General features: G+C 68.3%; 54 protein-coding genes and 1 pseudogene (2 of these 55 cut by a window edge). 27 read left to right on the top strand and 28 right to left on the bottom strand.

All coding sequences use genetic code 11. The annotated features are described in order from the left end of the window. Positions 1 to 800 carry the 5' portion of an MFS transporter gene (locus HQ306_RS01310; RefSeq protein WP_222627212.1) on the bottom strand. The gene continues 442 nt to the left of window position 1, outside the view, so 800 of the gene's 1242 nt are visible here — the first part of the coding sequence; the start codon lies at positions 798 to 800; its stop codon lies off the left edge, out of view. A gap of 182 nt (positions 801 to 982) precedes the next feature. Between HQ306_RS01310 and HQ306_RS01305 the strand changes: the two genes are divergently transcribed. After that, entirely contained in the window at positions 983 to 2200 is a 1218-nt protein-coding gene (locus tag HQ306_RS01305) for an acyl-CoA dehydrogenase family protein (protein WP_222627210.1), read from the top strand. A gap of 64 nt (positions 2201 to 2264) precedes the next feature. Here the strand turns inward: HQ306_RS01305 and HQ306_RS01300 are convergent, their stop codons facing one another. Genes HQ306_RS01300 through sdhC form a run of 4 tightly spaced genes read right to left on the bottom strand, consistent with a single transcriptional unit; the run spans position 2265 to position 5683 of the window. Then, positions 2265 to 3047: a succinate dehydrogenase iron-sulfur subunit gene (locus HQ306_RS01300; RefSeq protein ID WP_027503726.1), complete on the bottom strand. Its 783-nt coding sequence runs from the start codon at positions 3045 to 3047 to the stop codon at positions 2265 to 2267. Beyond that, positions 3047 to 4798 carry a succinate dehydrogenase flavoprotein subunit gene (gene sdhA / locus HQ306_RS01295; protein ID WP_027503725.1) on the bottom strand — a complete coding sequence of 584 codons (1752 nt, stop codon included), beginning with the start codon at positions 4796 to 4798 and terminating at the stop codon, positions 3047 to 3049. Before sdhA ends, HQ306_RS01300 begins: the two co-directional genes overlap by 1 nt. Before the next feature lie 12 nt (positions 4799 to 4810). Then, on the bottom strand, positions 4811 to 5272 hold the full coding sequence (locus tag HQ306_RS01290; protein ID WP_027503724.1) for a succinate dehydrogenase hydrophobic membrane anchor subunit: 462 nt from the start codon (positions 5270 to 5272) through the stop codon (positions 4811 to 4813). 3 nt (positions 5273 to 5275) lie between these two features. Continuing rightward, on the bottom strand, positions 5276 to 5683 hold the full coding sequence (gene sdhC, locus HQ306_RS01285; RefSeq protein ID WP_081821085.1) for a succinate dehydrogenase, cytochrome b556 subunit: 408 nt from the start codon (positions 5681 to 5683) through the stop codon (positions 5276 to 5278). Positions 5684 to 5935: 252 nt separating this feature from the next. Here sdhC and HQ306_RS01280 point away from each other — a divergent pair, with 252 nt between their 5' ends. The 5 genes from HQ306_RS01280 (at position 5936) to HQ306_RS01260 (ending at position 11099) form a co-directional block, all read left to right on the top strand. Then, positions 5936 to 6370 carry a cytidine deaminase gene (locus HQ306_RS01280; RefSeq protein WP_222627208.1) on the top strand — a complete coding sequence of 145 codons (435 nt, stop codon included), beginning with the start codon at positions 5936 to 5938 and terminating at the stop codon, positions 6368 to 6370. Further along, on the top strand, positions 6363 to 7646 hold the full coding sequence (locus tag HQ306_RS01275; protein WP_222627205.1) for a thymidine phosphorylase: 1284 nt from the start codon (positions 6363 to 6365) through the stop codon (positions 7644 to 7646). Before HQ306_RS01280 ends, HQ306_RS01275 begins: the two co-directional genes overlap by 8 nt. Positions 7647 to 7689: 43 nt before the next feature. Further along, positions 7690 to 9147 carry an ABC transporter permease subunit gene (locus HQ306_RS01270; protein WP_222628573.1) on the top strand — a complete coding sequence of 486 codons (1458 nt, stop codon included), beginning with the start codon at positions 7690 to 7692 and terminating at the stop codon, positions 9145 to 9147. Continuing rightward, positions 9144 to 9920, top strand: a complete 777-nt coding sequence (locus tag HQ306_RS01265; protein WP_222627203.1) for an amino acid ABC transporter ATP-binding protein — start codon at positions 9144 to 9146, stop codon at positions 9918 to 9920. The genes HQ306_RS01270 and HQ306_RS01265 overlap by 4 nt, the downstream gene beginning before the upstream one ends. Before the next feature lie 108 nt (positions 9921 to 10028). After that, on the top strand, positions 10029 to 11099 hold the full coding sequence (locus tag HQ306_RS01260) for an adenosine deaminase (RefSeq protein ID WP_037184105.1): 1071 nt from the start codon (positions 10029 to 10031) through the stop codon (positions 11097 to 11099). A 386-nt stretch (positions 11100 to 11485) separates the two neighbouring features. On the opposite strand, the gene HQ306_RS01255 is transcribed toward HQ306_RS01260, so the two are convergent. Beyond that, positions 11486 to 12838 carry a 2-hydroxycarboxylate transporter family protein gene (locus tag HQ306_RS01255; RefSeq protein WP_308115398.1) on the bottom strand — a complete coding sequence of 451 codons (1353 nt, stop codon included), beginning with the start codon at positions 12836 to 12838 and terminating at the stop codon, positions 11486 to 11488. A 181-nt stretch (positions 12839 to 13019) separates the two neighbouring features. On the opposite strand from HQ306_RS01255, the gene HQ306_RS01250 reads away from it, so the two are divergent. The 4 genes from HQ306_RS01250 (at position 13020) to HQ306_RS01235 (ending at position 16306) form a co-directional block, all read left to right on the top strand. Continuing rightward, entirely contained in the window at positions 13020 to 14243 is a 1224-nt protein-coding gene (locus tag HQ306_RS01250) for a CaiB/BaiF CoA-transferase family protein (RefSeq protein ID WP_308115399.1), read from the top strand. Then, positions 14243 to 15187 (top strand): hydroxymethylglutaryl-CoA lyase, encoded by a 945-nt coding sequence (locus HQ306_RS01245; RefSeq protein WP_222627201.1) that lies wholly within the window; start codon positions 14243 to 14245, stop codon positions 15185 to 15187. Before HQ306_RS01250 ends, HQ306_RS01245 begins: the two co-directional genes overlap by 1 nt. A 10-nt stretch (positions 15188 to 15197) precedes the next feature. Further along, positions 15198 to 15851 carry a GntR family transcriptional regulator gene (locus HQ306_RS01240; RefSeq protein ID WP_222627199.1) on the top strand — a complete coding sequence of 218 codons (654 nt, stop codon included), beginning with the start codon at positions 15198 to 15200 and terminating at the stop codon, positions 15849 to 15851. A 113-nt stretch (positions 15852 to 15964) separates the two neighbouring features. Then, positions 15965 to 16306 (top strand): DUF2200 domain-containing protein, encoded by a 342-nt coding sequence (locus tag HQ306_RS01235; RefSeq protein ID WP_027503713.1) that lies wholly within the window; start codon positions 15965 to 15967, stop codon positions 16304 to 16306. Between the two features lie 15 nt (positions 16307 to 16321). Here HQ306_RS01235 and HQ306_RS01230 read toward each other — a convergent pair whose 3' ends face one another. Genes HQ306_RS01230 through HQ306_RS01215 form a run of 4 tightly spaced genes read right to left on the bottom strand, consistent with a single transcriptional unit; the run spans position 16322 to position 19431 of the window. Continuing rightward, entirely contained in the window at positions 16322 to 17593 is a 1272-nt protein-coding gene (locus HQ306_RS01230) for a primosomal protein (RefSeq protein WP_222627197.1), read from the bottom strand. A 10-nt stretch (positions 17594 to 17603) separates the two neighbouring features. Continuing rightward, positions 17604 to 18119, bottom strand: a complete 516-nt coding sequence (locus tag HQ306_RS01225; protein ID WP_222627195.1) for a hypothetical protein — start codon at positions 18117 to 18119, stop codon at positions 17604 to 17606. Further along, positions 18116 to 19111, bottom strand: a complete 996-nt coding sequence (locus HQ306_RS01220) for a C40 family peptidase (protein ID WP_222627194.1) — start codon at positions 19109 to 19111, stop codon at positions 18116 to 18118. Before HQ306_RS01220 ends, HQ306_RS01225 begins: the two co-directional genes overlap by 4 nt. After that, positions 19108 to 19431, bottom strand: a complete 324-nt coding sequence (locus HQ306_RS01215; protein WP_222627192.1) for a type VII secretion target — start codon at positions 19429 to 19431, stop codon at positions 19108 to 19110. Before HQ306_RS01215 ends, HQ306_RS01220 begins: the two co-directional genes overlap by 4 nt. 148 nt (positions 19432 to 19579) lie before the next feature. Between HQ306_RS01215 and upp the strand changes: the two genes are divergently transcribed. Then, positions 19580 to 20203, top strand: coding sequence for a uracil phosphoribosyltransferase (upp, locus tag HQ306_RS01210; RefSeq protein WP_027503708.1), 624 nt, complete (start codon positions 19580 to 19582; stop codon positions 20201 to 20203). On the opposite strand, the gene HQ306_RS01205 is transcribed toward upp, so the two are convergent. Genes HQ306_RS01205 through HQ306_RS01195 form a run of 3 tightly spaced genes read right to left on the bottom strand, consistent with a single transcriptional unit; the run spans position 20200 to position 22857 of the window. Further along, positions 20200 to 21804 (bottom strand): phospho-sugar mutase, encoded by a 1605-nt coding sequence (locus tag HQ306_RS01205; RefSeq protein ID WP_222627190.1) that lies wholly within the window; start codon positions 21802 to 21804, stop codon positions 20200 to 20202. The two genes, upp and HQ306_RS01205, sit on opposite strands and share 4 nt — an antisense overlap. Then, positions 21801 to 22688 carry a purine-nucleoside phosphorylase gene (locus HQ306_RS01200; protein WP_373425290.1) on the bottom strand — a complete coding sequence of 296 codons (888 nt, stop codon included), beginning with the start codon at positions 22686 to 22688 and terminating at the stop codon, positions 21801 to 21803. Before HQ306_RS01200 ends, HQ306_RS01205 begins: the two co-directional genes overlap by 4 nt. A 16-nt stretch (positions 22689 to 22704) precedes the next feature. Continuing rightward, complete coding sequence (locus tag HQ306_RS01195) at positions 22705 to 22857, bottom strand: hypothetical protein (protein WP_197027699.1); 153 nt, start codon at positions 22855 to 22857, stop codon at positions 22705 to 22707. Between the two features lie 89 nt (positions 22858 to 22946). On the opposite strand from HQ306_RS01195, the gene HQ306_RS01190 reads away from it, so the two are divergent. The 3 genes from HQ306_RS01190 to HQ306_RS01180 are packed head-to-tail and all read left to right on the top strand — an operon-like array spanning position 22947 to position 25997. Next, complete coding sequence (locus tag HQ306_RS01190) at positions 22947 to 23648, top strand: enoyl-CoA hydratase/isomerase family protein (protein ID WP_222627188.1); 702 nt, start codon at positions 22947 to 22949, stop codon at positions 23646 to 23648. A 13-nt stretch (positions 23649 to 23661) separates the two neighbouring features. After that, positions 23662 to 24834 (top strand): M20 family metallopeptidase, encoded by a 1173-nt coding sequence (locus HQ306_RS01185; protein ID WP_222627186.1) that lies wholly within the window; start codon positions 23662 to 23664, stop codon positions 24832 to 24834. Further along, positions 24831 to 25997 (top strand): M20 family metallopeptidase, encoded by a 1167-nt coding sequence (locus HQ306_RS01180; protein ID WP_027503703.1) that lies wholly within the window; start codon positions 24831 to 24833, stop codon positions 25995 to 25997. Before HQ306_RS01185 ends, HQ306_RS01180 begins: the two co-directional genes overlap by 4 nt. Positions 25998 to 26017: 20 nt before the next feature. On the opposite strand, the gene HQ306_RS01175 is transcribed toward HQ306_RS01180, so the two are convergent. Further along, on the bottom strand, positions 26018 to 26485 hold the full coding sequence (locus HQ306_RS01175; RefSeq protein ID WP_027503702.1) for a gamma-glutamylcyclotransferase: 468 nt from the start codon (positions 26483 to 26485) through the stop codon (positions 26018 to 26020). Between the two features lie 161 nt (positions 26486 to 26646). Between HQ306_RS01175 and HQ306_RS01170 the strand changes: the two genes are divergently transcribed. Next, positions 26647 to 28050: an NAD(P)H-quinone dehydrogenase gene (locus tag HQ306_RS01170; RefSeq protein ID WP_027503701.1), complete on the top strand. Its 1404-nt coding sequence runs from the start codon at positions 26647 to 26649 to the stop codon at positions 28048 to 28050. Between the two features lie 66 nt (positions 28051 to 28116). On the opposite strand, the gene HQ306_RS01165 is transcribed toward HQ306_RS01170, so the two are convergent. Then, positions 28117 to 28302 (bottom strand): hypothetical protein, encoded by a 186-nt coding sequence (locus tag HQ306_RS01165; protein WP_222629414.1) that lies wholly within the window; start codon positions 28300 to 28302, stop codon positions 28117 to 28119. On the opposite strand from HQ306_RS01165, the pseudogene HQ306_RS01160 reads away from it, so the two are divergent. Both HQ306_RS01160 and HQ306_RS01155 read left to right on the top strand, forming a co-directional pair. Next, positions 28226 to 29412: pseudogene (locus HQ306_RS01160) on the top strand (PLP-dependent aminotransferase family protein). The gene HQ306_RS01165 and the pseudogene HQ306_RS01160 overlap by 77 nt on opposite strands. Before the next feature lie 46 nt (positions 29413 to 29458). Beyond that, positions 29459 to 30427, top strand: a complete 969-nt coding sequence (locus HQ306_RS01155) for a diguanylate cyclase (protein WP_222627184.1) — start codon at positions 29459 to 29461, stop codon at positions 30425 to 30427. A gap of 5 nt (positions 30428 to 30432) precedes the next feature. Here the strand turns inward: HQ306_RS01155 and HQ306_RS01150 are convergent, their stop codons facing one another. After that, complete coding sequence (locus HQ306_RS01150; RefSeq protein WP_222627182.1) at positions 30433 to 30648, bottom strand: DUF2945 domain-containing protein; 216 nt, start codon at positions 30646 to 30648, stop codon at positions 30433 to 30435. Between the two features lie 184 nt (positions 30649 to 30832). On the opposite strand from HQ306_RS01150, the gene HQ306_RS01145 reads away from it, so the two are divergent. Genes HQ306_RS01145 through HQ306_RS01135 form a run of 3 tightly spaced genes read left to right on the top strand, consistent with a single transcriptional unit; the run spans position 30833 to position 34410 of the window. After that, positions 30833 to 32416, top strand: a complete 1584-nt coding sequence (locus tag HQ306_RS01145) for a serine hydrolase (protein WP_222627181.1) — start codon at positions 30833 to 30835, stop codon at positions 32414 to 32416. Then, entirely contained in the window at positions 32413 to 33720 is a 1308-nt protein-coding gene (locus tag HQ306_RS01140; protein ID WP_222627179.1) for a serine hydrolase, read from the top strand. Before HQ306_RS01145 ends, HQ306_RS01140 begins: the two co-directional genes overlap by 4 nt. A 36-nt stretch (positions 33721 to 33756) precedes the next feature. Then, entirely contained in the window at positions 33757 to 34410 is a 654-nt protein-coding gene (locus HQ306_RS01135; protein ID WP_222627177.1) for a PadR family transcriptional regulator, read from the top strand. A 13-nt stretch (positions 34411 to 34423) separates the two neighbouring features. On the opposite strand, the gene HQ306_RS01130 is transcribed toward HQ306_RS01135, so the two are convergent. From HQ306_RS01130 to HQ306_RS01120, 3 genes are all read right to left on the bottom strand, one after another. Continuing rightward, a complete protein-coding gene (locus tag HQ306_RS01130; RefSeq protein WP_222627176.1) occupies positions 34424 to 35203 on the bottom strand; it encodes a DNA-formamidopyrimidine glycosylase family protein in 780 nt (259 codons plus the stop codon). A 3-nt stretch (positions 35204 to 35206) separates the two neighbouring features. Next, on the bottom strand, positions 35207 to 39766 hold the full coding sequence (locus tag HQ306_RS01125) for an ATP-dependent helicase (RefSeq protein WP_222627174.1): 4560 nt from the start codon (positions 39764 to 39766) through the stop codon (positions 35207 to 35209). A 136-nt stretch (positions 39767 to 39902) separates the two neighbouring features. Then, a complete protein-coding gene (locus tag HQ306_RS01120) occupies positions 39903 to 40505 on the bottom strand; it encodes a hypothetical protein (RefSeq protein WP_082544656.1) in 603 nt (200 codons plus the stop codon). Positions 40506 to 40576: 71 nt separating this feature from the next. Between HQ306_RS01120 and HQ306_RS01115 the strand changes: the two genes are divergently transcribed. The 3 genes from HQ306_RS01115 (at position 40577) to HQ306_RS01105 (ending at position 43010) form a co-directional block, all read left to right on the top strand. Further along, a complete protein-coding gene (locus tag HQ306_RS01115; protein WP_056447708.1) occupies positions 40577 to 41731 on the top strand; it encodes an NAD(P)H-binding protein in 1155 nt (384 codons plus the stop codon). A 69-nt stretch (positions 41732 to 41800) separates the two neighbouring features. Beyond that, positions 41801 to 42511: a CPBP family intramembrane glutamic endopeptidase gene (locus HQ306_RS01110; RefSeq protein ID WP_056447710.1), complete on the top strand. Its 711-nt coding sequence runs from the start codon at positions 41801 to 41803 to the stop codon at positions 42509 to 42511. Positions 42512 to 42545: 34 nt separating this feature from the next. After that, the gene (locus HQ306_RS01105) at positions 42546 to 43010 is read left to right on the top strand and encodes an Lrp/AsnC family transcriptional regulator (RefSeq protein WP_027503691.1); all 465 of its coding nucleotides are present in this window, start codon (positions 42546 to 42548) and stop codon (positions 43008 to 43010) included. On the opposite strand, the gene HQ306_RS01100 is transcribed toward HQ306_RS01105, so the two are convergent. From HQ306_RS01100 to HQ306_RS01090, 3 genes are read right to left on the bottom strand one after another with little or no spacing between them, the layout of a single operon-like run. Beyond that, the gene (locus HQ306_RS01100) at positions 42998 to 45700 is read right to left on the bottom strand and encodes a molybdopterin-dependent oxidoreductase (RefSeq protein ID WP_222627172.1); all 2703 of its coding nucleotides are present in this window, start codon (positions 45698 to 45700) and stop codon (positions 42998 to 43000) included. The genes HQ306_RS01105 and HQ306_RS01100 overlap by 13 nt on opposite strands. After that, positions 45697 to 46509 carry a xanthine dehydrogenase family protein subunit M gene (locus HQ306_RS01095; protein ID WP_222627170.1) on the bottom strand — a complete coding sequence of 271 codons (813 nt, stop codon included), beginning with the start codon at positions 46507 to 46509 and terminating at the stop codon, positions 45697 to 45699. Before HQ306_RS01095 ends, HQ306_RS01100 begins: the two co-directional genes overlap by 4 nt. A gap of 4 nt (positions 46510 to 46513) precedes the next feature. Beyond that, on the bottom strand, positions 46514 to 47911 hold the full coding sequence (locus HQ306_RS01090) for an 8-oxoguanine deaminase (RefSeq protein WP_308115400.1): 1398 nt from the start codon (positions 47909 to 47911) through the stop codon (positions 46514 to 46516). A gap of 113 nt (positions 47912 to 48024) precedes the next feature. On the opposite strand from HQ306_RS01090, the gene HQ306_RS01085 reads away from it, so the two are divergent. Further along, entirely contained in the window at positions 48025 to 49578 is a 1554-nt protein-coding gene (locus tag HQ306_RS01085) for a PucR family transcriptional regulator (protein ID WP_222627168.1), read from the top strand. Here HQ306_RS01085 and pucL read toward each other — a convergent pair. Genes pucL through HQ306_RS01065 form a run of 4 tightly spaced genes read right to left on the bottom strand, consistent with a single transcriptional unit; the run spans position 49560 to position 53249 of the window. Continuing rightward, entirely contained in the window at positions 49560 to 50480 is a 921-nt protein-coding gene (pucL, locus tag HQ306_RS01080; RefSeq protein WP_222627166.1) for a factor-independent urate hydroxylase, read from the bottom strand. The two genes, HQ306_RS01085 and pucL, sit on opposite strands and share 19 nt — an antisense overlap. A gap of 4 nt (positions 50481 to 50484) precedes the next feature. Next, positions 50485 to 50808, bottom strand: a complete 324-nt coding sequence (gene uraH / locus HQ306_RS01075; RefSeq protein WP_027503685.1) for a hydroxyisourate hydrolase — start codon at positions 50806 to 50808, stop codon at positions 50485 to 50487. Next, entirely contained in the window at positions 50805 to 51314 is a 510-nt protein-coding gene (uraD, locus tag HQ306_RS01070; RefSeq protein ID WP_222628525.1) for a 2-oxo-4-hydroxy-4-carboxy-5-ureidoimidazoline decarboxylase, read from the bottom strand. The genes uraH and uraD overlap by 4 nt, the downstream gene beginning before the upstream one ends. Before the next feature lie 30 nt (positions 51315 to 51344). Next, positions 51345 to 53249, bottom strand: coding sequence for a solute carrier family 23 protein (locus tag HQ306_RS01065; RefSeq protein ID WP_222627164.1), 1905 nt, complete (start codon positions 53247 to 53249; stop codon positions 51345 to 51347). 202 nt (positions 53250 to 53451) lie between these two features. Here HQ306_RS01065 and HQ306_RS01060 point away from each other — a divergent pair, with 202 nt between their 5' ends. The 3 genes from HQ306_RS01060 (at position 53452) to HQ306_RS01050 (ending at position 55331) form a co-directional block, all read left to right on the top strand. Next, positions 53452 to 54093: a pyridoxamine 5'-phosphate oxidase family protein gene (locus HQ306_RS01060; protein ID WP_222627162.1), complete on the top strand. Its 642-nt coding sequence runs from the start codon at positions 53452 to 53454 to the stop codon at positions 54091 to 54093. 143 nt (positions 54094 to 54236) lie between these two features. Continuing rightward, positions 54237 to 54776, top strand: a complete 540-nt coding sequence (locus HQ306_RS01055) for an NTP transferase domain-containing protein (protein ID WP_222627160.1) — start codon at positions 54237 to 54239, stop codon at positions 54774 to 54776. Between the two features lie 42 nt (positions 54777 to 54818). Continuing rightward, a complete protein-coding gene (locus tag HQ306_RS01050; protein WP_222627158.1) occupies positions 54819 to 55331 on the top strand; it encodes a class I SAM-dependent methyltransferase in 513 nt (170 codons plus the stop codon). Here HQ306_RS01050 and HQ306_RS01045 read toward each other — a convergent pair. Continuing rightward, the gene (locus HQ306_RS01045) at positions 55310 to 56035 is read right to left on the bottom strand and encodes a haloacid dehalogenase type II (RefSeq protein WP_222627156.1); all 726 of its coding nucleotides are present in this window, start codon (positions 56033 to 56035) and stop codon (positions 55310 to 55312) included. The genes HQ306_RS01050 and HQ306_RS01045 overlap by 22 nt on opposite strands. Before the next feature lie 115 nt (positions 56036 to 56150). After that, positions 56151 to 56631 carry the 3' portion of an acetyl/propionyl/methylcrotonyl-CoA carboxylase subunit alpha gene (locus HQ306_RS01040; protein ID WP_056447728.1) on the bottom strand. The gene runs 1313 nt beyond the window's last position, so 481 of the gene's 1794 nt are visible here — the last part of the coding sequence; its start codon lies beyond the right edge, outside the window — the gene reads right to left on this strand; the stop codon is at positions 56151 to 56153.

Below are 56631 nucleotides of genomic sequence, written 5' to 3'. Positions count from 1 at the left end.
GCACCGGCGACCCCGGCGATGCCGAACAGGCCGATGACGGCGTCACCGTAGGAGAACGGCGGAGCCGCGAGCAGGAACGCGAGCCCGGTCCACAGCACCGAGAACGCGGCCATGAGGAGCGCGCCCAGAGCCATGCGCAACCGGAGCTCCCGGAGTTCGCGTACGAGCGTCAGGATGGAGCCGAGAATGCCGCGGTAGGTGTCGGTCACCACCGGGGTCGACACCGGGACGTACTTCCGCAGCACCACCGCGAGCAGGGCGATGGCCATGGCGGCCACCCCGTAGACCAACCGCCAGCCGCCCAGTTCGGACAGGAACCCACTGACGGTGCGGGCGAGCAGGATTCCGGTGAGCAGGCCGCTCATGACGGTGCCCACGGTGCGTCCGCGATCCTCCTCCGCGGCGAGGGCCGAGGCGAGCGGGACGATGACCATGGCGGCGGACGCTCCCACCCCGGCGAGGACGAGGGCGGCGGCGAGCATCGGGAAGCCGGGGGACACCACGGCGATACCGTCCGCGACGGCGCAGATCAGGGCGGCGGTGACGATGAGGCGCCGCCGTTCGATCAGGTCGCCGAGCGGGACGAGGAACGCCAGACCGATGGCGTAGCCGATCTGCGCGGTGGTGACGAGGATGCCCGCCGTGCCCTCCTCGATGTCGAAGGAGCGAGCGATCGTGTCGAGCAGCGGTTGCGCGTAGTACAGATTCGCGACCAGGACACCGCAGGTGACGGCCAACAGGAGGACCAGCCCGCGGCCGATGGTGGGTTCGGTCGTCGAGCTGCCCCCGGGTTCTGTCACCGCTCAACTATGGCCCCACCTCGTCGAGACCGCACAGCGGGGACTCCGGAGACCTCGAGAACACCTCGAGATCCGTTCGACGGGTTCGACTGATCTCGGGACAGTCGGGGTATCCGTGCAGCACGGTGACAGACACAGGCGTCACCCGACCACTCGCCGGACGACCGACACAGGAGTCGCACATGAGCAAGCACGAACCGCTGGGACCTCTCTCGAAGGGGTTCCTCGCCGCGGACATGTTCGGCTACCAGGGCATTCTGACGGACGAGGAGTCGGAGACTGTCGCGGTGGTGCGTCGCTTCCTCGAGGACGAGGTCGCCCCGCGCGCGAACGAGTTCTGGGAGAAGGCGGAGTCACCGGTCCATCTGCTCCCGCGCCTGGCCGATCTCGGGATCGTCGGTCTGGAGTACGAGTTCGACGGTCGCGCGCCCGCACGCAAGGTCTTCACCGGGTGGCTGGGCATGGAGTTCTCGCGGGTCGATCCGTCCACGGGCACCATGTTCACGGTCCACAGCGGGCTCGCGATGAGCAGCATCGCCATCCTGGGCTCGGACGAGCAGAAGGAGCGGTGGCTCCCGGCCATGCGCCGCATGGAGAAGATCGGCGCCTTGGGCCTGTCCGAGCCGCACGGCGGTTCCGACGTCGCCGGCGGTTTGGAGACCACGGCGCGGCTCGACGGCGACCACTGGATCCTGAACGGCAGCAAGCGGTGGATCGGCAACGCCACCTTCGCCGACCTGATCATCGTCTACGCGAAGGACGAGGCGGACGGTGAGGTGAAGGGCTTCGTCCTCGAGAAGGGGGACGACGGCTTCCCCGAGGGGTTCCGTGCGGAGAAGATCGAGCGCAAGTACTCGCTGCGCGCGGTCGAGAACGCAGATCTGTACTTCGAGGACTGCCGGGTGCCCACCGCGAACAAGCTCGAGCACGCGAACTCGTTCGCCGACACCGCCAAGGTCCTCTCCCTCACCCGCGGCGGCGTCGCGTGGGGCGCGGTCGGAGTGATGATCGGTGCGTTCGAGAAGGCGGTGGCCTACGCACAGGAGCGCGAGCAGTTCGGGGCGCCCATCGCGTCGTTCCAGTTGATCTCGGATCTGATCGCGCGCATGGCCGGCAACATCACCGCGTGCCTCGGGATGGCACTGCGAGTGTCGCAGCTGCAGGACTCCGGGGTGCAGCACGACGAGCACGCGGCGCTGTCGAAGAGCTACACCACCACCCGACTGCGTGAGGTGGTGGGCTGGGCCCGAGAGATCATGGGGGGCAACGGCATCGTGCTCGACTACGACGTGATCCGTTACTTCACCGATGCCGAGGCGCTGTACTCGTACGAGGGCACGTCGCAGATGAACAACCTCATCGTCGGCAGGGGAGTGACGGGGTACTCGGCGTTCGTATAGTCCGAAGCGCACGAGAGCCCGCTCCTGCAGTGCAGGAGCGGGCTCTCGTGGTGGTGCGCGAGGATCAGCGTGCGAAGAGCAGTGCGCGCTTGACTTCCTGGATCGCCTTCGTCACCTGAATGCCACGGGGGCACGCGTCGGTGCAGTTGAAGGTGGTGCGGCAGCGCCACACACCCTCGACGTCGTTGAGGATGTCCAGGCGCTCGGGAGCGCCCTCGTCACGGCTGTCGAAGATGAAGCGATGTGCGTTGACGATGGCGGCGGGACCGAAGTAGCTGCCGTCGTTCCAGTACACGGGGCACGAGGTGGTGCAGCACGCGCACAGGATGCACTTGGTGGTGTCGTCGAACCGCGCGCGGTCGGCGGCCGACTGGATGCGCTCACGCGTGGGCTCGTTGCCGGACGTCATCAGGTAGGGCTTGACGGCACGGAACGCGTCGAAGAACGGCTCCATGTTCACGATGAGGTCCTTCTCCACGGGCAGACCGCGGATGGGCTCGATCGTGATGGTGAGGGACTTCGAGGAGTCCTTCGGGAGCATGTCGCGCATCAGGACCTTGCAGGCCAGACGGTTGACACCGTTGACACGGACCGCGTCGCTGCCGCACACGCCGTGCGCGCACGAGCGGCGGAACGAGAACGTGCCGTCCAGGTAGTTCTTCACGTACAACATCAGGTTGAGAAGACGGTCGGTCGGCAGGGTGGGGACCTGGAAGCTGTCCCAGTGCGAACCCTTGTCGTCCTCCGGGTTGAAGCGAGCGATCTTCAGTGTGACCATCACTGCTTCGTCCGGAACCGCAGGCAGACCGCCCTTGTCTTCGGACTTGTCGATAGCGGGTGCGCTCATCAGTACTTACGCTCCATCGGCTCGTAGCGGGTCTGCACCACGGGCTTGTAGTCGAGGCGGATATCGGAGAGCAGACCCTCGCCCACCTTGTACGCCATGGTGTGGCGCATGAAGTTGACGTCGTCGCGCTCCGGGTAGTCCTCGCGCGCGTGTCCGCCGCGAGTCTCCTTGCGGTTGAGAGCACCGGCGACGGTGACCTCCGCCATCTCCAGCAGGAAGCCGAGCTCGACGGCCTCGAGCAGGTCGCTGTTGTAGCGCTTGCCCTTGTCCTGCACGGTGATCCGGCCGTAGCGCTCCTTCAGTCCCTGGATGTCGCTCAGGGCCTGCTTGAGGGTGTCCTCGGTACGGAAGACGGACGCGTTGTTGTCCATCGACTGCTGCAGCTCGGTGCGGATGGTCGCGACCTTCTCGTTGCCGTGATCCGAGAGGATGAGTTCGAGCCATTCCTCGACCATCTTCTGCGGAGCCTCGGGCAGCGGGGTGAAGTCGACGCTGTTGGCGTGCTCGGCGGCAGCGATGCCGGCGCGACGGCCGAACACGTTGATGTCGAGCAGCGAGTTGGTGCCGAGACGGTTGGAGCCGTGCACGGACACGCAGGCGCACTCGCCGGCGGCGAAGAGGCCGGGAACGACGTCGTCGTTGTTGCGGAGCACCTCACCGCGGATCTTGGTGGGGATGCCGCCCATGACGTAGTGGCACGTCGGGTACACGGGCACCAGCTCGGTGACCGGGTCGACGCCCAGGTACGTGCGGGAGAACTCCGTGATGTCCGGGAGCTTCTCCTCGAGGACGTCGGCGCCGAGGTGGGTCACGTCGATGTAGACGTAGTCCTTGTTCGGTCCGGCACCGCGACCTTCGAGCACCTCGAGCACCATCGAGCGGGCGACGATGTCGCGCGGCGCGAGGTCCTTGATGGTGGGGGCGTAGCGCTCCATGAAGCGTTCACCGTCCGCGTTGCGGAGGATTCCGCCCTCACCGCGCACGGCCTCGGAGATGAGGATGCCCAGTCCGGCGAGGCCGGTCGGGTGGAACTGGTGGAACTCCATGTCCTCGAGCGGCAGGCCCTTGCGGAAGATGATGCTCATGCCGTCACCGGTGAGGGTGTGGGCGTTCGAGGTGGTCTTGTAGATACGACCCGAACCGCCGGTGGCGAACACGATCGACTTCGCGTGGAACACGTGCAGCTCGCCGGTGGCCAGCTCGTAGGCGATGACGCCGGTGGCCACGGGGCCCTCGTCGGTCTCCGTCAGCGCGATGTCCAGTGCGTAGAACTCGTTGAAGAACTCCACGTCGTGCTTGACGCACTGCTGGTACAGCGTCTGGAGGATCATGTGACCGGTGCGGTCGGCGGCGTAACACGCACGGCGCACGGGCGCCTTGCCGTGGTCACGGGTGTGCCCGCCGAAGCGGCGCTGGTCGATCTTCCCCTCGGGCGTGCGGTTGAACGGCAGGCCCATCTTCTCGAGGTCGAGGACCGCGTCGATGGCCTCCTTCGCCATGATCTCGGCAGCGTCCTGGTCGACCAGGTAGTCGCCGCCCTTGATCGTGTCGAAGGTGTGCCACTCCCAGTTGTCCTCCTCGACGTTGGCGAGGGCAGCACACATGCCGCCCTGAGCCGCGCCGGTGTGGCTGCGAGTGGGGTAGAGCTTCGTGAGCACCGCGGTGCGGGCGCGCGGACCGGCCTCGATCGCCGCGCGCATACCTGCACCACCGGCACCGACGATCAGTACGTCGTAACGATGTTCCTGCATGTGCACTCTCCCCTAGCTGGCGGTGATGTTGGGGTCGAACGTGAAGATGACGTACGTGCCCAGACCCATGATGAGGATCATCGAGAGCACCAGAAGCGTGGTGAGCCAGAACCGCGTGGAGTCTTTGCGCGAGTAGTCGGCGATGACGGTCCGCAGACCGTTGCCGCCGTGCAGCTGCGCCAACCAGAGCATCGTCAGGTCCCACACCTGCCAGAACGGGCTCGACCAGCGGCCGGCCACGAAGGCGAAGTTGATGCGGTGAACACCGTCGTCGAGCAGCAACATGATGGACATGTGGCCGAGGACGAGGACGACGAGCGCGAGTCCGGAGAAGCGCATGAACAGCCATGCGTAGAGCTCGAAGTTGCCGCGGTTCTTCCGGCGCGGTGAGCGCGGATTGTCGAGGCTGGCGGGACGGTCGTGAGACGTTCCCAGCGTGCGTGCCTGCTTGGCACCTGCGTCGGTGGTCGCCATGGCTCAGTGCCCCCCGGTGAAGGTGTTGTAGAGGATGCGTGCCGCGCCCGGGATCATGACGACGAACCAGATGCCGAGGATGACCCACAGCATGAGGCGCTGGTACTGGGTTCCCTTCGACCAGAAGTCGACGAGCATGACTCGGATGCCGTTGAGTGCGTGGTAGAGCACCGCGGCCACGAGGCCGAGCTCCATCAGGCCGACGATCGGCGTCTTGTACGTGTCGATCACGTCGTTGTACGCCTGGGGATCGACGCGGACGAGCGCCGTGTCCAGGACGTGCACGAACAGGAAGAAGAACGTGACGACACCGGTGATCCGGTGCAGAACCCAGGACCACATGCCAGGGTCTCCGCGGTACAGAGACCGCGTGCGCTCCCGCGTCGGGGCGGCTTCGGTCGTGCTAGCCATCGAGTGCAGTGCCTCCAACATCATTGATGGACGCGACGAGCGAAGACGCCCGGAGAGATACCGGAGAAATCCAGCTCGATCGTGTGTGTGAAACGACTTCTTCGAACTCTAATCCCATGCTCGGACACGCACTAATTCGCGTTGGGCCTGGCGTTTCCCTGCCGACCGGAAGTTAGGTTTGCCTGTCCAATGACCTGGTGGGTCGCTCGGAGTTGCCTGCAGTGGCAGCCTCGACGTGACAGGATCGCCCTCATGCCGGAAGTCGACTGGAAATCCTTGCGCGACAGTGCTCGTGAGGCTATGACCCACGCCTACGCGCCCTATTCGAACTACCCCGTGGGGGCCGCTGCGACCGTGGACGACGGACGCATCGTCGCCGGATGCAATGTGGAAAATGTCTCATACGGTCTCGGGCTCTGCGCCGAGTGCGGACTGGTGTCGGCGCTGAATGCGAGCGGCGGCGGACGCCTGATCGCGTTCTCGTGCTGCGACAGTCGAGGCTCGGTCCTGCTGCCGTGCGGCCGTTGTCGGCAGCTTCTGTTCGAGTTCGGCGGAGGCGATCTGCTGATCGACACGGCGTCGGGTGTGCGTCCACTGAGCGACCTCCTCCCCGAGGCGTTCGGCCCCGACGATCTCGCCGCCGGGCAGGTCTCGAACACCGCCGAGAAGGCGGTGACCGATGCCTGATGCCGTATCGGTGATAGCCACCAAACGCGATGACCACACCCTTTCTTCGGACCAGATCTCGTGGATGGTCGACGCGTACACCCGTGGCGACGTGGCGGACGAGCAGATGTCGGCCCTCACGATGGCCATTCTGCTGCGCGGCATGACACGCGTGGAGATCCGTCAGTGGACCGACGCGATGATCGCCTCGGGTAGCCGCATGGACTTCTCGTCCATCTCGCGTCCCACCGTCGACAAGCACTCCACGGGCGGTATCGGGGACAAGATCACGCTCCCGCTCGCACCCCTCGTCGCGGCGTGCGGTGCGGCGGTGCCGCAGCTGTCGGGACGCGGTCTCGGCTACACCGGCGGCACGCTGGACAAGCTGGAGTCCATTCCGGGCTGGCGGGCCGATCTCACGGCCGACGAGATGACCCGACTCCTCGACGACCCCGCTGTCGGCGCGGTGATCTGCGCTGCGGGTGCGGATCTGGCCCCGGCGGACAAGAAGCTCTACGCCCTGCGCGACGTCACCGGCACCGTCGAGTCGATCCCGATGATCGCCGCGTCGATCATGAGCAAGAAGATCGCCGAGGGGACGGGCGCACTGGTTCTGGACGTGAAGTGCGGATCGGGTGCGTTCATGAAGTCGCTGGATCAGGCGCGCGAGCTCGCCGCGACGATGGTCGAGCTCGGCACCGACTCGGGCGTCAACACGGTCGCCCTGGTCACCGACATGTCCACCCCGCTCGGCCTCACCGCCGGCAACGCTCTCGAGGTGCAGGAATCCCTCGACGTCCTGGCCGGCGGCGGCCCCGCGGACGTCGTCGAGCTGACTCTCGCGCTGGCGCGCGAGATGGTCGCGGCCGCCGGACTCGACGGTGTCGATCCGGCCGACAAACTGCGCGACGGCACGGCCATGGACCGGTGGCGGTCGATGATCGCCGGACAGGGTGGCGATCCCGATGCGCCGCTGCCCGTGGCACGACATACTCACGACGTCGTGGCCGGCCGCGACGGCGTGGTCACCCGTGTGGACGCCATGGCGGTGGGTATCGCTGCCTGGCGGCTGGGTGCCGGGCGCGAGCGGCAGGGCCAGCAGGTCCAGGCAGGAGCAGGGGTGCGCATGCATGTCAGACCGGGAGAGCGGGTGTCCGCCGGGAGTGTGGTCTTCACGCTGCACACGGACACCCCGGAACGGTTCGACGGTGCGCTCGAGGCACTGACGGACGGATGGGCCGTCGGCGACGACGCTCCTGCCGTCTCGCCGCTGATCCTGGATCGGATCGGTACGTAGTGTGACGCGCGCTCGGTGGTTCCTCGTCACGCTGGTGGGGGTGATGCTCGCGATCCTGCTGGGGGCGTGCGGGTCGTCCTCGGACGAGCCGTTGATCGACACGGTCACCGACAACGGTGTGCTCGTGGTCGGCACGGAGGGCACGTACAGCCCCTTCAGTTTCCAGGGGTCCGACGGTGACCTGACGGGGTACGACATCGACGTCGTCCGCGCGGTCGGGGAGAAACTCGGCGTACGCGTCGAGTTCGTCCAGACGCCGTTCGACTCGATCTTCGCCGGTCTCGAGTCCGGCCGGTTCGACCTCATCGCCAACCAAGTGACCGTCAACGACGAACGGCAGGCCAAGTACGACCTCTCGCGGCCGTACACCGTCTCCGACGGCGAGATCGTCGCGCGGGCGGGGGACACGTCGATCACCTCGCTGGCGGATCTGGCCGGCCGGACCACGGCGCAGTCGTCGACGAGCAACTGGGCCGAGGTGGCCACCGACGCAGGCGCTCAGGTGCAGGCCGTCGAGGGATTCGTCCAGGCGGTGACGCTGGTCAAGGACGGCCGTGTCGACGCCACCGTCAACGACTCGCTCGCCATCGCCGAGTACTTCGCGCAGACCGGGGACACGGGTGTCGCCGTCGCCGCCCAGACCGGGGACACCAGCCTGCAGGCCTTCGCCGCCCGCAAGGACAGCGGCCTGATGGAGCAGGTGAACACCGCGCTGGAGGAGCTGCAGGACGACGGCACGCTGGCGGCGGCCTCGGAGCGCTACTTCGGGTCCGACGTCGCGGTGCCGGATCCGCAGACCGCCGCGGCCACCGCCCCCACCGCCGAGGCCGGGGCCACCGAGTCGACTCAGGAACTGATCACCCGCAACCTGGTGCCGATGCTGAAGGCCACCGTCACCACGACGTTGCCGCTCACCGCGATCAGCTTCGTCATCGGTCTCGCGATCGCGCTGGCCGTGGCACTGGCCCGCATCTCCTCGATCCGACCCCTGTCGCTGCTCGCGCGCTTCTACGTCTCGATCGTCCGCGGCACGCCGTTGCTGCTGCAGCTGTTCATCGTGTTCTACGCGTTGCCGCAGTTCGGGGTGGTCATCTCGCCGTTCCCGGCGGCGGTGGTGGCGTTCAGCATCAACGTCGGTGGGTACGCGGCCGAGATCGTGCGGGCGGCCATTCTCGGCGTGCCCAAGGGCCAGTGGGAGGCGGCCGAGACCATCGGCATGGGGTACCGCACCACGCTGCAGCGCATCGTCCTGCCGCAGGCGCTGCGCACCGCGGTGCCGCCGTTGTCCAACACGTTGATCTCGTTGGTGAAGGACACATCGCTGGCGTCCACGATCCTGGTCACCGAGCTGCTCCGAGTGGCGCAGCTCGCGGCGGCCCCCACCTTCGACTTCTTCGCGCTCTACTCGGTGGCCGCGGTGTACTACTGGATCATCTGCATCGTCCTGTCCTCCGTGCAGGGCAGACTCGAGACCCGACTGGACAGGTACGTGGCGCGATGACCGAGAAGCCCTTTATCGAGGCGACGGGACTGCGGAAGTCGTTCGGCGACAACCACGTTCTGCAGGGAGTCGACTTCACCGCCGACCGCGGCACGGTCACCGTCGTCGTGGGTCCGTCGGGCTCCGGCAAGACCACGCTGCTGCGCGGGCTCAACGCGCTCGACCCGGTGGACTCCGGCACCGTGCGCATCGGCGACGTGTCCGCGGACTTCGGTGAGCTGGCGTCGGCTCCGCGTGGCCGCGTCCGGTCGGCGACGGCAGCGCTGCGTGCACAGAGCGGCATGGTGTTCCAGAGCCACAACCTGTTCCCGCACAAGACGGTGCTGCAGAACGTCGTCGAGGGTCCCGTGATCGTGCAGAAGCACCCGCGGGCGGAGGCCGAGGCGGCGGGCAGGGAACTGCTCGCGCAGGTCGGTCTCACCGGCAAGGAGGACCAGTACCCGTTCCAGCTGTCGGGTGGCCAGCAGCAACGCGTCGGGATCGCCCGTGCACTCGCCCTGGCGCCCGAGCTCATGCTGTTCGACGAGCCCACCTCGGCGCTCGATCCCGAGCTCGTCGGCGAGGTGCTGTCGGTCATGAAGAACCTCGCGAGCGAGGGCTGGACCATGGTCGTGGTCACTCACGAGATCCGGTTCGCGCAGCAGGTGGCCGACCAGGTGCTGTTCGTCGACGGGGGAGTCGTGGTCGAGCGAGGCACCCCCACCGATGTGCTGACGCACCCGGCGCAGGAGAGGACGCAACAGTTCCTCAAACGCATCCTCGACCCGCTGTAGGCGAAGGGCGCGAGGCGCGGCCGCGAACACTACAGTCGGGACATGGATGACGATCTGACGGTTGCTCCGGACAGCGCGGCACGACTGAGCGGTCCGGCACCCCTGGACATGCAGAACATCGCCCGCGCGCCGAAGGCGTTGTTGCACGACCATCTCGACGGCGGGCTCCGGCCGTCGACCGTGCTGGAACTGGCGAGCGAGTGCGGGTACGACGGGCTTCCCGCGTCTGACGCGGAGAGCCTCGGCCGGTGGTTCCGCGACGCCGCCGACAGCGGCTCCCTGGAGCTGTATCTCGAGACGTTCGCGCACACCGTCGCCGTCATGCAGACGGCCGAGGGCCTGCAGCGCGTGGCGCGCGAGTGCGCCGAGGATCTGGCCGCCGACGGTGTCGTCTACGCCGAGGTGCGCTACGCGCCCGAGCAGCACCTGGAGAAGGGGCTGACACTGGACGAGGTGGTCGAGCACACCCTGGAAGGGTTCCGCCAGGGCGAGAGCGCCGCCCGTGCGGCCGGTCGACCCATCGTCATCGGATGCCTCCTCACCGCGATGCGGCATGCCGCGCGTTCCCGCGAGATCGCCGAACTGGCGGTGCGGTACCGCGACCAGGGCGTCGCGGGCTTCGACATCGCAGGCAAGGAAGCGGGCTTCCCCCCGAGCCGGCACCTCGACGCGTTCGAGTACATGCGGGCGAACAACGCGCACTTCACCATTCACGCCGGCGAGGCGTTCGGCCTGCCTTCCATCCACGAAGCGATCGCGTTCTGTGGCACGGACCGGTTGGGCCACGGTGTGCGCATCGTCGACGACATCACCACGAACGCCGACGGCGCCCGCGAACTCGGCCAGCTCGCGAACTACGTGCGGGACAAGCGGATTCCGCTGGAACTGTGCCCCAGCTCCAACGTCCAGACGGGCGCAGTGGCCAGCATCGAGGAGCACCCCTTCGACATTCTGGCCCGCTTACGGTTCCGCGTCACCGTGAACACGGACAACCGGCTGATGAGCGACACCTCGATGAGCAAGGAGATGTACCGGCTCGCCACGGCCTTCGGCTACGGGTGGTCCGACCTCGAGCGGTTCACGATCAATGCGCTGAAGTCGTCGTTCCTGCCGTTCGACCAGAGGCTGGCGTTGATCGACGACGTCGTGAAGCCGGGGTATCGGGTGTTGTTGGGGTGAAACAGATGTAGTTCCGTACGGTGGGGGTTTCACCCTCCTGCCTCCCGGAGGCGGACTGATCGTTCGACCCACGTGTCCCGAACTCGACGTCATCTACGTGCGGTCAACGAGTCTGTGCGGACAATAGATCAGCAGTCCTTGATCGTCCCCTCGGCAGCACACGCGGTGCTGATGTCGAGCAACGGCATCTGCTTGACAGCCGCGAGCAGGCTCTGAAACTAGCGTCACCGACGACGACCGCACATCCCTTGTGCGAGGTAGTCGAACCCCACCTGGCTCTGCGGCATCGCAATGTTGGCAAGAACTGGCGCTTCCAGCGCATCTGTGGACAGTTCCGTCTACTACCGCTGGCCGGTGGTCCGTCTTGTGACCATTGCGTGCAGTGATCACAAGACGTGCGGTCCCAGCAATGACAAGGTGAGAACCACGATACCGCCGCCGATCCGGGACGAGATCGAGAGGAAAGGAAGCAGTTCGAGTCGGTTCGCCGCTCCGAGCACAGCGAGGTCACCGCTGGAGCCGAAATCAGCAAGTCCGAGGCCGCCCGAGATCGCCGACTCGATGAAGTGCAGCTTGATGAGCCAGCCGACAAACCCGGCGGCCATCAGCGCCACGATCACCACCGCTACGGTCGACAGCATGTAGACGGGATCGGCCAATAGCGCCAGAACGTCCTGGAAGTCGATCGCGACAATGCTGACGGACACCAGGATGGCGGGTATGAAGGCGTTGGCGACGAGTTTGTACCAAAGGTCTGCACCCTGCACCAAGAAATCTGGCAGAGGGAGAAGAATTTTTGCCGCCGCGCACAGCACAATGAGAAAGACGTAGCTGTGAATCGACGGGACGAAGCTCGAGATGGCGTCGGCGATCATGAACAATGCTCCTGCAGTGAACAGTCCGATGATCGTGCTGCGAACGGCATCTGCGGGATCGACGGGCTTCCCCACACCGGGAATGTGTAGCTTCGATCTACCGACAGCTAATTCGCCCTCGCCATTGAAATTCTTGAACATGGTCGGTTTCCGCTTGCCGAGAAAGGCGAGCAGACCTGCCGCGGCAATGCAGACGATGTTCGCGACGACGACAGCTGGCACGAGCAAGGACAGGTAGTCCGAGGCTGATCCGCCGCTGTTGGTGGCAATGAGCTCCGAGATCGGTATCGCTCCAGCGGCGACGCCACCACCGAGCACCGGGCCCACGACGTAGAAAAGCATCTTACCGAGTCCATAACCGGTGATCTGACCGATCACCCCGAAGAGAGCGAAGCAGACGGTGATGGTCGCGATGATCGGAATGATGATGCGGGAGCCGGCCTTCATCAGCAGCTGCCTGTCCATACCGAGGATGCTGCCGACGATCAACGCGGCGACGACGAATTCGCCGAACGCGGACAGGTCGTAGAAGTCTGCGACAGCCGTCGATGTGCTCTCAGGGATGAGGTTGTAGCTCAGCAGTACAGCGGGAACCATGATGGCGAGGATGACTCCGCCGCCGATGCGGTTGAAGCCGGGGATGGCGTTGCCGATCACGATGAGTAGTCCGCCGATCGCCATCGTCACTGCGAAACCTGCCGTCATGCCTCCGGCGGGCGTGAAGAAGTACGCGACCACCACGACCACCACAGCCATGGGAACGAACCACTTCATCGGCAGTCCGAGGGTCGCGTTCATGTCCGGCTTCCTGCTGTCTCCGTCGATGGATGCGACCGTTTCGTCGGTCGGGCGTGCAGTGGTCACGGTCTCTCCTGAGCTGGATTCGTGATGCGACGTGTGAGTGGAAACGGGGCTCCCGCCTGTCCGTCCCTACGGACGAAGCTATGTGTTGTGAGTCACCCTGTCAACATGGTTGTATACATTGAGCAAGTCAAAGCCCGATTTGGGCGACTGAGACCGCCAATATGTATACAAAGGAGTCAGAGTGTCCGCACCCTCAGATGCCGACCAGGAAACTACGGGACCGCTGCAAGGCCTCCGTGTCGTCGAGATGGGGCAGCTGATTGCCGGTCCTTTCTGCGGACAGATACTCGGCGACCTAGGTGCCGAGGTGATCAAGATCGAACAGCCCGGAAAGGGCGATCCGATGCGTGAGTGGGGACGCAGTCAGCCCAAGGGTGAATCGCTGTGGTGGTCGGTTGTCGGCCGGAACAAGAAGTCAGTCACCGTCGATCTTCGTACCGCTGAAGGGCAGGCTGTCGCCCGGCGCCTGATCGCTCGGGCCGATATCGTGGTCGAGAATTTTCGTCCCGGGACACTCGAGCGGTGGGGTCTCGGGTACGACGACTTGGCGACGACCAATCCGGGTCTCATTCTCGCGCGGGTCTCCGGGTACGGGCAGACGGGTCCGTACTCGTCGCGCGCCGGGTACGGATCCATCGGAGAAGCGATGGGAGGCCTGCGGTATGTCGTGGGCGATCCGACCACCCCACCGTCGCGTGTCGGTATCTCGATCGGCGACACCCTGGCAGCGGTATTCGCTGCGCTCGGAACGCTGGGTGCGGTGTACGAACGCACACGCAGTGGCCGCGGGCAGGTGGTGGATTCCGCGATCTACGAGGCCGTACTCGGAATCATGGAATCCATCGTGCCTGAATGGGTGATCTCCGGATATCAACGTGAACGTAGTGGTGCTGTGTTGCCGGGCGTCGCGCCCAGCAACGTGTACCCGACGGCTGACGGCGGCTGGATTCTCGTCGCCGCGAACCAGGACACGGTGTTCGGCCGGCTCACCGAAGCCATGGGTCGACCCGAACTTGCCACAGACCCGCGTTTCAGCACGCACGGTGCCCGCGGCGAACGCCAGCAGGAGCTCGACGACCTGGTCGCCGCGTTCACAGTCGAGCACGACAGCCGCAGCCTCGAAGATCTACTACTTGCCCACGCCGTGCCTGTCGGAAAGATCTATCGACCCTCGGACATGTTGGAGGACAAGCAGTTCATTGCACGGGAGAGCATCATCACCACCGACCACCCCGTACTGGGCAAGGTTCCAATGCAGAACACGTTCCCGCGGCTGAGCCGTACCGACGGCAGCGTCCGGTGGCCCGGACCAAAGCTCGGGGAACATACCAGCGAGGTGCTCGGTGACGTCGGCGGGTACAGCGACGACGACATCGACGCACTGCATGCCGCGGGTACCGTCTGATGGTCTTCGATGGGTTGCCACGGTCCACCCACCTGGTGGAAGTCGGCTTACGCGACGGACTTCAAGCAGTCTCCGAGGTTCTCAGCACCGACCGTAAGTTGGAGATCCTCAACGATGTTCTCGACGCAGGATTCACCACCGTCGAGATCACATCGTTCGCTCATCCGAAAGTGCTGCCACAGTTCGCCGACGCAGAACGTGTCATCGCCGAAGCCCCGCGACGCGACGGAGTCCGTTACAAGTCGCTGGTGCCGAACTTGCGCGGCGCGCAACGTGCCTGTGCCACTGGCATAGACGAGATCGTTGCCGTCATCCCGGTGGACCCGGGTATGGCGATGAAGAATCAGAACGCGACTCCTGAGAGATTGATGGCGGATTTCGACGAGATCGTCATCGAGGCACATCGAGCTGGCAAGACGGTCAGCGCCGCGATTGCAACTGCCTTCTTCTCTCCCTGCCGCGGCGCCGTCGATGCTGCCGAGCTGGACCACGTCGTCACGCGGGTGGTCGACGCCGGCGCCGACTCGCTCTACCTCGCCGGAACGTCGGGGATGGAGACTCCGACGGAATTCGCATCGGGCTTACACCGCGTCAAGCGTCGCTGCCCGGGCCTACCCGTAGGCGTACACCTGCACAATCGAAACGGGTTCGCGGCTGTCAATGCCCTCGCGAGCCTGGCTGCAGGCGCCGATTGGCTCGAAGGATCCTTCGGCGGACTCGGGGGAGACATGTGGTTTCCCGGCGATCCGTCCGTACTCGGCAACGCGCCGACGGAAGACCTCGTCACGCTGTTCGACTCGTTCGGCATCACCACGGGTATCGACCTGGGGGCTCTCATGGCAGTCGTCGAGAAGGTCGAGAGTTACACGGGTACACCGTCGTACTCGTTCGTCTCCCGCGGAGGAACGCGCCAACAGCTCGCTGATGCACAATGGCCCGTATGACGGTGTGGCCATGTCCGATCTGAGCGACGCAATCTTCGATCTCATCGTCTCCGGGCAATACGACGGTGGAGAGAAACTCAACGAGGTGGAACTGGCCACGCGGCTCGGAGTGAGTCGCACCCCTGTCAGGGAGGCTCTCAAAGTCCTCGCCAATACCGGCGTCGTCGTAGTCGAAAAGAACAAGGGCGCTCGGGTGAGTGCACACTCACCTGCTTCTGTGGAGGCCGCGTACGCCGCTCGATCGCTGCTCGAACCCGCGGCGGCTCGGTTGGCGATGGATCATATGTCAGCCGATGACCTGACCGATCTTCGCGTGTCGGCTGAAACCATGTACGAGATGGTCTCGCAGTCGTCGCCGGTGATGGACATCGCGGTTGTCAACAATGATTTTCACGCGTCGATCCTGATGAGATGCCCCAATCGACGACTGTCCGAGATGTCGCTTGGAATGCTCAAGCCCATGGTTGCGACGCGTACATTCGCCAACTACTCACCAGCAGAACTGGTACGCAGTGCGCTACACCACCTCGAGATCGTCGATGCACTGGAGCACCGAGACGGCGAGTGGGTCGAAGCGATCGTGCGGGCTCACATCCGATGCGGATATCACAGCGCGCTGAAAACTACTGGGGGGACAGCGACGGGACAGCAGAGACCTCGTTGAAGCGGTGTCACTGGGTGCGTGCCGACGGAGCCCACGGCGTCCCGGGAAGCGGGTAGTTCGAGGTGGTCGATCGACAACTGTCAACTTCGTGATCCGCAGCTACACTCCCATCCGTGCACCGCATCTTCACCACCCCCGTCTCGTCCGTCTACCCGCACTACGTCACCAAGGTGGAGCGCAAGGGTCGGACGAAGGACGAGCTCGACGAGGTCGTCCGCTGGCTCACGGGCTTCGACGACGCCGAGTTGGCGCAGCACCTCTCGGCGGACACGACGTTCCTCGACTTCTTCGAGGCCGCGCAGCTGAACCCGAACGCGCCGCTCATCACGGGGTCGGTGTGTGGGGTGCGGGTGGAGTCGGTGGAGGACCCGCTGATGCAGAACATCCGTCGCCTCGACAAGCTCGTCGACGAGCTCGCCAAGGGGCGACCGATGGCGAAGATCCTCCGCGCCTGATCCGCGCGCCGACCGTCAGGTGGTCGGACGCAACCGGGTCTCGAACTCGCGCTCGAGGGCGCGCCACGACTCCGCCTCCGCGTCGAACGGGGCGCTCGGAGCCATGCGTCCGTCCACCGGCTCGAGGATGTAGGAGATGAGCCAGCCGAGGGGAGTGGCCGGCGCCAGTGCCTCCTCGACTGACGCGTCCTTGGCGTAGTCGGCTGCGTCGGTGAACAGTTCGACGGCGAGATCGAGCTGATCGGCGTCGACGGATTCCGGCCCGCGGGCCAGGTCGTCGGCGAGCCCGGGCAGCACATACACGTTCTCGTCGGTCACCTGCACGTCGAGGGAGCCGTCGACGGCCGCGGTGCGCACGTCGTCGTACGTGCTGACCGTCGTGAGGTCGTGGTCGTGATCGTCGGCCAGGTAGCGGGCGAGCGCGCGCTCACTACCGAACACGAAGATCGCGCCCGAACGTCCCAGGAACAGCGGCTCGTCGTCGAGGTAGCAGCGCAGTGTGTAGTAGGTGTCCTCGGAGGTGATGATCCGCACCGGATCGATACCCACCGAGCCCCAGAAGGTCTCGTCCTCGTCCTCGTCATCGGTGTCGACGGGGACCACGACTACGTCGGAGTCGTCCGACGCGGTGTCGTCGTCGGTGTCGATGTCCTCGTCGTCCAGATCCTCTGCGTCCACGATGTTCTCGGCTGCGGCCGTGATCTCCGCATCGGCCACGGCGGTCGCCTCGGCATCGACGTCGGGAGTGGTCAGGACGGTGTCGATGGCGTCGAGGACGGCGTCCCACCCCTTCGCCACGACGGCACCGATACGGTTCCACAGCTGCGAGCCCTCACGCCCGACGAAGGCGTCGGCACCGCGGGACAGCACTCCGAGAAGCGCATTGGCAGAGAAGAAGCGAGTGACGGGATCCAGTTCGCAGACCTCGCCGAGGGTGCGTGCCATCTCGAGGGAGCGGGCCAGCTCGATGATGGAGTCCTCGTCCGGATCCCCCGCGGCGAGCTCCGGAACGCCCACGAGGTCGTAGACGTGGTCGTCGTCCGGCTCGATGTGCGCTGCGGAGAGCGCGACGACGGTGCGCCACTGCGGATGGTCGACGAGGTCGTTGTCGGTGTCGGTGCGGATGAACGCCGCCATCTCGGCCACCGACGGGAACGCGTAGAGATCGTCCTCGCGACCGAGGAAGGCCTCCCACTCCTCGCCGTCCTCACGCCACTCGGGCGCCCACAGGGTGACGAGGTCGCCGGCAGTCACACCGAGTTCGATCGGGACGATGTCTCCAGCCATGGCCGCGAGCCTATCCCAGCCGCCGGGCGTCCTCACTGGACGCCGTGTCGAGCCCCAGACGCAGGGCGGCGTGGATGTCGGCACGCTCGAGACCGACGGCCAGAACGGCTGTGTTCACCGCGTGGACGATCGCCGCCTCGACCCGATGACAGCGCATCTCCCGGACGTCGTCCTCGACGGTGAGGCCGACCAGACGTCCGTGCGCGTCCACCTCGGCCCGGACGAGCGCGTCGTCCCTGTCGTTGCGACCGCGCACGCGGGCCAGGTCGTCAAGAGTCCGGTGCAGCAGGGCGGACACGCGTCGTGCCGAACCGGACGAGTCGATCTCGACGAGCTCGTCGTCGGCAGGGCCCGCCGTGGGCACCGGCGCCACCGGATGTGCGAGCCCGTGCAGCATCCGCACCGCGACAGCCACCGCGGAACCCCCGAAGGCGAGCTCCCTACGTTCGAGCTCCAGGTCCACGATCTCGCCGGACGGCAGCACCACGATGCGTCCGGCGCGCGAGGTGGCGTGTCCGCCGGTCATGCGGTCGGCCGATAGAAGCCGTGGAAGCTCATGCCGACGTTCGACGTTCGGACGGCACTGACGCTGACCGGGTCGCCCGCCTCCACCATCTGACCGTTCCCCACCACCATCGCGACGTGACCGTCCCACACGGCGAGGTCGCCCGGCATCAGGTCCTCGGCGCTCACCGGGCTGCCCACCGCCTGGTCGGCCGCGAGCCGCGGCAGGTCCACTCCGGCGGTGCCGTACGCGCTCTGTGTGAGTCCGCTGCAGTCCAGGCCCTGGCCGGGGGTGGTGCCACCCCATACGTACGGCGTGCCCTGCTGGGCGAGCGCGAAGCGGACGGCTCCGGCCGCGCGCTCGTTGGGCGCCATGGCGGTGCTGCCGTCGGGAAGCGTCACGAGCGTGCCGGTCCCGTCGGCGGCGGGCGACGCCGGATCGGCCGGCTGCTCCGGAGCCGTCGGCGCGAACAGCCCGCGGAGAGCCGCGTCCGGCGACGCGGGCAGAGACGGAAGCGCGGGAACCTCCGGCACGACGAGTGCGCCGACGCGGGCGGCCAGGGCATCGACCTCTGCTCGCACCCGAGCGTGGACGGCGAGAGCATTGTCGAGGTGGTGTGTCGCGTGGGCGATGAGTGCGGTCTGCCCCGGGGGAGTGGGGGCCGCGGGCGCGAGTGCCGCTGCGCCCGTGAGGAAAGCGGCCATGATGGTCTGCAGCTCGGCGGCCCCACGCGCGACGCTCGCCTGCGCCTCGGCGGCGAGTGACTGCAGCGCGCCGGCGTGCTCGATCATCGACCCGGCCGCGGCGGCGCCGCGCACGGTGAGGTCGAGAGCGGCCTCGGACGCGGGTCCGGACCACGCGTCCGAGAGACCGGTGACTCCGTTGGTCACCTGTCGCGAGGCGTCGGACAGTGACGCGATGCCCGAGTCGAGGGAATCGGTGTCGGGGGACGGACAGCCGGTGCCGAGAGAGCGGATCAGAGTCTCGAGGGGCGCGGCCAGCAGATCGATCATCGCGGTGCACCGGTGCCGACCAGCACGTCGGACAGCGCGGTGTCGCCGTCGCCGTAGGACCGCGCTGCGGACTGCACGGACGACCCGAGGTGCTCGAACAGGTCGGACAGCGCGCCGAGGCCGTCGGCGTAGCGCGCCGCGGCACCGGCGAACGCGACTCCGAAGTCGGCTCCGACGAGGCCGAGCGTCGCCGCGGAGCCCGTTGCCGCCCGCGCCGCCGCGGACGCGTCCCGCACGAGGAGTGCGGCATCGGTCAAACGACCGGCACCGTCCTGCAGACCGTCCACTCGGACGTCGAATGTCGTACCGCTCTCGGCCACTGCAGTCCACCGTTCACTCGCGTGCTCGCACCGTCTCGAAGTCAGACGGTGCGGAGCGGCTCGCGGTTCCCCGATCACGCGGATCCGTTCGACCGGGAGTGGGCGCCGATCGCCGACTAGGGTGATCCCGGTGAACACCACGCCCGACATGGACACCCGCGTACTCGACCACCCCCTCGCGTCCGCGCTGCTGACCCAGATGCGCGACCAGTCGACGGACAACCCCGCGTTCCGATCCGCACTGCGCCAGTTGACGCAGATGCTGGTCTACGAGGCGCTGCGCGACGCGCCCGTGGTCGAGTTCGACGTCACGACGCCGGTCGCGGTGACCACCGGGACGCGCCTGAAGTCGCCGCCGCTGCTGGTGCCGGTGTTGCGCGCGGGCCTGGGCATGGTGGAGAAGGCCAGTTCGCTGATCCCGCAGTCGCGGATGGGCTTCGTCGGCATCGCGCGCGACGAGAAGACACATCAGCCGGTGCCGTACATGGAATCGCTGCCCGACGACCTGGCCGGTTACCCGGTGTACGTCCTCGACCCGATGCTCGCCACGGGCGGGTCGATGGTCCACACCATCGAGCTGCTGGTGCAGCGCGGCGCGGACGACGTCACGTGCATCTGCGTCGTGGCCGCCCCCGAGGGAGTGCAGGCACTCGCGTCGTCGGGACTGCCCGTGCGCCTCGTCGCCGCGAGCATCGACGAGGGGCTGAACGAGAACGCATACATCGTGCCGGGCCTCGGTGACGCCGGGGACCGCCAGTTCGGTCCCCGCTAGAGCGAGCGGGCGAAGTCGGCCAGGGACTCGAGCGTGTCGGCCGCGCGAGTCCTGGCCGGCGCCAGATCCTCCGCCGTCGCCACCGGTTCGACCACTTCCAGGTAGGCCTTCAGCTTCGGTTCGGTTCCCGACGGCCGAACGATGACGCGGAACCGTTCGCTGGTCAGTTCCACTGCATCGGTGCGGAGTTCGGCGTCGGGGGTGTTCAGGTCGCGTACGGTCACCGTCGCACCCGCCAACGTCGTCGGTGGGGCGGAACGCAGGCGCGTCATCATGTCGCCGATCTCCGAGAGGTCGGTGACGCGCCGCGACACCTGGGTGCCCACGCGCGCTCCGAACTCTCGGTCGAGATCGTCGAGGACATCGAGGATGGTGCGTCCCTCCTCGGCCAGGTCGGCCGCGATGTGTGCGAGCAGCACTGCAGCCGAGATACCGTCCTTGTCTCGCACCGCATCCGGGTCGACGCAGTGTCCGATCGCCTCCTCGTAGGCGTACACCAGGCCGTCGCCGGCGCGCACGAGCCACTTGAAGCCGGTGAGCGTGCGCCGGTAGCGGGCGCCGCGGGCGGGCGCGAGCGCCGAGAGCAGGCTCGACGACACGATGGTGCTGGCCACGAGTGATCCCGGCGGCGCCGACCGCAGGATGTGGTCCGCGATCACCGCTCCCGTCTCGTCGCCGGTGAGCATGCGGACACCGTTCGGCCCGCGCACGCCGATCGCGCACCGGTCCGCGTCCGGGTCCAGAGCGATGGCCAGTGCCGCGTCGACCTCGGCGGCAAGCGCCAGCACCTGGTCCGCCGCGCCCGGCTCCTCGGGGTTGGGAAAGGTGACGGTGGGAAAGTCCGGGTCGGCGTCGAACTGCGACGTCACGATGTGGACGTCGGTGACACCGCTGCGGCGCAACGCCTCCACGGCCACGGGCCCGCCGACCCCGTGCATCGGAGTGAGTGCCACACGGAGGGTTGAGTGCGACGGCCGCTCGGGAACGCGCTGTGCCACCCGGTCGAGGTACTGCTCGATCACGGGGTCCGCGGTGGGCGTGACGGCGGTGCGTGCGATCGAGGACGCACCCGGCGCCTGCCGGATGAACTCCTCGATCTCCCGGTCGGCGGGCGACACCAACTGGGCGCCGCCGTCGAGGTAGACCTTGTAGCCGTTGTCTGCCGCGGGATTGTGCGAAGCGGTGATCTGAATGCCGGCGACGGCGCCGCGTGACCTCGTGGCGAACGCGAGCACCGGGGTCGGCGCCGGATCCGGGAGCAGGGTGACGCGGAAGCCCGCCGCGGCCAGGACCTCGGCCGCGGCGACGGCGAACTCCGCGGAGCCGTGCCGGGCGTCCCGGCCCACCACCACCTCGGAGCCGGCCGCGTGACGACGCGAGAGATACTGCGCCACACCGTGTGTGGCCCTCGTGACGACGGCGACATTCATGCCACCGGGCCCGGCCTGCACGGGTCCGCGCAGACCCGCGGTGCCGAACGTGAGCGCACCGGCGAACCGCGAGGCCAGATCACTCGCGTCGAGATCGCGCAGTTCCGCCTGCGTCGCGGGGTCCGGATCGTCCTCGATCCACTGCCGGACGACGGCGTCGAGTTCTGTCACAGTTGCGGGACCAGCCGTCGCAGCAGAGTTCCCATCCGCTCGGCCGAGGCGGCGCCGGCGGCGATCACCTCGTCGCCGTCCAGATGCTCTCCGGTCATCCCGGCCGCGAGGTTGGTCACCAGCGAGATACCGAGGACACGGGCACCCGCACCTCGAGCCGCGATGGTCTCGTGCACCGTGGACATGCCGACGAGGTCGGCGCCCAGCGTGCGGAGCATGCGGATCTCGGCGGGCGTCTCGTAGTGCGGGCCGGGCAGTCCGGCGTAGACGCCGTCGGTCAGGCTCGGGTCGATTCCTCGGGCCACCTCGCGCAGGTCGGCCGAGTACGCGTCGACCAGATCGACGAACTGGGCGCCGATCAGCGGTGACCGCGCCGTCAGGTTGAGGTGGTCGGAGATCAGCACGGGATCGCCGACAGCCATGCCCTCACGGATGCCGCCCGCCGCGTTGGTCAGGACGATGGTGCGAGCGCCGGCGGCGGCCGCCGTGCGGACGGGATGGACCACGCGGCCGAGATGATGTCCCTCGTACGCGTGGGTGCGCCCGAGCAGGATCAGGACCTGCGTGCCCTCGACGTCCACGGACCACATGGCGTTGGAGTGGCCCAGCGCCTTGGGTGCGGCGAAGCCGGGCAGCGAGGACATGGGAACGATGTGCTGGGGTGTGCCGAACTGCTCCGCGGCCTTCTGCCACCCGGATCCGAGGACCACTGCCACGGGATGCTCGGCGATGCCGGTGATCCGGGCCAGGGCGGCGGCGGCCGCCTCCGCGGCTCCGGTGGGATCGGTCTCGGGATCGACGAGTGCGTTCTCCGAGTCGGCCGGTACGGGGGGAGTGCTCACACGTCCGACCCTATCGCCGCGGGCGGGTGTTCGCTGCGGCAGGCGAGACGGCGGAGTGTCAGGTGTGGGCTCGGTAGAGACGCCAGAACCACACAGACGCGGCCGAGGCGATCACGGCGCCCGATCCGAACGCGCCGACGAACAACAGCATCGCGGAGAGGGCCGCGAGCAGCACGATCACACCGAGCTGGAGGATCGCCGCGAGAGCCATGACTGCACGGTCCTCCGGAAATCGGTCCCGCGCAACCGAGCGTCGCCGGCGTCGATCGGGGTCTGGTTACCGACGAGTACCATCCGTCCATGCCTTCACTCGATCGCCACGGAGACGTCTTCGTCCTCAGCCTCGCCCACGCCGACGGCGTCAATCCGGAGAACCGCTTCCACCCGGAGTGGATCGAGCAGGTGCACACGCTCCTCGACGAGGCCGAGGCGTCGGAGGGTCCGGCCGCGTTGGTGACCGTCGGCGGCGGCAAGTTCTACTCGAACGGCCTGGACACCGACTACCTGTTCAGCCACGCGGACTCCATTCCGGAGTACCTCGACCTGGTGCACACCGTCTACACCCGGCTGCTGCGCTTCCCGATGGCCACGGTCGCCGCCGTACAGGGCCATGCCTTCGGCGCCGGCGCGATGCTCGCCCTGTGCCACGACACGTCCGTCATGCGCGCGGACCGGGGCTTCTTCTGCCTTCCCGAGGTGAACCTCGGCATGCCGTTCACCGAGGGCATGTCGACGCTGCTGGCCGAGCGCCTGCCGAGTCGGACGATGATCGACGCGATGACCACCGGCCGTCGCTACGGCGGCGCGGACGCCCTCGAGTTCGGCATCGTGCAGGCCGTCGCCGGCGAGGACGAGCTGCTGTCCACCGCGGTGGCGCAGGCGGCCGAACGGGTGTCCACCCGCGGCGCCAACCTCACGTCCATCAAGGACAGCATCCACGTGCGCACCCTCGCCGCGCTGTCCGTCCCCACGGCGGAGAGCACCTTCTCACTGGGGCAGTGACACACTGAGTCCCGTGTCCTCGACCCTCGATTCCGTTCTCGACGCCGCGACCGGCGATCTCGTCGCCCTGTCGCACGCCGTGCACGCGCGTCCGGAGCTGGCCTTCGAGGAGCATTTCGCGTCGGCGGCGACGGCCGATCTGCTCGCAGGTGGCGGATTCGAGGTGCGGCGGGGCGTCGCGGGCCTGCCGACGGCGTTCGACGCGACCTACGGTTCGGGCGAGCTGGTGGTCGCCGTGTGCGCCGAGTACGACGCACTGCCGGAGATCGGCCACGCCTGTGGACACAACATCATCGCGGCGTCGGCGGTCGGTGCGGGGCTGGCCCTCGCGTCGGTCGCCGACGAGCTGGGGCTGACCGTCCGGGTGCTCGGCACCCCGGCCGAGGAGTCCGGCGGCGGCAAGGTTCTCATGCTCGACGCCGGGGTGTTCGACGACGTCTCGCTGGCGATGATGGTGCATCCCGGTCCGTTCGACATCGCCGCCGCGCGCTCACTCGCGTTGTCGGACATCGCCGTTCGATACGCAGGGCGTGAAGCGCACGCCTCCGCGGCGCCCGAGTGGGGCATCAACGCGGGCGACGCCGTCACCGTCGCGCAGGTCGGTGTCGGCCTGTTGCGCCAGCATCTGCGCCCGGGTCAGCAGATCCACGGCATCGTCGGTCACGCCGGCACCGCCCCGAACATCGTCCCCGGATCGGCGGAGATGTTCTACTACCTGCGCGCGGACACTGCCGAGGCACTCGCCGATCTCGATCGCCGCGCGCGGGGATGTTTCGAGGCCGGAGCGGTAGCCACCGGGTGCACCCACGAGATCGTCACCGTGTCCCCGACCTACACCGAACTCACTCCCGATCCTTGGCTGGTGGCCGAATACCGTCGTGTCGCAAGCACTCTCGGTCGCGCACTGGTTCCCGAGGAGTTCGAGACCTCGCGCCCGTTCGGCAGCACGGACATGGGCAACGTCACCGCGCGGATCCCGGGCATCCATCCGGTGATCGGTCTCGATTCCGGCGGCGCGGTCACTCACCAGCCAGGTTTCACCACGGCGTGCATCACCGAGTCGGCCGACCGCGCCGTCGTCGACGGGGCCCGCGCCCTCGCTCGGGTGGCCGTCGCGGCGGCCACCGACCCACAGCAACGCTCTCGACTCGTCGAGGGCACACACGAGAGGACGGTACGACGATGAATCCGGCCGACGCCTGGATCGCAGCACACGGGGCGGATCTCGTGACGTGGCGTCGACGGATCCACATGCATCCCGAGCTGGCCAGGCAGGAATTCGAGACGACCAAGTTCGTCGCCGAGACCCTCACCGCCGCGGGTCTGTCCCCGGTGGTGCTTCCCAGTGGCAGCGGCGTCATCTGCGACATCGGCCCCGCCGGTCCGCGCGTCGCTCTGCGGGCCGACATGGACGCGCTGCCCCTGACGGAGTTCACCGGCGCCGAGTACTCGTCGACGGTCCCGGGTGTGTCCCATGCGTGCGGACACGACGCCCACACGACGGTTCTGCTGGCGACCGGGTTGGCGCTGGCCTCACTCGACTCGCTGCCGCACGGCGTCCGGCTGATCTTCCAGCCCGCCGAGGAAGTCATGCCCGGGGGCGCTCTCGACATGGTGGCCGCGGGCGCGCTGGAGAGCGTGTCGCAGATCTACGCGCTGCACTGCGATCCCCGTCTCGAGGTCGGACGCGTCGGCATCCGCGTGGGCGCGATCACCTCCGCGGCGGACACCGTGGAACTGCGGTTGGACTCGGCCGGCGGACACACCTCCCGTCCGCACCTGACGTCCGACCTGGTGTACGCGCTGGGCACGGTCATCACCGGTCTGCCGGGACTGCTGAGCCGCCGCGTCGACCCGCGTACCAGCACCGTCATGGTGTGGGGCGCCGTCGTCGCAGGTCAGGCTCCGAACGCCATCCCGCAGAAGGGGATGCTCACGGGCACGGTCCGAACGGGCGACCACGAGACGTGGGCACTGCTCGAGCCGCTGGTGCAGGAGATCGTCGCCGGCGTGCTCGCGCCCACCGGCGTGAAGTACGAGGTGCACTACCGCCGCGGCGTGCCACCGGTGGTCAACGACGAACACGCCACCCGGCGCTTCGAGGCGGCCATCCGCTCGCTGGGGCCGGATGCCCTGGCCGACACCGCACAGTCCGGCGGCGGCGAGGACTTCTCGTGGTACCTGGAGCACGTGCCGGGCGCGATGGCGCGTCTCGGCGTGTGGTCGGGCGTCGGACCCCAGCTCGACATCCATCAGCCGACGTTCGACCTGGACGAGCGTGCGCTGGCCGTCGGTGTCCGCACGATGACGGCACTGGCGCTGGGACTGGGAGACGACCCCGTCGCCTGAGAATCAGAGCTGCCCGAGGATCAGAGCGACGAGGTCCCGGGACCGACGTTGCGGCTGTTGCGGGTGCGCAGGTCGCGTACGTAGTCGGCCGGGGCGCCGGCGATCTCCGCGGCCTCGGCCATGACGCCGAGATAGCGCGCCGAGGGCAGCCCACCCTCGTAGGCGTCGAGCACGTAGAGCCACGCCAGGACGGGTTCGTCGTCCGTCTCGACGCGGAGGCGGATCTTGCGGTGGATGCCGAGCTCGGAACCCTCCCACCGGTCGAGGCTCTCCTCGTCCTCCGGTGAGACGTCGTAGAGCACGACGAACACCTTCGAGTCGGGGTCCTCCACGACGGTCGCGAGCGCGCCCTCCCAGCCGATGTCGCCGCCGCCGAAGGTCAGACGCCACCCCGGCAACCACCCGGTTCCGGCCGCAGGGGAGTGGGGGCACCGCTCGAGCATCTGCTCGGGGTGCATGTTGGAGCCGTAAGCGGCATAGATCGGCACGGCGGTCAGCCTAAACCGTCGTACCCGATTCGCGCGGATCGAGGTGCCCACCGATATGGGCTCGGCCTGACGTGCAGCCGCGGCACCCCGTGGAATAGGTTTGATGCTGTGAGCAACCCTCACTCGCCAGGACTCTCCCGAAAACCCGCAACGGAGGACGAATGACCCGCATCGTGATCATCGGAGGCGGACCGGCCGGATACGAGGCCGCTCTGGTCGCCTCCCAGCACGGCGGGACGGTGACGCTCATCGACTCCGACGGAGTGGGCGGCGCCTGCGTCCTCTGGGACTGTGTTCCGTCCAAGACCTTCATCGCCTCGACCGGCATCCGCACCGACATGCGTCGCGCGTCCGACCTCGGTATCGAGCTCGACCCGACCTCGGCCACCATCGACCTGCCGCAGATCCACAACCGCGTGAAATCCCTTGCGCAGGCTCAATCCTCCGATATCCGCGCCCGTCTGCAGACGGTCGGCGTGACCGTGCTGTCGGGAACGGCCAAGGTGGTGGACACGCAGCCCGGCCTGGCCGCCCACCAGGTGGAGGCCACCCTGGCGGACGGGTCGACGCAGGAGATCGACGCCGAGGTCGTGCTCATCGCGACCGGTGCGAGCCCGCGCATCCTGCCCGGTGCCGAGCCCGACGGTGAGCGCATTCTGACCTGGCGTCAGCTCTACGACCTCGACTCCCTGCCCACCCACCTCATCGTGGTCGGGTCCGGCGTGACCGGAGCCGAGTTCGTCTCCGCGTACACCGAGATGGGCGTCAAGGTCACCGTCGTGTCCAGTCGCGACCGCGTCCTTCCCGGTGAGGACGCCGACGCGGCACTCGTGCTCGAGGACGTCCTGTCCGAGCGTGGTGTCACGTTGATCAAGAACGCACGCGCGGACTCGGTGACCCGCACCGCCGACGGCATAGTCGTGACGATGTCCGACGGCAAGACCGTCGAGGGTTCGCATGCGCTGATGACGGTCGGCTCCGTCCCGAACACGCAGAACCTCGGCCTCGAGAGCGTCGGCATCGAGCTCGACCGCGGCGGTTACCTTCGCGTGGACCGGGTCTCGCGTACCCGCGTGCCCGGCATCTACGCGGCGGGCGACTGCACGGGCCTGCTGCCACTGGCCTCCGTCGCCGCCATGCAGGGCCGCATCGCGATGTACCACGCGCTGGGCGAGGGCGTCAGCCCCATCAAGCTCAAGACGGTCGCCTCCGCCGTGTTCACGCGACCCGAGATCGCCACGGTGGGTGTCGGCCAGTCCGCCATCGACAACGGGGACGTCCCCGCGCGCACGGTCATGCTGCCGCTGAACACGAACCCCCGCGCCAAGATGTCCGGCCTGCGTCGCGGCTTCGTCAAGATCTTCTGCCGTCCCGCGACGGGTGTGGTCATCGGCGGAGTGGTCGTCGCTCCCACCGCGTCCGAGCTGATTCTCCCCATCGCCATCGCTGTGCAGAACAACCTGACGGTGAACGATCTCGCCGCCACCTTCTCGGTCTACCCGTCTCTCACCGGATCGATCACCGAGGCGGCGCGTCAGCTCATGCGCCACGACGATCTGGACTGACACCCTCGCTCGACTGTATCCCACACTGTGAGACAGTGGTTCCACTGTGTGAGTCACCGCGCTACGCTACGAGAACGGTGCCCCACCCGCGGCACCGTTCTCGTCACGACCGACTCCGAGCCCACCCCGGTGAGCGCGCCGCGACGCCTCGTGTCCCACGATGCTCGGAGAATCCATGTCGTCCTCTGTTCTGCCACCTCTGTCCGTCCGCGCCTCGGCGATCACCGGATCGGCGATTCGTGACCTGCTCACGCTGACCGCGCGGCCTGACATTCTGTCCCTCGCGGGGGTCTGCCCTCGTCGGACGTCATGCCGCACAGCGTCATTCGCGAGGTCACGCATCGAATACTGAGCGGCGACACCGCGGCCCTGCAGTACGCGGAGACCACGGGGGTGCGGCGGCTCCGAGACGTCATCGCGGCGCGGGAGTCGGCGCTCGTCCGGGACGAGGTGCCGTCCACCTCGGTGGTGGTGACGCACGGCTCCCAGCAGGCGCTCAGCCTGCTCGCGTCCGTGCTGGTCGATCCCGGCGACGTGGTCGTGGTCGATCGACCGGTGTATCCCGGTGCGCTGCAAGCGTTCCAGGCCGTCGGTGCCCGTATCGAGTCGGTCCCGGTCGATGCGGACGGCACCGACACCGATGCCCTCGAGCGACTGCTCGAGTCAGGAGTGCGCCCTCGCGCCGTGCACACCGTCAGCAACTTCCACAATCCTCGCGGGGGAGTGCTGTCGGTCGGGCGTCGCCGCGCCCTCGTCGACCTCGCGGAACGGTACGGCTTCTGGGTCGTCGACGACGATCCCTACGGCGACGTGTGGTTCGACGCACCCCCGCCGGGCCCCATCGCGTCCGATCGGGTGATCCGTCTGGGCTCGGCGTCCAAGATCCTGGCACCGTCCCTGCGCGTCGGGTGGCTCACCGCGCCCCGACCGGTGTGCGACGCCGTGGAGCGGATCAAGCAGAGCGCCGATCTGTGCGGGTCGTCGTTGACGCAGCTGGTCGCGGCGGACCTGCTCGCGGACGAGACGTGGCTGCGACAGCACCTGGACGACGTGCGTGCGGTCTACTCGGCACGGGCGGAGGTGTTGGTCGGAGCACTACGCAGCGAACTCGGTTCGGCGATCGAGGTCGATGCGGCCCGCGGCGGGATGTTCCTGTGGGTGCAGTTCACCGACGGCACGGACACGTCGGCGCTGCTGCCGGCAGCGCTGGACCGCGGCGTCGCGTACGTTCCCGGTCGCGCCTTCGATCCGGCCGATGGCGACGAACTCGGTACCGCGTTGCGCGTCTGCTTCGCGACGTCGACCGAGGCCGAGCTGCAGGAGGCCGTGCGACGCCTGGCCGCGGCGCACGACGCGCGGTAGCCCTCTCCGGTTTTCCGACTCCCGCCGAACCTGGCATCGTGTCGGCATGCGGTCCGTCGACGGCGTCCAGCCACCTGGTGTTCGGCACGGAACCGCCCAACTCCGCACCCGCCTGCTGCGCCAGTATCTGGCCGTCACGACATCGCTGTATGCAGTGGGAGTGACCGTCTCGCTGCTTCCGCACGGCGACCGGGTGACGTCACCGGTGGCGGGCGGCGTGGTGGCCGTCGTCGTCGGGGTGGCGGCGCTGCTCGTCCTGGCGGTCCGGCCGCGCGGACGCGTCGCTCTCGGTATCGCCGTGGGCGCAGCCATGATCGCGACGCCCGCTGTCATGGTCTTCCATGTGCTCACCGCATCGCAGTTCATGTGCCTGATCGCGGTGATGTTCCTGGCCATGTACATCCGCGCCTTCCACGACCGCACAGTCGCTCAGGTCCTGGTGATCGTGCTCGTGGTGGCGGTCTCCGGGGCTGCCGCCGCGTCCCCCGCCCAGCTGTATCCCATCAGCTACCTGGTCTTCGTGGTCGCGATCGTCGGAGCGGCCGAGGCGTTCGGATCGGTGACCAGGGCGCTCATCGACGCGTCCCACACGGACCCGCTCACCGGCGTACGGAACCGGGCGGGATGGGAGATGGCCGTCACCGCGGTGACGACGTCGTCGATCACCGTCGTCGCGCTGGACGTCGACGGCTTCAAAGCCATCAACGACACATCTGGTCATCCCGCGGGCGACCGATTGTTGATCTCACTTGCCGGCTCGTGGTCCGATCTGGCGCCACCGGGGACGGTGATCGCGAGACTGGGCGGCGACGAGTTCGCGGCACTCGTACACGGGGCGTCGCCGACCGTGAGCCGTGCCTTCGTCGATGCGACCGCCGCTGCCTTCCCCCACGTCAGCGTCGGGTGCGCGTCGTCCGCGTTCCCCGGCGAGCCGGCGTCGGACGTTCTCGCACGCGCCGACACCGACCTCTACCAGGTGAAACGGAGGAGAGCCGGCGTCGACGAGCAGGCGTGAGTGGGTCAGTCCTTGGGATCGAGCGCGGAGGGCTTGTGCACCGCGTCCTTGCCGGACTTGTCACTCTCCACTCGGTACTGCGGGTCGTCCTTCGACGCCTTGACCGTGCGCCCACCGGCTTCGGTCTCGGAGGTGATCTTCTCGACCACCTCGCCTTCGGTCGTGGTGCCGTGCGTCTTCCACTCGACCTTGTCGCCCTTGGTGAATTCGTCCTTCGACATGTGTCGTGTCCTTCCGTCGCGATGCGGGGCTGATACCCGGATAGTGCCGCCGATACACCCGGCTTCTGCCGATGGTGCAAGTTGCATGGTGCACAGTGCGGTATCGGCGTAGGGTCTCGAACCGATCGGTCTCCAGCCCATGTTCGTGGGACGGGGACTCGGCACGTCGAACGGGGAAGACGAGATGGCCGCGAGAATTGCTGCGACGGTACTGACGCTGGCCTTGGTGGCAGCGGGATGCAGCTCGGAGGAGGCGTCGCCGGAGCCACTCGCGGACAGCCCGCCGGCCGTCCCTGCCGCCCAGATCGACCGCGCAGACGTCGACGCGGCCGTCGGCGATCTCGACGGTTACGTCGAGGCGATGATGGCGCGAACCGGGACGCCGGGAGTCGCGGCTGCCGTCGTGTACCAGGACGAGGTGTTGTACTCGCGCGGATTCGGTGTCCGGAAGGTCGGTACCGACGAGCCCGTCGACACCCACACCCGGTTCCAGCTCGCGTCGGTGTCGAAGCCGGTCGCGTCGAGCGTCATCGCTGCCTCGGTCGGAGACGGAGCGGTCGACTGGGCCGATCCCGTCCGACGCTACGAGCCCGAGTTCGCGGTGGCGGATCCGTACGTGAGCGAGCACGCGACGTTCGTCGATCTGCTCTCGCACCGATCGGGTCTGCCGGATCATGCCGGAGACGTCCTCGAGGATTTCGGGTACGACTACGACGACATCATGGGCCGACTCGACCAGCTCCCGCTGGCGTCGTTCCGGGACAGCTACGCGTACACGAACTTCGGGTTCACCGCCGCCGGCAACGCCGCGGCCAAGGCGCAGGGCACCGACTGGCCCGAGCTGTCTCGTCGTCGCATCTACGAGCCCCTCGGCATGGCCGACACCTCGTCACGATTCGAGGACTGGGCGAACTCGCCCAACCATGCGGTGAACCACGTGCTCGCCGAGGGTTCGACCACCGAGTGGGAAGCGAAGTACGTCCGCGAGCCCGACAACCAGTCACCTGCCGGCGGAGCGAGTTCGTCCGTCGACGACATGACGAAGTGGATCCGCATGGAACTCGGCGGGGGAGAGTTCGAGGGACGTCGCATCGTCGACGCGGACGCACTGCAGTACACACACACCTCGCACTCCCTGTCGGGCGCGTCCGGGACGGAGGGCGCGCGAGACTCGTTCTACGGGTTGGGATTCAATGTGGGCACGGACGACAAGGGGCGCGTCGAGCTGTCGCATTCCGGAGCGTTCGCCCTCGGGGCGAGCACCACCGTGTTCATGTTGCCGAGTGAACAGCTGGGCATCGTCGTCCTGTCCAACTCGGCACCGGTCGGGGGCTCGGAAACTGTTGCCGCGCAGTTCATGGACCAGGTGAGGAACGGTCGGCAGACCGTCGATTGGGCACCGTTGATCGCCGGGATCTTCGACGGGATCGCAGAGGAGGAGGCGTCGCCGATCGACTACGCGACACCGCCGGCCTCGGTGACCCCTGCTCGTCCCGCGACCGAGTACGTCGGAACGTTCGACAGCCCGTTCCACGGTCCGGCTCGGGTCTCGGCGGACGGTGATCGGCTCACGCTCACCGTCGGAAAAGACGGCCGGCTGACGTACCCCCTGACCCACTACGACGGTGACACCTACTGGTTCGAGACGTCCGGCGAGAACGCGGTCGGACCGACAGGAGTCACGTTCGAGATCGTGAACGGTGCTCCCGCCTCGTTCGCGGTCGAATACCTCGACAAGCAGGGACTCGGAAGGTTCACACGCTCATGACTGTTCGCACTGTCTCCCGTTCCGTCGGTATCGCGACGGCCTCTGCCTTGATCTTCGTCGCGGGTTGCTCGTCCGGCAGCGGTGAGGCGCCGGCACCGGTCACGTCGTCAGCGACCGAATCGGCTCTCCTGCCACTCGATCCCGCAGCTCTCGACGCGATGGTCGAGGACGTCGCCACGACGTCGCGGGAGATCGGCATGGTCGTGCTGATCACCACGCCGGACGGTGAGTACGTCAAGACCTGGGGTTCGGTGGCGGCCGATCGGTCGGAGGCCCCGACGCTCGACACCAAGGTGCGGATCGGGTCGAACACGAAGACGTGGACGGGCACGGTCATCCTGCAGATGGTCCAGGAGGGGTTGCTGTCCGTCGACGATCCGGTGAGCAAGTTCCGACCCGATGTGCCGAACGGCGATGCCATCACGATCGGGCAATTGCTCGACATGCGCAGTGGGCTCTACAGCTACACCCAGACCGTGGAGCTCAACGAGGCACTCGACACCGATCCCGGCCGGGTGTGGACCGCCGAGGAGCTTGTCGCACTGGGGCTGAGCAACCCGCCGAACTTCCCACCGGGAGAGGGCTACAGCTACTCCAACACCAACACGGTGCTGCTCGGACTGATCGCCGAGAAGCTCGACGGCAAGCCCATCGCTCAGATCTTCCAGGACAGGCTCTTCGGTCCGCTGGCGCTGGCGGGGACGTCGTATCCCGCCACCACCGACACGAGCATTCCGGCGCCGTTCACCCGCGGCTACAGCTACAGCGGCAACGTCGAGACGCTCGGGGAGGGCAAGGAAGCGCTGTCACCGGACCGGATCGCTGCGATCGACGCCGGCTCGGTCCAGCCGAGGGACACGACGAACGACAACCCGTCGTGGACGAGCTCGGCCGGCCAGGGCATCTCGACGGCGAACGATCTGGCCACGTGGGTCCGGGCGCTGGTCAAGGGCGACCTGCTCGACGCGGACACCCAGACGTTGCGGATGGACAGTGTGCAGCCGACCGACCCCGACAACCCGTCCTCTGCCGGGTACGGCTACGGGCTCGCGCAGATGGGACCGATGTTCGGCCACATCGGCGAGATGCCCGGGTACAACTCCTTCATGGGATACGACCCGGTCAACGACCTGACGATGGTGGTCTGGGCGAACATGGCGCCCGGGACGGACGGGAGTGCGCCGGCAGCGGCGCTGGCCGGGTCGCTGGCGAAAGCCCTGTACCCGCAGCAGTCCGGGCCGTCATCCGGCGCCGAGGACACAGCCGACGACATCGACGAGGTGGCGGAGGACACCGGCAAGTAGGCTCGCTGCCGGGGGAGAAATCCAGAGGTGGAACCGGTGGCTCAGGGCGACCTCACCACGACGTCGTACGTCGTGCTCGGCATGTTGGTGTCGCGGGACCTCACCGCGTACGACATCTCGGAACTGTTCGGTCGTGGTGTCGGCGAACTGTGGCCTCGGGCGGGACGGCAGCACTACAACGCGCCGAAGAAGTTGCTCGAGCGTGGGCTCGTGACAGCGAGGGCCGATGCGGTGGGCGCGCGTCCCCGCACCGTCTACTCGATCACCGACGAGGGGCGCGCAGCCCTGACGGCATGGTTGGCGGAGAAGTCTCGCCCGTCGGCTCTCGAGTTCGAGGGCATGATGCGGGTGCTGTTCGCCGAGCAGGGTTCCATCGAGGATCTGCGCGGCAACCTGCGGACGATGCGGGAGCAGGCCGACGCCACCCGCCGACTCTTCGGGCGGCACGCCGTCACGCTGCGAGACACCACCGTCGCGACGTTTCCCGAGCGTCAGCACCTGATGGCACTCGCCAATCGCTTCATGGTCGGACACTTCTCGCACATCGTCGAGTGGAGCGACTGGGCGCTGGCGGAGATCGAGGACTGGCCGGACACCACGTCTCCGGCCACCTCGCACCGGGATCGGACCGAGACGATGCTCGACGCCTCGGCGCGGCTGGGTGCACCGGAGGTGTCCCACGAGCCGTGACCGGACAGTCGGTTCACGGAGCGGGTTGGCACCTCGGGCACCAGTAGATCTGCCGCTCTTCGAGCGGGTTGTCGCCGAGCAGCCCCTCGCGGATGCGCGTTCCGCATCGGCGGCACGGCTTGTTCTCCCGGCCGTAGACCCAGAAGTGCCGGCCCGCGCGGAGATCACCGGTGAAGGTGCGAGCGTTGCGGTTCTTGTTGGCCGTGATCGTGCGGTGCGACAGATCGATCATTTTCGTCAGGTTCCCCGCCGCGGAGACCGGCGTGTGCGGGTCCACTCCGCGGAGGAACAGGATCTCGTTGCGGTAGACGTTCCCGAGACCGGCGATGACGCGCTGGTCGAGCAGAGCGAGACCGATCGGCCTGTCGGGCTCCGCTTCGAGATTCGCAAGGGCCTCCGCCGGATCCCACAGGGGCCCCAGCAGATCCGGCCCGAGATACCCGACCGCCTCCTCGACGGTATCCAGTATCTCGACGACGCCGAGTTCGAACCCGACCGCGACCCTGTCACTCGTTCCCAGCACGATGCGCGCTTGGTAGGCGGGCCGTCGCCACGGTGTGTTCGGCTCATAGACGTGCCACGCACCCTCCATCTTCAGGTGCGAGTGGATGACCTTGCCGCCGACCTCGATGACGAGATGCTTTCCCGCCGACAGAACCGATTCCACTGTCTCGCCGGTGAAGTCGACCGTGGCGTAGCGCGGCACGCGGACATCACACGTGGTGAGAACCTTGCCGTCGAGTGCGTCGCGCAGACTGTTGGCCGTGCGCCAGACGGTGTCGCCTTCGGGCATGGATCAGGCCCTGATCCGGAGGCCACGCGGCGTCGCCGAGAAGCCCGCCTCGGTGAGGATCGTCGCGAAGACGGAGCCGTGGATGTCGCTCCCGTCGGTGCGTTCGATCACCAGCTTGTCGACGGACCTGGTGGTCACCAACGACACGAGAGCCGACGCCGCGGTGACAAGCACGTCGCGCTCCTCGGTGAAGGTGAGCACCGTCTTGCCGCCCCGCTCGACGTACAGCACGAGTTCGCCGTCCACCATGACGACGAGGGCACCGGCCTTGCGTCCGGGGCGGTGCCCGGATGCCGCGTCCACGGGACTTTTGGGCCAGGGCAGTGCGGCGCCGTACGGGTTGGCTGGATCGGTCGCGGCAAGTGCGACGGCTCCGACAGGACGTTCCGACTCGCTGCGCAATCGGTCGACGACGTCCGAGGTGGAGAACTGGGCGCCGCCGAGCGAGTCGACGAAATAGCCGCGTCGCGCCCGGCCGCTGTCCTCGAAGCCGGTCAGGACTTTGTAGACCCCGCCGAAGCCGCCGGGGACGCCCTCGTTCATGACGGAACCGCGGGTCACAACGCCGTACCGCTCGAGCAGGATGTCCGAGGTGGCATGTGCCCGGATGGTGGGGTCGGACTCCGCCTCCGGGAGCAGTGCCCACCGGCCACCCGCGGAGGGCGGGCCCGTGCGAGTCGGGAGGGACGGTCGCGCGAAACGTTGGTAGGACCGTGCTCGCGGTGAGCGCCGCGCCGGGCGGTGGCTCGGCGCGGAACGGGTGGTGCCGTGCAGCAGAGCGCGCAGCGGAGCGAACGTGTCGTTGGTCAGGTGCCCGGTCCACACCAGATCCCACAGTGCCGCAACCAGAGTCGTGTCGTCGGCAGGGGCGCCGGACTCGGTCTGGTGCAGCTGCCCGACGGTGTCGGACAGCTGTCGGAAGAAGTACGCGCCGCCGCCCGAGAGCACCTGCAGCACGGTCTGCTGCAAGTCCGTCAGTTCATCGTCCTTCGCAGGCGGCAGCGTCACCGGTGCGGCGTCGGCGGGATGAAGGCAGATCCACCCATCTTTCGAGGAGATCGCGCCGTGGCCGGACCACACGACTTCGCCGGTAGCGGTCAACTCGTCGAGCATCGCGGGGGAGTAGTCCCGGACACGCTGGGGCAGGATCAGCGACTCCCAGGCCGAGGCAGGAGCCGGGACGCCGGCGAGCTGGTCGACGACCGTCGCCACACCGTCGAGCCCACGCAGGGTGCCACCGACGTGCTGCCAACGCGGAAGGAAGCGGCCGAGGACACCGGTGGACACGGGTTCGACGTCCTGGCGTGCGGCGGCGAGCGAACGCCGGCGGAGCCTGCGCAGCACCTCGGCGTCACACCACTCACTGCCGGAACCGCCGGGCCGGAATTCACCTTCCACCACCCGCTTCTGGGCGACGAGGCGCAGCAGCACGTCACGGGCGACCGCCGACCCGATGCCGAAGCGGCCGGCGACGTCCGCGACCGAGAACGGACCGTGGGTGCGCGCGTAGCGGCTCACGAGGTCCCCGAGCGGATCCTCGACCGGCTCGATGAACGCCGCCGGGGTGCCGATGGGCAACGGGACACCCAGCGCATCACGCAGCCTGCTGGCGTCCTCGATGGCGACCCACCACTGCGACCCGGCGAACGAGACCTCGAGGGCGCGGCGCGCCGAGGTGAGCTCGCCCGCCCACTGCGCTGCGGAGCCGGGCGACTCGATGCGTGCCTCGATCTCCGCCGTCGTGAGCGGGCCGAGCAGGCGCAGCAGATCGGCCACGCCCTCCGCGTCACGTGCCTTGCGGTCGTCGACAAGGCGCTGCAGTTCGAGCTCGGTGTCGGTGACGACGTCGCCGTCGAGCAGGTCGCGCAGTTCGACGCGTCCGAGCAGCTCCGCCAGCAGCGAGGCGTCGAGAGACAGTGCAGCAGCGCGACGTTCGGCCAGCGGAGAGTCGCCCTCGTACATGAACTGGCCGACGTAGCTGAAGAGCAACGAGGTGGCGAACGGTGACGGGGAGTCGGTCTCGACGTCGACGATGCGGATCTGGCGGCGTGCGATCCGCACACACAGGTCCTCGAGTGCGGGCAGGTCGTACACGTCCTGCAGGCACTCGCGCACCGTCTCGAGCAGGATGGGGAACGTGGGGTACTTCTTGGCCACGTCGAGAAGCTGCGCGGCGCGTTGACGCTGCTGCCAGAGCGGCGCTCGCTTGCCCGGATTGCGGCGGGGCAGAAGCAGTGCGCGCGCGGCACATTCACGGAACCGCGACGCGAACAGGGCGGAGCCACCGACCTGCTCGGTGACGATGTCGGTGATCTCGTCCTTCTCGAAGACGAACAGGTCCGGGCCCGGCGGCTCGTCGTCGGTGTCCGGGAGGCGCACGATGATGCCGTCGTCCGATGCCGTGGGCTGCGAGTCGATGCCGTACCGCTCGATGAGGCGCGCGCCGATGGCCAGGGCCCACGGTGCGTGCACCTGCTGGCCGTACGGGGAGTGCAGCACCAGACGCCAGTCGCCCAGCTCGTCGCGGAACCGTTCGACGACCAACGTGCGATCGGTGGGCATGTGGCCCGTCGCCGTGCGCTGCTCGGTGAGCAGCGCGGACAGGTTGTTCACCGCGTTGACGTCGAGCCCGCTCTCCTGCAGCCGGCCGCGCAGCGCGTCGTCGTCCGACGACTCGCGCAGGAACGCGCCCAGTGCCTCGCCCAGTTCGGCCGGGCGACCGAGTCCGTCGCCGTGCCAGAACGGCAGTCGGCCGGGCTGCCCGTAGGCCGGGCTGACGAGAACTCGATCGTGGGTGATCTCCTCGATGCGCCAACTGGTGGCACCGAGGGCGAAGACGTCTCCGACGCGCGACTCGTAGACCATCTCCTCGTCCAGTTCGCCGACGCGGCTGGCCTTCTCGCCGACCATGAAGACGCCGAAGAGTCCGCGGTCGGGAATGGCGCCGCCGGAGGTGACCGCCAGACGCTGGGCGCCGGGGCGACCGGTCAGCGACCCACCGTCGCGGTCCCACACCAAACGTGGTCGCAGCTCGGCGAACTCGTCCGACGGGTACTTTCCCGACAGCAGGTCCAGCGTGGACTCGTAGGCGGACCGCGGCAGCGACCCGAAATTGCCGGTGCGCCTGACCATGTCGAACCACTCGTCGGCGTCGATGGGTTCGAGGGCGCACGCCGCCACGGTGTGCTGGGCCAGGATGTCGAGGGGATTGGCCGGCACCTTCAGAGCCTCGATGTGCCCGTCCGTCATTCGCTGCACGGTGACAGCGCAGTGGATCAGGTCGGTGCGGTGCTTCGGGAACAGCACGCCGCGGGAGATCTCGCCGACCTGGTGGCCGGCGCGACCGACACGCTGCAGACCGCTGGCCACGGACGGCGGCGCCTCGACCTGCACCACCAGATCGACTGCGCCCATGTCGATACCGAGTTCGAGGCTGCTGGTGGCCACGACGCAGCGGAGGCGGCCGGACTTGAGATCGTCCTCGATGAGCGCGCGCTGATCCTTGCTCACGCTGCCGTGGTGCGCCCGGGCCAGCAGCGGCTCGGCACCGTGGACGACGTCGCCGGACGCGCCGATCTGGGAGGGCGGTGCGTGATCCACGGGGGCGCCGTCACCGATGCGTTCGGCGTAGATCTCGTTGAGGCGGGCGGTGAGTCGCTCCGAGAGCCGTCGGGAGTTGGCGAAGACGATGGACGACCGATGCTCCAGGACGAGGTCGACGATCTGCGCTTCGACATGCGGCCAGATGGACCCCTGCTGCGGGGCGGCCGACGCGGACCCCTCCTGCGGCTCGGTGGTGCCGAGTTCCGTCATGTCCTCCACCGGAACGCGCACCGAGAGGTCGAACGTCTTCGGTGACGGCGGGCACACGATGCTGATGGGTGCGGACCCGGTGAGGAAACGTCCCACCTCCTCGTGCGGACGGACGGTGGCGGAGAGTCCGATGCGCTGAGCGGGCTTGTCCAACCTCGCGTCGAGACGCTCCAAGGACAGCGCCAGGTGCGCGCCGCGCTTGGTGCCGGCGACAGCATGCACCTCGTCGACGATGACGGTGTCGACACGCTCGAGTGATTCGCGCGCCGCGGACGTCAGCATCAGGAACAACGATTCGGGTGTCGTGATGAGGATGTCCGGCGGCGTCTTGAGCATCAGACGACGGTCGGCGGGGCTGGTGTCGCCGGAGCGCACGCCCACCGAGATCTCCGGCGGCGCGACGCCCTGCAGCTTGGCCGTCTGCGTGATGCCGACCAGGGGAGCGCGCAGGTTGCGCTCGACGTCCACCGCGAGCGCCTTGAGCGGAGAGACGTACAACACGCGGGTGCCCGGTGCCGTGTCCTCGGGATCACGGCTGACCAGCTTGTCCAGCGCCCACAGGAACGCGGACAGGGTCTTGCCGGAGCCGGTCGGGGCGACGACGAGGGTGTGCGCGCCGCTCGAGATGGAGTCCCACGCACCGAGCTGAGCGGCGGTGGGCGCGGGGAAGGCGCCGTCGAACCACGCCCGCGTCGGAGCCGTGAACCGCGCGAGCACGTCCTCGGGCGACGGAGCGGTGGGGTTCTTCACCTCTCCATAGTGCACGGACCCACCGACACGGTCGCCGGATGAGCGTCCCCACCCCTGCGAGTACGTCGATGAGGTCGCTGAGAAGGCCGGGATCACAGCACTCTGGACGTACTCGCGAGGTGTGGCGGCGCGGCGATCAGTCGTGCAGGCGTTCCTCGCCGCGATTGCGGAAGAACTTGAACCCCGGGATACCGATGACGGCCTTGCGCACGTCCTTGGTCACCTCGAGCAATTCGTGGATCTCGGGGGACACCGTGTCGAGCGTGGCAAGGATCGGCATGATGCCCTCCATCCGCTGCACCAGCTCCGGCAGCTGGTCCACGAGCTTCACCGCCGCCTCCACCTCGGCCTCGGAGAAGTTGTCCACGAAGGTGCGGCCCAGCGGGATCGCGCGCGCGGTGATGGGTTCGAGCTCGGAGATCATCGCCAGCGCCTTGGACGAGGCGGACTCCGCTCCGACGATGACGCCCTGCGCGTCCTCGGTGGTGGCCGAGACCTTGCCGATGACCGTCTGGGCCTGGTCGGTGATGCGCTCGATCGCGGCGATGACCTCGTCGACACGAACGAACAGGTCGTCGATCCGCCGGGGCAGCTGAGCGACGAACGCGACGGTGTCGAGCGACCAGAGAACGGTCCCGCGGGCGAGTCCGAGCATGTTGCCGAGTGACGGTACGGGCAGCCGGACGGTACGCACCGACAGATCGTTGTCGGGTGCTCGGTGTCGATCCACGTCGGCCATGAGCACAGTCTGCACGGTGACGCCCCTCACGCGGCGGTATGCGAGCGCACCGCACCCGTAATGTCGAGAACATGACTGCTTTCGTGACCGGGGCCAGCGGCTACATCGGTTCTCGCCTCGTCGACGCGCTCGTGTCGGCCGACGAGAGCGTCGTCGTGGGCTCGCGCACGCCGGAGAGGCTGACCGCCTTCGACTGGCACGACGACGTGCGGGCCGTGCGACTCGACGTGACCGACGCCGACTCGTGCGCCGAGGCGCTGTCCGCGGAGGACATCGACGTCGCGTACTACCTGGTGCACGCCATCGGGGAATCCGGCTACCGGGCCACCGACCTCGCGTCCGCGCGGCACTTCGCCGAGGCGGCACGCGCCGCGGGTGTCCGCCGCATCGTCTACCTCGGTGGCTTCGTCCCCGAGGGCGAGAAGCTGTCCGAGCACCTCGCGAGCCGCGCCGAGGTGGGCGAGGCGCTCACGATCGACGGCATCGAGGTGGTGTGGCTGCGCGCCGCCATCGTCATCGGCGCCGGATCGACGTCCTTCGAGATGATTCGGTACCTTGCCGACCGACTCCCGGTGTTGCCGCTCCCGAGCTGGTTGAGCAAGCCGGTCCAGCCGATCGCCGTCGACGACGTCGTGCACTATCTCCTCGCGTGCGCGTCACCCGACGTGCCCGCCGACGCGTACGACATCGCGGGCCCCGAGATCCTTCCGTACAAGGACCTCGTCTTCGCCTACGTCCGCGCCGCCGAGCTGCATCGTCTGGGTGTGCCCACCCCGGGCATCCCGACCAAGCTCGCGGCTCTCGTGATCGGCCGACTGATCCCGGTTCCGGGACTGCTCGCCGACGACCTGGTGCAGTCTCTCGTGAACTCGATGACCGCCTCGGAGAACCGCATCTCGGAGTTCGTCCCCGAGCCCGAGGGCGGTCTCACCGACGTCGACGACGCCATGCGCCGAAGCCTGCTCGGCGCGAGCGCCACCCGCGGCCTGGCCACGACGCCCGACTCGCTGCGCCTGGTGTCCTCGGACGCGGAGTGGACCGGCGGCGACGTCCGCAGCATTCGCCGCCGCGGCGCCGAACTGCTGAGCGAGGACGGGTGGAAGCTCGCCGAGGCACTCGGCATCGGCGCGGTGCTCTACTCGTGGCCCGTCGCTCCGGTCGTCCGGACCAATCTGGACGTGGTTGCCGCGGTCTCGTCCCGGGTACGGTCTCTTCTGAAGTTCTAGTCGGTCTCTCGTTCACAGACCGCAAGTTCCGACACGACCGACAGGTTCGACGAGCCGGAGGAGTACTTCATGGTGTCCTGGCAGATGAGGGCCGAATCCATCGTGCGCAACGCGCTGGTGGACAAGGTCGACCGCGACCATCACGAGACCGATCGCGCCTTCCTACGGCGGCGCATCATCGTGGCGGTCGTGCTCGTCGTGGGCGCGACGCTGCTGGGAGTGTCGCTGTCGACCGAGCCCGGCGACCCCATGTTCTACACGCTGACCATCGCGCTGGCATTGGTGTGGATCGTCGGTGGGTTCCTGTCCGGGCCACTGCACCTCGGTCGCATCAACTTCCGCGGGACCCTGCGGCGGCCGATCATCACGCCGATCGCGATCGGTCTGGCCGCGGGTGGCGTGTTCATCCTCGGCGCACTGGTCGTGCGGGAGATCCCGCCGCTGCGGGACTTCACGGCCAACGTCCTCGATCACGCGCGCGTCGGACCGCTCGCGCTCATCGTCTTCATCACGCTGTTCAACGGGGTCGCCGAGGAGATCTTCTTCCGCGGCGCTCTGTTCTCGGCCATCGGCGTGAAGCGGCCGGTCGTCATCTCGACGATCGTCTACACCATCGCCACTCTGGCCACGGGCAACCCGATGCTCGGCTTCGCCGCGATCACCCTGGGATTCGTGCTGGGACTCGAACGCCGGGCGTCCGGCGGCATTCTCGCGCCGATCCTGACGCACGTCGCGTGGTCGACGGTCATGGTCTTCGCCATGCCACCACTGTTCGCCTGACGCTGCCCGATCGGGACGTGGCAGGGTAGCGCCCATGACCGGTGCACGAGGCAAGTCCGTCCGCTCGGACGATCTGGACGCCACCGATCGCGTGCTGGTGGAGGAACTGATCACCGACGGCCGCGCGACTCTCGCTCACCTCGCGGAGCGGGCGGGCCTCTCGGTCTCGGCCGTACAGTCACGAGTGCGCAGGCTCGAGTCGTCCGGGGTGATCCTCGGATACACCGCGCGCGTCGATCGGGAGGCCATCGGCCAGCCACTGTCGGCGTTCGTGGCCATCACCCCCTTGGATCCGACGGCGCCCGACGACGCGCCCGCGCGTCTGCGGCCGCTGCCCGAGGTGCAGGCGTGCCATTCCGTGGCGGGGGAGGACAGCTATGTGCTGCTGGTCCGCGTCGCGTCACCGCGGGATCTCGAGCGACTCCTGCAGCAGATCCGGACCACTGCCAACGTGCAGACCCGCAGTACCATCATTCTGCAGACCTTCTACGACTCCTGATCGCGCTGCAGCATTCTCCAGACGCGGTCAGCCGACATCGGCAGTGCGTGCGGCCGTACGCCGACGGCGTCCGTGACGGCATTGGCCAACGCCGGTGCGACGGGGTTGTACGGAGACTCGCTCATCGACTTGGCACCCAGCGGCCCGAGCGCGTCATAGGTGTCCGCGAACAACACTCGGGTCGTCGGAACGTCGGCGAGTTGCGGGATGTGGTAATTCCGTAGCGACGCTGTGGTCACGTGCCCCGTCTCGTCGAGCCTCATCTCCTCGTACAGTGCCGCGCCCAGCGCCTGCGCCACACCACCTTCCACCTGCCCACGGCACTGCACCGGATTCATCACCGTGCCGGCGTCGACGGCCTGCACGGAGTCCAGGATCGCGACGCGGCCGCTCCCGGGGTCGACCGCGACCCGAAACCCGTGGACGTTGAACACCACCGAGCGAGGCGATCCGCCGTGGTACCCGTCCGCCGCCAACGGTCCGTCGTGGGCCGCGACGATCTCGTCGAGGGAGCACAGTGCGCCGTCCACCGTGACGCCCTCCGGACCGAGCACGCCCTGCGTCGGCAGCGATCCGGTCAGGCTCGATGCGGCACCGATGATGCGCTCGCGCAACGACTCCGCGGCGAGTGCGACAGCCTTGCCGGCGACCACCGTGCCCGCCGACCCGAAGGCGCCCGTGTCGTGGGAGGTGACGTCGGTGTCCGACTGTGCGATCTCGATGCGGTCGACGGTCGTGTTCAGGATCGACGCCGCGATCTGACCGTGCACCGTCGTGGTGCCGTTACCGAACTCGGCGGTGCCGACGCGCACCAGGTAGCGCGCTCCGGGCAGAGCGGTGATCGACGCGTCGGAGACGTGGCCGCGCGGCGGCACGGTGGCATTCATGCCGATGGCCACGCCGACGCCCACCTGCCATCCGTCGGGCGCCGGCGATCCGGGCTCGGTGAGTGCCTCGTCCACGAGATCGAGGCACTGGTCGAGTCCGTAACTGCCGAACAAGAGGTCGCCGTCGAGGACGTGCGCGGCGACGAACGGATCACCCGGCACGACGACGTTGCGACGCCGAAACTCGATCGGATCGATGTGCAATCGGTGCGCCAACTCGTCGAGCGCCGACTCGACGGCGAAACCGGTCTGCCCGACGCCGTATCCGCGGAACGCGCCGGACGGAATCGTGTTCGTGTACACCGCTCTCGCCTCGACGCGCTTGGCCGCGCAGCGGTAGAGGGCGATCGAGTCGGTGGAATGGTGCAGCACACCGGGACTGTGGTTGCCGTAGGCGCCGGCATCGCTCAGCACGTCGAGGGTCAGCGCGGTGAGCGTGCCGTCGGCCGTGGCGGCTGCGGTGACCGACACCTCCATGGGATGCCGACAGGGCGCGACGGTGAACTGGTCGGCACGGGAGAACTCGAGCTGTACCGGTCGACGCACCGTCAGAGCGGCGAGCGTCACGAGATCCTCGGTGAGCATCTCCTGTTTGGCGCCGAACCCGCCACCGACCCGCGTCGTGAACACCCGCACGGTGTCGGGATCGAGGTCGAAGATGTGACACAGCTCGTCCCGTACGAGGAACGGGACCTGCGAGCTCGTGCGGACGGTCAGGCGCCCGTCGTCGGCGAACCAGGCGATCGCACCGTGCGTCTCGAGGTGAGTGTGCTGCACGCGGGCGGTGCGCCACGTTCCGGTCACCACGGCGTCCGCGGCCGCCAGGCCCGCCTGGACGTCGCCGGTCGTACCGCTCACCTCGGCCACGACGTTGCGCTCGACGTCCGCGATCCTGGCCTCGGTACCCTTGCCGGCGTGGACGATCGGGGCTCCCGGTGCGAGCGCGTCCGCGGGATGCAGCACGGCGGGCAGCACCTCGTACTCGACGACGAGGCGCCCTCTGCCCTCCTCCGCGGCGGCCACCGACTCGGCGATCACCGCCGCCACCCGCTGCCCGACGTAGCGGAGCTCGCGATCCAGAACGAGTGTGTCGTCGGGATCGTCGTCCCGTGACTCGTGGCGTGCGGTGGAGAAGGCGACGGGCGGCGCGTCCTCGTGGGTGAGCACCGCGACCACGCCCTCGACGGCCAGCGCGGCCGACGTGTCGATCGAGACGATGCGCGCACGGGCGTGGGGGCTCCCCAGCACCGACAGATGCAGCAGACCCGGCATCGCGACGTCGAGCGTGTAGGGCTCCGTTCCCGTGACGACGCGAGCGCTGGCCGGTGCGGCGACGGAGCGTCCGCACGCCGGTCCCTCGGTGGACTTCTCGATGGTGCGCACACCCGTGACCGCGTCGGTGATCGCCCGATACCCGGTGCAGCGACACAGGTTTCCCTTGAGCGAGGTGTCCAGATCCTCGGTCTGCTCGTCGGTGAGGGCGGCGGCGGTGACGATCATGCCGGCCGTGCAGAAACCGCACTGGAATCCGGCGGCGTCGACAAATCGCTGCTGCATCGGATGCAGGTCGTCCGGCGTGCCCAGCCCGGCCACCGTGGTGACCTCCCGACCGTCGGCGCGGTAGGCCGGAACGATGCACGACTGGACGGCGGCACCGTCCAGCAGCACCGAGCACGCGCCGCAGTCGCCCGCGTCGCACCCCTTCTTCACCTCGAAGCGTCCGACGTCGCGCAGGGCCGTGCGCAGGCACTGGCCCGGTCGCGGGGACATCTCCACGGTCTCCCCGTTGACTCCCACTCTCATGACAGCTCCTCGCAGATCTGCTGTGCCAGCACGCCGCTCACGTGGCGTCGCCAGTCCGGTGCTCCGTGCACGTCGTCGTACCACTGGTCGGCGGGTATCGCGGCGTTCAGCAGCGCGGCCACGTCCTCGGCGTGCGGCACTGCCTCGAGTCGCAGCTGGTGTGGGCGGCGCGTCGACGCGGTGACGGTGAGGACGCACGATCCGTCGGCGTCCCGGCGACCGATCACGACGGCGCCGGAGCGCCCGCGAGGTGCCAAGGACATTCTGCGGCAGGCGAATCGGGAGCGCAGAACGGCGTCGTCGATCTCGATGCTGCGTATCACCTCGCCCGGTGCGAGCGACGTGCGCTGGGGTCCGGTGACCAGCGCGGCGACGGGCACGCGCCGTTCGTGACCGTCGGGGGTCCAGATCACCGCGACGCCGTCGAGCGCCGAACAGAGCGAGGTCATGGATCCCGCGGGAAGTCCGAGGGCGATGTTCCCACCGACCGTGGCGAACTGCTGCACCTTGAACGACGCGAGCAACGCGTCGGAGCAGAGGGCCACTAGCGACTCGAGGTCCGGCCACCGCGGCGGCCACGACATCCGACGCAGCGTGTCCACGGTGCACGTCGCGGCGATCTCCAGCCCCTCACCGACGACGACGGGTTCCCAGCCGAGGTCCGTCAGATCGACCAGTCGGTGCACCCCCACCTGCGGTTCCGAGAAGACCCACGTCCCACCTGCCACCACGGCCGTGCCGCCGTCGATGACCGAGAGATCGCCCCGCGTACGAGCCCGGACGACCTCGCGCACGGTGTTCAGGTCCACGGAATCACCGCCCGGCCTTCGTGAGCAGCGCCGTGTGCGCCGCCGCCACGTCCCGGGCCACTGTCTCCTCGTCGACGGTCATGACCACCCCGTTCTCGACCACCACCCGCCCGTGCACGAGGAGCCGTTCGAGGGGCGGCCGGTCGCCCAGTACCAACGCGGCGACGGGGTCGGTGATGCCGGCGTGGGCGGCGCCGTCGATGCGCCACAGCGCCAGATCGGCGAGCTTCCCCACCTCCAGCGAGCCGATCTCGTTCTCGCGTCCGAGGACTCGGGCACCGCCGAGTGTCGCGAGGTCGAGGCTCTCGCGCACGGTCATGGCGCGGGGTCCGCCGCGCGCCCGTGCGAACAGTGCCGCGTGGTGCGCCTCCTCGAGCATGCTGCAGGACTCGTTGCTGCCGGCACCGTCGACGCCGAGCCCCAGGGGAACCCGCGCGTCGATCAGATCGCGCGCTCGGGCGATACCGGCGCCCAGCCGCGCGTTGGACGTGGGGCAGTGGGCCGCCCCGGTTCCGGTGGCCGCCATGGTCGCGATCGCGGCGTCGTCGAGATGCACGGCGTGCGCGTACCAGACGTCGTCGCCGACCCAGCCGACCGATTCCATGTGCTGCACGGGCGTCATGCCGAAGTTGCTGCGGCAGAACTCCTCCTCGTCCAGGGTCTCGGCGAGGTGTGTGTGCAACCGGACGCCCAGCTCGCGCGCCAGCATCGCCGATTCGCGGAGGAGGTCGCCGGTGACGGAGAACGGCGAGCACGGTGCGAGAGCGATGCGCAGCATCGATCCGAAGGACGGGTCGTGCCAGCGGTCGACCGCGGCGCTGCTCGCGGCCAGGATCGCATCGAGCGACTCCACGACGCTGTCCGGCGGCAGACCACCCTGACTGTGTCCCAGGTCCATCGATCCGCGCGTCGGGTGGAACCGCAGACCGACCGTCCTCGCGGCGTCGATCTCTGCGCCCAACACGTCGCCGCCGTCGTGGGGGAAGACGTAGAGGTGGTCGGTGGTGGTGGTGCATCCGGTCGCGGCCAACCGAGCGAGCCCACCCGTCGCCGCGACGCGGACCGAGTCGGCGTCGATGCCGGCCCACACGGGATACAGCGTCGTCAACCACTCGAAGAGCGTCGAGTCCGCGGCCAGACCGCGGGTGATCCACTGATAGAGATGGTGGTGCGTGTTCACGAGGCCGGGAGTCAGGACGCAACCGCGGCCGTCGATGACGGTGACCTCCGGACCGTCGGGACGCGGCGGCGGTGTCCCGTCGCCGAGCGCCGCGATGAGCCCGTCCTCGATCAGGACCCAGCCCGCCGCCCACTCGGAGCGGGCGGGATCCACGGTGATCACGTGGGCGCCCGTGATGAGAATGCGGTCCGGCACGTCGTACTCCTGTCCTCGCTGTGTCACCGAGTCAACACCGTGTCGGCCACCCGCGCAGGGCGCGCGCCGACGAAACGTGGCCGAAACGAGCGCCGCCTACTGTCGGATCCTCCAACGACGATGCGGGCGGGTGAACGGGTGTGCTGATCCAGGACGTGCTCGACGTACCGGAACTCGCGCTGCGGCGCCTCGTCGGCACCGACGACCAACTCGGTCGGACCGTGCGGTGGGCCTTCGCGACCGATCTGCCGGACCCGTCGCGCTACATCGTGGGCGGCGAGCTGGTCGTCACCGGCATGGTGTGGCGCCGCGCGCCGGAGGACAGCGATGCCTTCGTGGGGTCGGTCGTCGCGGCGGGCGCGGTGGCGCTCGCGGCGGGCGACGAAGTGTTCGGTTCCGTCCCCGACGACGTGGTGCGTGCGTGCGAGAAGTACTCGCTACCGCTGCTCGCGGTGCCGTCGGCGGTCGCGTTCGCGGACGTCATCGATGCCGTCACCAGCCGGGTGACCGGCGATCGGGTGGCGCGGCTCTCCGCCAGTCTGGCCCGCCAGCACCGATTGCTCACCGCGGTCACCGACGGACGCGCGCTCGCGGACCTCACGCACGAGACGGCGCGGGACACGGGCGTGACCTGCCGGATCATCACCGCGGTGGGCCGGCCCGTGGTGTCCGCCGAGCCGTTGGCCACGGAGGTGGTGGATGCTCTCGTACGGGCTGCGGCGCAGGGTGTTCCGTGCCGCGTGGTCACCGAGAACACGGTGCGGTCCGTGCTGCCCGTCGGATCGAGTTTCGGTCACCGTGCGACTGCGTGGTACCTCGTCGTGGACGGTGACCACGAGTGCATGGACGGGCAGGTTCTCGATGCGCTCGGTCAGCTGGCGAGCATCGCGGCCCTCGATCGCGTGCGCGTCGACGACGGCGCGCGGGTGCTGCGCACCATTGCCGACCGCGCGGCCGAACTCCTCGTCGACGGATCCGGAGAGCAGGCGCTGGAACGCATTCGACAGATCGGGGTTGGCGTGACAGGAGACGTCGTGGCCCTGGCCGCGACGTCCGACCTGCCGATCGAGGTCCTGGCCGCGGTGCTCACCGACGCGGTGCGGGAATCGGTCGACGGTGCGGTGAGTGTGGGAGTCACCGGCGGGGACCTCGTGATCGGCGTCGTCGGGCTACCTCCCGGTCGGACGTCCACCCGCATGGCCGCCGATCTCGCCCTTGCACTGCGGCGACTCGAGGACACCGTGAGCGGACGGATCGCCGTGGGCGTGGGTACGGCGGTGGAGGCCGCGGCCCTCGTCGGATGTGTGCGGTCGGCACAGCATGCGCGTGAGGTGGCGGCGGCATCGGCCGACCGGATCGCCGTGCGGACCAGCGCGGACACCGGGTCGGCCGCCGTCCTGCTCTCGGTGGTGCCGGACGGACTGCGCGCTGCCTATGCCCGGCGGGTGCTCGGCGCGGTACTCGACCACGACAGCCGCACCGACGCGGGACTGCTGGACACGCTGCGGGCGTACCTGCACCACGACGGTTCCTGGAGTCGCACGGCGGACGCCCTTCACGTGCACGTCAACACGGTGCGGTACCGCATCGGACGGGTGGAGGCGCTGACGGACCGAGACCTGGGGACGACGGAGGACCGCACCGACGTCTTCGTCGCGTTGGCCGTGCTCGGGCCTCAGCCGACGACGCTGTAACCCCGCCAGGCGGATCCCGCGTCGGGGGCGTCCTCGCGTTCGACGGTCGCCTGGATGAGCCCGTAGGGACGGTCGTCGGCGTGGAAGACCTCGCCGTTGTTCTCGACGCCGAAACGGTCGAGGTCGTACAGGAAGTGATGCTTGTTCGGTGCGCTCATCCGGATCTCCGCGATGAACGGGAATGCCTCCAGCGCAGCGCGTCCCATCGCGAAGAGTGTCTGTTGCAACGCGAGCGACTGGAGTGTGGCGAACTGCTCGATCATCACTGCCTTGACGCCGGCGTACACCTCGTCCCAGTCGACGTCGGTAGTGGTGTAGCGCCACCGGGCCTCGAGCGAGGTGGCCATGACGCGGTCATGAGTCGGGGCGAGCACGGTGTAGGAGTCCTCGAGGAAGCCGGCGAACTCGGAGCCCGTCGACTTCAGGATGATCAGATCCTTGAAACCCGCGGTGACCCAGGTCTTCTGCTCCGCTCCGGAGCCGCCCACGGTGACCGAGGCGACCCGCGTCTCCTGGCCCTTGCGCACCCACGTGTGATCGTGGGGGCGGCCGTCCACGGTGACACGCTCCCACGCGTACTCCTCGAGTTCGACCCGCGCCTCCGTCACCGGCTCGACGTCGTCGACGAAATGCCGTGCCAGATCCAGGCCGTACGACTCGAGATGCAGCAGGCCCTTCTCCTTCGCGTAGGCGTACGCGGTCTGCTTCTGGGTGTCCGTCGGCAGGACCGCGCCCTGGTCACCGACGAGATGGGCGGCGGAGAAGTCGCCCCGCAGTGCCGAGGACACGGAGATGTCCCGGATCTCGTGGCGGGCGGTGTCGCGGTAGATGCGCACCACTCGGTTCTCGGCCTTGCCGTACTGGTTGGCTCCCAGGACGATGTTCCCGGTCAGATCGGTCATGGGGTCAACTTCCTCGATAGGTGGAGTACGCGAACGGGGACAGCAGCAGCGGAACATGGTGGTGCGCATCGACATCGAGGACGGTGAAGGTGATGGACACCTCGGGGTAGAAGGTCTGCGTCCCGGACTGCTCGAAGTACGCGGCGGTGTCGAACACGAGAGTGTAGACACCGGCAACGGCGTCGTCCGGGAGCAGTTCCTTGGCGCGTCCCTCCTCGTCGGTGATGCCGGTGGTGACCACGTCGCCGTGCTCGTCGACCACCGCGAGACCCACCCCTGTCGCCGGTGTCCCGTGCACCGCGTCGAGGACGTGGGTGCTGACGCTCACTGTTCGGTCCGCTCGGTCAGCATGCGGGTCAACCTGATTCGATTGATCTTCGCCAGTTCAGTTCTCATCACGCGCCTCTCCGTCTCTCGATCGTTGTCGAGCCTCTCGGTGAGGATAGCGAGAAGCTCCGTCGCAGGGCGGCCCGTCGCACACACCAGGTAGACGTGGCCGAACTTCTCCTCGTAGGTCCGATTCCCCGCCGCGAGCGCGTCCTTGACGCCCTGGTCCGCCTCGCTCACGGCCGCTTGCTCGCGCTGTGACGACGAGCCGGCGGTCACCGAGGCACCGATACGTGGATGACCGTCGAGTGCGCGGTCGATCTCCGTCTCGGACAGTTCCTCCAACTCGCTGTCGGCGCGTTCCAGGAGGGCCTCGGCGCTGTCGAAGGGGCGACCGACGGCCACCCGGCGCGCCCAGATGGACGACGAGCAGCACTCGAACAAGGCGTGCATCGCGGCGCGATCGGACAGCCGATTGAATCCGTCGAGCCCGAGTGCTTCGTGCAGGAACACGAGCGTTCCCTTCTGTGGTGGGGATCAGGACAGGTCGTTCAGTCTGCCGAAACGCGCCGCGGCGATGGGATTCGCATCGGCGACCAGGTGGTCGAACCGGTGGTTCGCGATCTTCGCGACCTCGATCATGGCGAACGACCGCTCCGCACCCGGTGAGTTCTCCATCCGCGACCACCCGTTGGCGAGCACCCGGTCGTAGTGCTCGGTCTCGGCCGCGCAGATGACGAGGGGGAAGCCGAAGTGATCGCGGTAGGCGGTAGCGAGGTCGACAACCGAGCGATGCTCCTCGTCGCCGAGGTGCGCGAGCGAGACGTGGTCCTTGGCGAACGCCTCACCCGTGTCGTCCTCGCTGCCCAGATCGGGGAAGGCGCTGATCAGCTCGACCTGCTCCTCCGTGGTGCCTGCGAGCAGGGAATCCTGGAATGCCTCCCGCAGTGCATGAGCATCCGCGTAGGGCCGCTGCTCGTACGCGCGACGCACCACCCAGTCCGATCCCTGCACCACGTCGCCGAACGTCGTCGAGAACTCGTCGAGGCTCATCTCGTTGACGGCGTCGAGGGTGATCGAGTCGCCGGGGGAGCCCGCCACCGTCGCCCCGCGCGAGCCGCCCACGTGGAAGAACAGGATGTTGAGGACGATCGCGGTGAACGCACCCAGCACGATGCCGCTCGAGAACAGCAGCTCGAGCCAGCTCGGGACACCCTCCGAGACGGTCGGCTGGATCGTGACCAGCAGGGCCAGACCGAGACTCGTCGCGACGATGATGAGGTTGCGGTGGTCGGTGAAGTCCACCTTGGACAGGGTCTGGATGCCCACGACCGCCACGGTGGCGAAGAGCGCCAACGCGGCGCCGCCCAGGACGGGTGACGGAATGGACGCGACCACCGCCGCCGTCTTCGGCAGCAGGCCCAGGACGATCATGATGACACCCGCGGCAGCAATCACCCACCGGCTGCGCACGCGAGTCAGGCGCACCAGGCCCACGTTCTCCGAGAACGCCGTGTACGGGAACGAGTTGAAGGAGCCGCCGATCACGGTGGCCACGCCGTCGGCACGCAGGGTGGCGGCGATGTCGTCCTTCGTGATCCGCTTGCCGACGATCTCACCCGTCGCGAAGACGCTGCCCGTCGACTCGACCGCCGTGATCATCAGGACCACGATCATCGAGATGATGGCGATGACACTGAACTTGGGCGCGCCGAACAGGAACGGCTGCGTGAACCCTACCCACGACGCCTCGGAGACACCGTCGAACGTCATGTCGCCCAACACGTACGCGGTGGCGCTGCCGATGACGAGTCCCAGCAGCACGGCGATGGTGGCGGTGAAGCCGCGGAAGAATCGTTGGATCAGCACGATGATCACCAGGGTGCCGATCGCGTAGGCCATCCAGCGACCGTTCGTCGGATCCTGCTCGTGCGTCGCAGGATTGGTGACGGCGTCGTTGACGGCCACCGGCAGCAGCGCGATACCGATGATGGCGATGACCGTTCCGGTCACCACCGGCGGGAAGAACCTCAGCAGCCTGCTGAACCAGGGGGCGATGAGAAACGTGAAGAGGCCCGCCACGATGACGGCGCCGTACACGTACAGCAGGCCCTCGGTCCCGCCGCCGTTCGCCATCGCGATCGCGATGACCGGGCTGACACCGGCGAAGGTGACGCCCTGCAGGAGCGGCAGCTTCACACCGATCTTCCGGAAGCCGACCGCCTGGATGATCGAGGCGATGCCACACGTGAAGAGGTCGGCGTTGATCAGGTGGATCAACTGCTCGTTGGTGAGGCCGATGGCCCCACCGATGATGATCGGGACCAGCACCGCCCCGGCGTAGAAGGCGACGACGTGCTGGAACCCGTAGGCCGCCAGCTTGTGGGCGGGGAGAACCTCGTCGACGGGGTGACGCCGCGTGACGGCGGAGCGAACAGTCATGAGTGGACCTGGTTCCAGGCGAGGGCCGAAAAGGCCTGAGGCGGTGCCCTGCGACGGTGCAGGGCGGCGAGTGACCGGAGTGCGGTGCGATCAGACTCCGCCATGCGGGGCCACCCCGCCAGTCGAGACCGCACAAAGTCGGGGCACCGGTCCGCGCTGGTCGTTGGGTGATCCGCCAACAGGTGGTGAAGAGTGAGGCGCGATGAGCAACCACTATCACCACCTGGTGTTCGGACCCTCGGCGCTGGCGCGGCAGCGCGCGAAGGGCAGCTACACGGCCTACGGTGCGCAGACGGAACGCGGCGACGACGGACCCGAGGAACTCGACGGCCGCGAGAAGGTGATCATCCGCGCCGCGGACCAGTTCTACCTGTCGACGGTCACCGAGACCGGATGGCCCTACGTCCAGTACCGCAGCGGGCCGGCCGGGTTCCTGCAGGTGCTCGACGACCGCACACTCGCGTTCGCCGACTTCGCCGGGAACAACCAGTACGTGACGGCCGGCAATCTCGACGCGAACGACCGCGTGGCGCTGATCGTCGTGGACTATCCGCGGCGCCAGCGCGTGAAGATCTACGGCCGCGCGACGGTGGTCGAGGGGAGCGCGGACCCGGCCTTGATGGAGCAACTCCGGCAGGTACCCGGCGGCACCGTCGAGTCGCGGTGCGAGCGCAGCGTCGTGATCTCCGTCGAGGCGATCGACTGGAACTGCACCCGCAGCATCATCCCGCGCTACGACCAGGACTACGTGAGCAGGATGGGGGCGCTCTACGAGCGTGACGCTGCGGCGCGGGAGAAGGTGCTGCTCGACCGCATCGCCGAACTCGAGGCGCGGCTGGAGTAGGGAGCGGGGGGGGTGCGCGGGGTGTTCCACTCGCGGGCGCTGGGGGCGGGTTCCCGCGAGTGGGCGCCGAAAGTGGGACGTGGCGCCCGGGAGGTGCTCGGCGCGCACTGGCGCCGGGGACGCAGCCCGTGCAGGGTGGTCGCATGACGACGGTCGGCGTGGTGCTCGCGGCGGGTGCGGGCACCCGGTACGGCGCCCCCAAGATCCTGGCGCACGACGGGCTCTGGTTGGACCTGGCGGTGCGGGCGCTGCGCGATGGCGGGTGCGACGGGGTCCTGGTCGTCGTGGGTGCCGCGGCGCCGGAGATGCCTCCCGGCGCGCAGGCCGTGGTGAACGACGAGTGGCGCACCGGCATGGGCAGCTCGGTGCGGGTGGGCCTGCAGGCATGTGAGACGACCGACGCCGACCTCGCGGTGCTGCACCTGGTGGACACCCCCGACATCGGCGCCGAGGTGGTGGGGCGGGTTCTCGACCATGCCGCGAGCACTGGAATCGCGCGGGCCACCTTCGATGACACTCCCGGTCACCCCGTGGTGCTCGCGCGCCGGTGGTGGGCGGAGGTCGCGGAGGCGGCGACGGGGGATCAGGGCGCCCGCACCTTCCTCCGCGGCAACCCCGACGTGATCACCGTCGAGTGCGGGGACCTCGCGACGGGTCGCGATCACGACCGCCCGAGCCCCTGACGATTACGCCGAGGCCCGGCTGGGCACAGGACAGTCATGCCGATGAGTTCGTCCGAAGGTAAGTCCTGGACCCGCGACCGTGTCCACGCCCTGGGGTCCGAGCGACCCGTCTCCGTGCTCGACATCGGACCGGGGGTGGGGACCTACGCGAAACTTCTTGCAGGGCCGCAGCTCTCCCGCATCACCGGTGTCGAGATCTGGGAGCCGTACGTGGAGACCTACCGCCTCCACGAGTACTACGACGAGATCATCCTCGGTGACGCGCGCAAGGTGGATCTGCCGACGGCGGACGTGGTGATCATCGGCGACGTGGCGGAGCACATGACCGAGGCCGACGCGGTGGCGCTGTGGGCCAAGTGCTGTGCGGTCGCGACGCGGGCGGCGTACCTGTCGATCCCGATCGTCCACTACCCGCAGCACGAGATCGAGGGCAATCCGCACGAGATCCACGTCGACGAGGACTGGAATCACGAGCGCGTGCTGTCCTCCTTCGAGGGCATCAGCGCCTGGGAACTCGGGTCCGAGGTCGGCGTCTACGAACGACTGCTCGCCTGACCGGACCGGAGAAGCCTGCCCAGTTCCTCGAGGTCGTCGACGACGAACTCCCAGTCGTCGGTGGGTTCGGACTCGGTCTGCTGCGGTCCGTGCTCGTGCGGGCGGCGCACGAAGGCGGTCTGTAGTCCGCACCCACGGGCGGCGGCGAGATCATCGTTGTGTGTCGCGACCATCAGGCACTGGCCGGGAGCGAGATCGAGCAACTCCGCCGTCCGCAGATACGACTCGGGAGTCGGCTTGTAGGCCTGCACCACCTCCGCGCCGAGCACCGCGTCCCAGGGGATGCCGGCACGCTTGGCCATGTCGAGGAGCAACGACACGTTGCCGTTGGACAGGGGTGCCACGATGACGGACTCGCGGACGGCTGCGATACCGGCGACCGAGTCCGGCCACGGCGGCAACCGGTGCCACGCCAGAGTCAGATCGTCGACCGCCTCGGTGGGGAGCACGTACTCCGCCAGCAGTTCCACGAGACTCTCGCGGTGCAGCGCGTCGAGCTTGGTGAAGGGGCGCTCACCGGTCCGGATCGGTTGCATCGAGGGCTGGTACCTCGCACGCCACCGGTCCGCGAAGTCGCCCGGATCGATGTCGTCGCGTTCGGGGGCGTACTCCTCCAGCCAGCGCCGCACCTCCTCGGCGATACCCCCGCGCCAGTCGACGACGGTGCCGAACACGTCGAAGAGAGCGGCCCGGACCTCTGTCACGACGCGTGCCCGTACGAGCCGGGAGACGGGAACGCCCGCCCTCGTCGATCGGTTCTCACGTGCGGACTGTCGTCGGCCATGAGAGGAGCGTAACGGGGGCGGGCGTCCGGCCGGCTCACTTCAGTTCTGCGAGAACAGTTCCCTGGGTGATAGCGGAGCCGGGCTCCACGGCGAGTCCGGTGACGACGCCGTCCTTGTGGGCGGTGACGGGGTTCTCCATCTTCATGGCCTCGAGGACGGCGATGAGGTCTCCGGCGACGACTTCCTGGCCTTCGGTGACGGCGACCTTGACGACGGTGCCCTGCATGGGTGCGGTGACGGCGTCACCGGACGCGGCTGCGCCGCCGGCGCCGCCGCGGGTGCGCGCCTTGGGCTTGCGACGAATGACGTTGCCACCGGCAGCAGCGTTGCCGCCGAGCGAGAACTGGCCGGGCAGGGACACCTCGACACGGCGCCCACCGACCTCGACGACGACGTTCTGTCGAGGTCCGTTCTCGTCGTCCTCGATGGGGGCGCCGGCGGTGAACGGTTCGACGGTGTTGTCCCACTCGGTCTCGATCCACCGGGTGTGAACGTCGAAGGACTGACCGTCGCCG

The sequence above is a fragment of the Rhodococcus sp. BP-160 genome (genome assembly GCF_019836205.1).
Classification (GTDB): Bacteria; Actinomycetota; Actinomycetes; order Mycobacteriales; family Mycobacteriaceae; genus Rhodococcoides.
Note: the sequence above shows the minus strand (reverse complement) of the source record. Positions and strands in the feature narration are given on the sequence as shown.

What these genes read in the sequence shown, in the direction of transcription:
- HQ306_RS01305 (WP_222627210.1), top strand. Translation starts at nt 983, where the DNA reads ATGAGCAAGCACGAACCGCTGGGACCTCTCTCGAAGGGGTTCCTCGCC.
- HQ306_RS01300 (WP_027503726.1), bottom strand. Translation starts at nt 3,047, where the DNA reads ATGAGCGCACCCGCTATCGACAAGTCCGAAGACAAGGGCGGTCTGCCT.
- sdhA (WP_027503725.1), bottom strand. Translation starts at nt 4,798, where the DNA reads ATGCAGGAACATCGTTACGACGTACTGATCGTCGGTGCCGGTGGTGCA.
- HQ306_RS01290 (WP_027503724.1), bottom strand. Translation starts at nt 5,272, where the DNA reads ATGGCGACCACCGACGCAGGTGCCAAGCAGGCACGCACGCTGGGAACG.
- sdhC (WP_081821085.1), bottom strand. Translation starts at nt 5,683, where the DNA reads ATGGCTAGCACGACCGAAGCCGCCCCGACGCGGGAGCGCACGCGGTCT.
- HQ306_RS01280 (WP_222627208.1), top strand. Translation starts at nt 5,936, where the DNA reads ATGCCGGAAGTCGACTGGAAATCCTTGCGCGACAGTGCTCGTGAGGCT.
- HQ306_RS01275 (WP_222627205.1), top strand. Translation starts at nt 6,363, where the DNA reads ATGCCTGATGCCGTATCGGTGATAGCCACCAAACGCGATGACCACACC.
- HQ306_RS01270 (WP_222628573.1), top strand. Translation starts at nt 7,690, where the DNA reads ATGCTCGCGATCCTGCTGGGGGCGTGCGGGTCGTCCTCGGACGAGCCG.
- HQ306_RS01265 (WP_222627203.1), top strand. Translation starts at nt 9,144, where the DNA reads ATGACCGAGAAGCCCTTTATCGAGGCGACGGGACTGCGGAAGTCGTTC.
- HQ306_RS01260 (WP_037184105.1), top strand. Translation starts at nt 10,029, where the DNA reads ATGCAGAACATCGCCCGCGCGCCGAAGGCGTTGTTGCACGACCATCTC.
- HQ306_RS01245 (WP_222627201.1), top strand. Translation starts at nt 14,243, where the DNA reads ATGGTCTTCGATGGGTTGCCACGGTCCACCCACCTGGTGGAAGTCGGC.
- HQ306_RS01240 (WP_222627199.1), top strand. Translation starts at nt 15,198, where the DNA reads ATGTCCGATCTGAGCGACGCAATCTTCGATCTCATCGTCTCCGGGCAA.
- HQ306_RS01230 (WP_222627197.1), bottom strand. Translation starts at nt 17,593, where the DNA reads ATGGCTGGAGACATCGTCCCGATCGAACTCGGTGTGACTGCCGGCGAC.
- HQ306_RS01225 (WP_222627195.1), bottom strand. Translation starts at nt 18,119, where the DNA reads ATGACCGGCGGACACGCCACCTCGCGCGCCGGACGCATCGTGGTGCTG.
- HQ306_RS01220 (WP_222627194.1), bottom strand. Translation starts at nt 19,111, where the DNA reads ATGATCGATCTGCTGGCCGCGCCCCTCGAGACTCTGATCCGCTCTCTC.
- upp (WP_027503708.1), top strand. Translation starts at nt 19,580, where the DNA reads ATGGACACCCGCGTACTCGACCACCCCCTCGCGTCCGCGCTGCTGACC.
- HQ306_RS01195 (WP_197027699.1), bottom strand. Translation starts at nt 22,857, where the DNA reads ATGGCTCTCGCGGCGATCCTCCAGCTCGGTGTGATCGTGCTGCTCGCG.
- HQ306_RS01190 (WP_222627188.1), top strand. Translation starts at nt 22,947, where the DNA reads ATGCCTTCACTCGATCGCCACGGAGACGTCTTCGTCCTCAGCCTCGCC.
- HQ306_RS01180 (WP_027503703.1), top strand. Translation starts at nt 24,831, where the DNA reads ATGAATCCGGCCGACGCCTGGATCGCAGCACACGGGGCGGATCTCGTG.
- HQ306_RS01170 (WP_027503701.1), top strand. Translation starts at nt 26,647, where the DNA reads ATGACCCGCATCGTGATCATCGGAGGCGGACCGGCCGGATACGAGGCC.
- HQ306_RS01155 (WP_222627184.1), top strand. Translation starts at nt 29,459, where the DNA reads ATGCGGTCCGTCGACGGCGTCCAGCCACCTGGTGTTCGGCACGGAACC.
- HQ306_RS01150 (WP_222627182.1), bottom strand. Translation starts at nt 30,648, where the DNA reads ATGTCGAAGGACGAATTCACCAAGGGCGACAAGGTCGAGTGGAAGACG.
- HQ306_RS01145 (WP_222627181.1), top strand. Translation starts at nt 30,833, where the DNA reads ATGGCCGCGAGAATTGCTGCGACGGTACTGACGCTGGCCTTGGTGGCA.
- HQ306_RS01140 (WP_222627179.1), top strand. Translation starts at nt 32,413, where the DNA reads ATGACTGTTCGCACTGTCTCCCGTTCCGTCGGTATCGCGACGGCCTCT.
- HQ306_RS01130 (WP_222627176.1), bottom strand. Translation starts at nt 35,203, where the DNA reads ATGCCCGAAGGCGACACCGTCTGGCGCACGGCCAACAGTCTGCGCGAC.
- HQ306_RS01120 (WP_082544656.1), bottom strand. Translation starts at nt 40,505, where the DNA reads ATGGCCGACGTGGATCGACACCGAGCACCCGACAACGATCTGTCGGTG.
- HQ306_RS01115 (WP_056447708.1), top strand. Translation starts at nt 40,577, where the DNA reads ATGACTGCTTTCGTGACCGGGGCCAGCGGCTACATCGGTTCTCGCCTC.
- HQ306_RS01110 (WP_056447710.1), top strand. Translation starts at nt 41,801, where the DNA reads ATGGTGTCCTGGCAGATGAGGGCCGAATCCATCGTGCGCAACGCGCTG.
- HQ306_RS01105 (WP_027503691.1), top strand. Translation starts at nt 42,546, where the DNA reads ATGACCGGTGCACGAGGCAAGTCCGTCCGCTCGGACGATCTGGACGCC.
- HQ306_RS01100 (WP_222627172.1), bottom strand. Translation starts at nt 45,700, where the DNA reads ATGAGAGTGGGAGTCAACGGGGAGACCGTGGAGATGTCCCCGCGACCG.
- pucL (WP_222627166.1), bottom strand. Translation starts at nt 50,480, where the DNA reads ATGACCGATCTGACCGGGAACATCGTCCTGGGAGCCAACCAGTACGGC.
- HQ306_RS01065 (WP_222627164.1), bottom strand. Translation starts at nt 53,249, where the DNA reads ATGACTGTTCGCTCCGCCGTCACGCGGCGTCACCCCGTCGACGAGGTT.
- HQ306_RS01060 (WP_222627162.1), top strand. Translation starts at nt 53,452, where the DNA reads ATGAGCAACCACTATCACCACCTGGTGTTCGGACCCTCGGCGCTGGCG.
- HQ306_RS01055 (WP_222627160.1), top strand. Translation starts at nt 54,237, where the DNA reads ATGACGACGGTCGGCGTGGTGCTCGCGGCGGGTGCGGGCACCCGGTAC.
- HQ306_RS01050 (WP_222627158.1), top strand. Translation starts at nt 54,819, where the DNA reads ATGAGTTCGTCCGAAGGTAAGTCCTGGACCCGCGACCGTGTCCACGCC.